This window comes from Streptomyces sp. NPDC048111, assembly GCF_043202815.1.
In the GTDB taxonomy this organism is placed as follows: Bacteria; Actinomycetota; Actinomycetes; order Streptomycetales; family Streptomycetaceae; genus Streptomyces.
Genome location: NZ_JBIDBD010000002.1, coordinates 272,930 through 329,120, shown reverse-complemented (window position 1 = coordinate 329,120; position 56,191 = coordinate 272,930). Strand labels below are relative to the sequence as shown.

The following is a 56,191-nucleotide window of genomic DNA, read 5'->3' as shown; positions in this document are numbered from 1 at the left end:
CCTTGAGGACCCGGAGCAGCTCGCGGCCGTTCATGCGCGGCATGTTGAGGTCCAGGACGATGAGGTCGGGACGCATGCTGTCGGGGTCGCGCAGGTGCTCCAGGGCGGCGACACCGTCGGTGACCTGGACGAGATCGCGGGCCCCGCGCTCGGAGAGTGCCTCCTCGATGAGCATGGCGTCGGCGGCGTCGTCCTCGACGAGCAGCACGGCGAAGGGGCGGGACTGGGCGGTCATCATCGAATGCTCCGTGGGTGCTTCATAGGAGTGGTGGAACAGCCCCGGCCAGCGCCGCCGGGCGCCCTGCCGGGTCATGCCGCATGCTTCGCCGATTTGGGGGTACCCGGCGCCCGTGCGGGCCGCGTCCACGGCCGCGGACCGCTGAAGCCGCTCGGCGGACCGTTGCAGTTGGACGAGTACGTGCAGCAGCGTCAGCGCGGGCGTCGCATCGCCCGCGTCCGCAGAACCTGGGTCTTCCAGCAACTGCTGGGCGATGCGCCGCGCAAGGTCGCCGACCGCCACGTCCGTGACGGCGGCGGTGTCCTGCGGCAGGTCCCGCAGTACGAAGTTCTTGCCAGGCATACCCGGCACCCTAGGCCCCGACCCGACCCCGCGACAACATCTGTTGTCGAACAGCCTCTACAGTATGCGCGGCGCTGATTCCACGCGGCACCGGCACAGGGCACAGGCATACGACACAGGCACAGGCACGGCGGAGGGGTTAACAGATGACCGGCGACGAGACGCTGCCGCGTGCGCGCGGCCTTGCCACCTGGACGACCCGGCGGTGGCTGCGTGTGGGCGTGGCCCTGTCCCTGGCCGTGCTCACGGTCCTGGGCGTGACCGGCGCCTGGATGCTGGGCCGGACCGCCGCGCTGAGCGACGACCTCGTGGACGTGAAGTCCCAGGCGCTGAACACCTCCTTCCGCCTGGAGTCCGCCCTGCTCAACCAGGAGACCGGCATCCGCGGCTACGGGATCACCGGGAACCCCGAATTCCTCACGCCGTACCAGCAGGGCCTCACCGAGCAGACCGCCGACGTGCGGCGTCTCGATGACCTGCTGCGGGACGACACGCGTGGCACGGTCGACCTGCGTGCCGTCGAGAGCGCCCTGGAGGCCTGGCAGAGCAGGATCGCCCGCCCGATCGCCGCGTCGCCGGCCGGAGCGCCGTCACCGCTGGCCACCGAGCGGGCCGGCGAGGGCAAGACCGCCTTCGACCGCGTGCGCACGGCCCTCGGCCGCCAGCAGGAGCAGCTGCGGGCCGAGCAGGCCGCCGCGCGTGATGACCTCACGGCCACCATGCGGCAGCGCAACTGGCTGTTCGCCGCCATCGCCCTGGTCATCCTCGCCCTCGCCGGCCTGGTCTTCGAGGGACTGCGCCGCGGGGTCACCCGGCCCCTCGAACGGCTCGGAGCGGACGCCCGGGCGGTGACCGGCGGCGACTTCGCCCGCCCCATCATCCCGACCGGCCCCGCCGACCTCAGGCGCCTCGGCGCGGAGATCGAGATCATGCGGAAGCGCCTCGTCCAGGAGCTGGAGAGCAGCGAGGAGTCGCGCCGGCTCCAGGACGAGCAGGCCGCCGACCTCCAGCGCTCCAACGCCGAGCTCGAACAGTTCGCGTACGTCGCCTCGCACGACCTCCAGGAGCCGCTGCGCAAGGTCTCCAGCTTCACGCAGCTGCTCCAGCGGCGCTACGCGGGCCAGCTCGACGACAAGGCCGATCAGTACATCGCCTTCGCGGTCGACGGCGCGAACCGCATGCAGACCCTGATCAACGACCTGCTCGACTTCTCCCGCGTGGGCCGGGTCCACCACGCCCACCAGAGCGTGGACCTCGACTCGGTGATGGAACGCACCCTGTCCGCGCTCAGCGTGAGCATCGAGGAGACGGGCGCGCAGATCACCTGCGACCCGCTGCCCAGCCTGGTCACCGACCCCACGCAGATGGGCATGCTGTGGCAGAACCTGATCGGCAACGCGATCAAGTTCCGCCGACCCGGACAGCAGCCGCACATCAAGGTGACGGCGGACCGGGAGGGCGACCTGTGGCGGTTCACGGTCACCGACGACGGCATCGGCATCGCGCCCGAGTACGCGGAGAAGGTCTTCGTGATCTTCCAGCGGCTGCACACCAAGGACGTGTACAGCGGCAGCGGCATCGGGCTCGCCATGTGCAAGAAGATCGTCGAGTTCCACGGCGGCACCATCGCGGTCGACCCGGAGTACACGGCCGGCGCCCGCATCACGTTCACCCTCGCCGACGCACCCGCCCCGGCCGAGGAGGCCGAGCCCGGACCGGAAGGCGCCCACCCGGCCGAGAACGCGGAGCCGGTCTCGTGAACACAGCGCCGCAGAGCGGCACCAGAGCGACGCAGCCGATCTACCGCGTGCTGCTGATCGAGGACGACGAGGGCGACGCCCTGCTGGTGGAGGAGCTCCTCCACGACACCGGGCTGCGCTTCGAGCTCACCACTCGCACCAGCCTGGCCCAGGCCCGCACCGAACTGGCCGCCGCGCCCGTCGACTGCATCCTGCTCGACCTGCACCTGCCGGACGTCTCGGGCACCAACGCGGTCACGGCGGTACGCGGCTTCGCCCCGCACACCGCGGTGATCGTCCTGACCGGCCTGTCCGAGGCCCAGGCCGGCCCCGAGGCGATGGCCGCCGGCGCCCAGGACTACCTGGTCAAGGGCAAGGTCGAGGCGGACCTGCTGCGCCGCACCCTGCGGTACGCGGTCTACCGCAGCCAGACCGAGCGGGCGAGCGCCGAGGCACAGGCGGCGCAGCTGCGCGCCGAGGAGAACGCCCGCCTCGAACGGGGCCTCCTGCCCCAGCCGATCCTCGACACCTCCACCGTGAAGGTCACCTCGCGCTATCTGCCCGGCGGTGAACTCGCCCTGCTCGGCGGCGACTTCCTCGACGTCGTCGAATGCGACGACGGGCTGCTGCGCGCGGTGGTCGGCGACGTCAGCGGCCACGGCCCCGACGCCGCCGCACTCGGCGTCTGTCTGCGGATCGCCTGGCGTTCCCTGGTGCTCGGCGGCCACCGCGGCCCCGACCTCCTGCACCTCATGGAACGCATCCTCATCGCCGAGCGCGGCAGCCACACCCTGTTCGCCACCTGCGCCCTGCTCACCCTCGACGAGAAGGCCCGCACCGCCACGCTGCACCTCGCCGGCCACCACGAACCCCTGCTCACCACGGCGGCGGGCACCCTCGAAGTCCCGGCCGAACTGGGCATCGCCCTCGGCATCGCGCCCGAGCAGCGCCACTGGCCCGCCACGGTCATCCCGCTCCCCGACGCCGGCGCCCTGACCCTCTACACCGACGGTCTCACCGAGGGCCACAACGGTTCCGAGGGCGGCCGACTGGGCGTCGAGGGCCTCCTGAACCTGATCGAGCACCTGCCCCCGACGGACCCGGCGGCCCATGTGGACCGCCTCATCAAGGAGACCCACGCCCTGAACGCGGGCCGCCACTCCGACGACCTCGCGGTCCTGAGGCTCGACTGGGGGACTCCGCACGCGTACAGGTGACCTCGTGCAGGGTCGGCGAGCGGCAAGGGACCCAACGCCTCACGGCTCACGCCTCACGGCGCCGCCCGCCCCCGACGAACGGCCGGACCTCACAACTCCAACAAAGGCTCCAGAGAACGCAGTTGCTGCCGGATCGAGTCCAGGGACTCGGTGCGGGCGCGGTCGAGGACGAGGTACACGAAGAGGCCGCCCTCCCGCAGGTGCATCAGCGGGCGGATCATGTGCAGTTCGGTGCCGAGCGTGATGAGGATGTCCTCGACGCTGTCGGGGGAGTAGCCGAGGAGTTCGAGGGTGTAGAGCTTGGCGCGCATGACATCGCTGTCGCCGTACGCGACCTTGTCCATGTCGAGCCCACTGCCCCGGTCGAGCGAGCCGAGGACGCGGCGCTGCTGGAAATCGACGACCGCGACGCCGGTGGCCCCCTCGATGGCCAGCGCCTTTTCCAGTACCTTCTCGAGACTGCCCATCCGTGCGCGCCCTCCTCAGAACAGGAAACCGCCGGGGTGCGGCGACCCGGGCTTCCCGGCCGTTGAGATCGCACAGTAGCGGAGAAGGAGCACGTCGCGCCCTGCGCGGCCGGGCGGACGTGCCGGATGCCGCCCGGCTCCGCCCGGCACCCGCCCACCCCGCGGTGACGGGTGCCCCGGCCGCTCCCCGTAGTCAGGCGGGCTCAGGACGGCCGGTGTCGCTGTGCGCGTCCTGTTTGCACTGCTCCTGCAGACGATGGATCTTGGCTTCGAGCCGCCGACGCAGCTCGGGGTCCAACGTACGGTCGGCGGCGTGGCCGAGCTCTTTGACTTGGGCGCGCATCTGCTCCAGGCGACGCACCCCGAATTCCCTTGTGGTGCTCACGAGTCCTCCATTGACGCGGAGAGTGAAGCGGGTCCAGGAAATCAACGGACGGGGCCCCGCGCATTTCGTACGCTCACGGTGGGTTAGCCCCTAGGGGCGGGGGCCCCGCCCGTTCCGCGGCGACCGGACACGCCAACGTGTCGCGGACGGACGGCAAATGGAGAAGGCGGGGGATTGGCCGCCTTTCCTGATGCCACGTCAGAAATACAGCAGGCGGCGGAAGGTGACCGGTAGTCGGCCGTTGCGTGGCCGAGGGAATGGCGCGGGGCGAGGGGGCCGGAGGGCTTGCCTCGGCGGGTGCTGAGGCCGCCCTTTCGAATTCCGGCGCGGCGCGGAGGGGGGTGCTCACGGCTGGGCCGTACGGAGGAAGGGCGACCCCGTGAGCGCGGGGCCCCTCGCCCCGCCGAGCCCCGCGCCCCGGCCGACTCGCGCAGTTCCCCGCGCCCCTGGCAGCACCGGTGTGCCCGGGGTATGCGCAGTTTCCCGCGCCCCCAAAGGCGTCGGCCGTGTGCGGACCGTGCCCGCTTCTCGCGCAGTTCCCCGCGCCCCTAGCGGCACCGGTGCTGGCCCGCACCTGCATCCTCAGCCTGTCCGGCGTTTGAGGACGAGCGCCGTTCAGGCGCGAAGGGGGGTCCGGGGGCGCAGCCCCAGGGGCCGGGCCCGCCCAGCCCCGCTGCATGGGCGGGTGGGTGGGCGAACCCCCCGGGGTCTGGGGCGAAGCCCCAGGGCTCAGCCGAACCAGCCCCCAGTTCGCCCCCCGGGCGGGGCCCCCCGGCGGGTGCCCGGGCGCCGGCGGGGCCCCCCCCCCCCCCCCCCCCCCCCCCCCCCCCCCCCCCCCCCCCCCGGGGGGGGGGGGGGGGGCGCCCCCCCCCCCCCCGGGGGCGCCGCCCCCCCCCCCCCGGCTCAGCCGAACCAGCCCCCAGTTCGCCCCCCGGGAGGGACCACCCTGCGGTACCCAGCCCCCACCCACCCCCACCCCTTCGATTCCGCCCCATAAACCCGCCCCCACCCACCCCCTCAAAGGGTACGCAACGTAACAATGCGTGAGATTCGGGCATATCGGTCGTGAGGCGGCCCACAGGACTTACGTCACATACGGGCCGTGTTAGTAGCCCGTAAGGACAGCAGCGGCACCCGCACACCCCCCTCACCTGCACATATCGACTCCACCCCACCAATGACGTGCGCCCGTCCCTGCGACACCCGCTAGTAGCAGGGGGGCATTGCCAGCCCGCCGGGGCATCGGTAGAACTGGATGAGTCGCCAAGCGGCACGGGTGCTCAGCCCGGTACTCCGGTGCTCGACCCCGCCGCAGACGAACCCCTCTCCTTCGCGTGAGTGGCTCACGCATGCTCCGGCATGCCGCGACATCCCCGTCCCCGTCGAAAGGCTTTCCGTGTCCAACGCAGTCATCCGCCGCATCGCCGCCTCCAAGAAGACCCTCGCGGGTACCGTCGTCGCCGTCGGTGTCGCCGGTTCCCTGTTCGCCACGGTTCCCGCCCAGGCGGCCGCCCCCACGAACGCCAAGGCGATCGCCCAGCAGATGATCAAGGACCCGGCTCAGTTCGAGGCCTTCAACAAGATCGTCTCCCGCGAGAGCGGCTGGAACCACACCGCCACGAACTCCTCGTCCGGTGCCTACGGTCTGGTCCAGGCCCTTCCGGCGTCGAAGATGGCGTCCGCCGGTGCGGACTGGAAGACCAACCCCGCCACGCAGATCAAGTGGGGTCTGGACTACATGAACTCCCGCTACGGCAGCCCGGTTGGCGCCTGGAACTTCTGGCAGGCCCACCACTGGTACTGAGCCACCAGCTGAGCCACCAGCGGACAGCACACAGACGAGAACGCCCGGCCGGGCTACCCGGCCGGGCGTTTCCGCATCCCCCCACAGCAACCCACCGCCCCACACCCGGCCCGCCGCCCAAAGCCGACCGCCCAAAGCCCGGCACCCAAAACCAAGCGCCCAAACCTGGCGCCCCAAAACCCGCCGCCCAATAAATTACCCCGCAGTAGACGCCAGAACCTCCCCATAAATCCCGCGAGTTGGCGCACGCAAGCCGTCGAACCCCCTTCGAACCCCCGACGAGCCCCCTTCGAACACCTACCTCCCCGGCTCCCGCAGCCCGAATTGCGGCACACGGGCGGCGCGGATCGCGCCCCGCATTGCTGAAGAGACGTGAACCCAGGAGCGGAACCCGGATCGCCTCCCGCATTGCGGCCCCTCCGCGGCCTCCCCCAATTCCCCACGGAAACAGTTAGCCGCGGTTCTGTTAATTTTTGCCGCCGACCGCGACCTTGTCATGACCGCGCCCAGCCGGGAAGGTTCTCCTGCGGTTACGGCTTCCCCACCCCCCACCCGTAACCGCACTTTCCTCCACACCCCCCACACGCCGCCATGGCGGCTGCTCGAAAACAGGAGACAAGGTGCTTCGTCTACGCGCGATTCTGGCATCGGGTGCGGCAACGGCGGCTCTGGTCATGGCCGCTGGAGCCGTGCCGGCGCACGGTGCCTCCGGAGAGGCCTCCCCGGCCCCCGGCGGGCAGTACCAGCAGGACATGGTGCACGCACTCGCCGGCTCGCTCGGCATCAGCGACGCCGCCGCCGTACAGCGGCTGGACTCCCAGGCCCGCCAACAGGCGGTGCTCGCCTCGCTGCGCGGCCCGGCCGCCGATTCCCGCGCGGCCTGGTTCGACCGCGCGGGCAGGCTCACCCTGAACGTCCCCGACGCCCCGTCGGCCCGCCGTATCGAGGCCGCCGGGCTCAAGGCCCGTATATCCGCGCACACTTCGGGTGAGCTGGACCGCGTCAAGGCCGAGCTGGACCGGCTCGCCGCAGCTGCCGTGCCGACCGGCGTGCGCGGCTGGGGCGTCGATCCCGCGGCCGACAAGGTCGTCGTGCAGGTGGGCGACGAGGTGACAGCGACCGACCGGGCCTTCCTCGCGAAGGCCGAGTCCTACGGGTCGGCTGTCGCCGTGCGCGGCGATGGCGGCAAGTCCGTCTCGATGGCAACGACCATCTACCCCGGCAGCCGCATGGACTACGGGAACCACTACTGCTCCGTCGGCTTCGGCGCCAAGGACTCCTCCGGGCGTCAGGTCCTGGTCACGGCGGGCCACTGCGTCGAGAGCTCGCCCGACCTGTACTTCAACGGGACGCACTTCGCCAAGGGCACCACCACCCGGTTCCACCACGGCCGCGACAGCATCGACATGGGCCTGGCCTCCGTCGACAACGGAACCACCATCGCCCCGCAGATCGGCACCTGGGGCAACGGGGCCAACGTCGCCGTCTCCGGCAGCCGGAGGGCCCCGGCCGGCTCCGACGTCTGCAAGTCCGGCGCCACCTCGCACTGGACCTGCGGCTCCATCAAGTCCTACAACTACTCGGTGACGTACACCGATCCGGGCCAGCCGGCCACGCTCGTGACCAACGTCGGCCTGAGTGATGTGTGCGACCTGGGCGGGGACAGCGGCGGTCCCTGGGTCTCCGGCAACCAGGGGCAGGGCATGACGTCCGGCGGACAGACCGACAACCAGTGCGACGGCGTCTACGGAGAGGGTGTCTCCTACTTCGAGCCCCTCGACGACGCCCTCCAGTACTACGGCCTGCGCCTCACCACCGCCTGACCGGCGCACCCACGCGGTCCGTCGCGGCGACGCCTGCTCGGCCGCCGCCCCGGTCCGGTGGCCCACCCGTACCATCCGACGGGTGAGCCATGAAGGCGGGGCCGCCGCCCACATCAGGGGCGGCGGCCCCGCCGCACACCCACTCCTCGCCGCCGGGAGCAGCCATGAACCCCTCGGACCAGCCTCCGGTGCCGGCCCACCCCGAACGGCCAACCGCCCGTGCGCCGCACCTGCCGGCCGACCCCGAGGGTGTCGCGTACGGCGATTTCACGCCCAGGACCACCTTCGGGGAGGCCCTCCACGAGGCGCTCCAAGCGGGCGGCCTGTCGCTCCAGCGCCTGCACCATCACCTGGGCGAGCGCGGCATATCGGTGAGTCCGGTCACGCTCAGCCACTGGCAGCGCGGCCGCAGCCAGCCCGAGCGCGAGCAGTCGCTCCAGGCGGTGGCCGCCATCGAGGTCATCCTCGGCATGCCACCGGGCGCGCTGCAGACCCTGCTGACCACGCGCCGCCCGCGCGGCAGGGCCCTGGCGCTGAGGAGCCCGGTGCCCGAGGCGCTGTCCCGCGTCCTGAGCCCCGGGCGCGCCCCTGGAGCTGGCCCTCGGCGCCGACGCGTACCGCTTCAACGAGGACCTGGTCACCCTGTCCGTGCAGGAGACGTTGACGCTCGACGACCAGGGGTGCATCGCGCGCTACGCGGTGAGCCATGTGGTACGCGCCCTGCGGGACGGGGTCCGCCATGTGACGGCCCATCACAACTTCGACGACCCGGACACACCTTCGGTTCAGGTCACCGTCGGCTGCGGTCGCCTGGAGGCGCTCCGGTTCCGTCAGGAGGTGCGTTCGGCGATCTTCGACATCGGGTTCGGCCGGACCCTGCGGCGCGGCGAGACCGCCATCATCGACTACACCCTCGACATCGGGCCGCGCTGGAGACCCTCCGACCACCATGAGCGCACCCTGCCCGTGCCCGTACGGCATTATCTGCTGCACATCTTCTTCCACCCGAGACACCTGCCGTCGTCCGTGTACGGCTACTACCGGCAGAGCTCGGAACGGGCGGCCGAGGACATCAGACCGCTCTCCCTGGACGCGTCCCACAGCGTGCACATCATGCCCGCGAAGTGTCAGGCAGGCATCTACGGCATCGCCTGGAAACGCCATGCCCTGCCTGGAGTGACCGGACCGTCGGACCCGCCCCGCCCCTGAGCCACCCACCCCGCATCGGGTCAACTCGCCTACTCGCGCGCACAGTTCCCTACAAACCACGCACGCCGCCGGTTCACCACGGGCCGCGCACGTTCAGTCGTCGAGCGCGGTGATGCGGGCGCACTCCCGCACGACGGCCCGCAGGCTCCGCTCCCGCCGGAAGATCTCGCGCTGCCGGTCGGCCCCGCCCCCCTGCCCCGCCAGCTGGTCCAGTGTGCTGTGCACCCGTTCCAGGTCGCCGCTCGCGGTCAGCGCGTCCCGGACGTGGGCCACCAGAGCCGCGACGACCGTCGGCGCCGCCTCCTCGCGCAGGGTGCGCGGGTCGACGAGCGAGCCGGTCAGGCCGGACCGCGCGGCCCGCCAGGACGCGAGGCGCAGCAGCCCCGCACTGACCTCGGCCGGCTCGTCGCCCGCCCGCCAGGACGCGGCGGCGGTCTCCACCAGGGCGCGGGCGAGTGCGGCGACCAGGACGGTGGTGCTCGGCTGGAGGCAGACGTCGGCGACGCGGATCTCCACCGTGGGATAGCGGGCCGACAGCCGGGCGTCGAAGTAGATCATTCCGTCGTCGCGCAGGGCGCCCGTCGCGAGCATCGACTCGACGTTGCGGTGGTAGCGGTCGGCCGAGCCGAAGACCTCGGTCGCTCCGGCGGACGGCCACCGGTTCCAGACCCTGTTGCGGTAGCTGCTGTAGCCGCTGTCCTCGCCCTGCCAGAACGGCGAGTTGGCGCTGATCGCGGTGAGTACGGGGAGCCAGGTGCGGATCCGGTCGAGGACGGCCACGCCCTCGTCGTCCGAGTCGACCGCCACATGCACATGGCAGCCGCAGGTCAGCTGCTCACGGGCGGTGAGCCCGAAGTTCTCCGCCATCCAGAGGTGGCGCTCGCCGAGATCGAGCGAGGGCTGGACCGGCACGGGCGAGGTGGCGAGCGCCGCGACCGTGGCACCTGCTTTCTGGGCCCGCTCGGCCGCGTCCCGGCGCCGCCGGACGATCGCCTTCTCGATGTCGCCCATCGACGTCAGGGGGACGGTCGCGAACTCCACCTGCTGCTTCTGGAGCTCCTTCTCGAAATCCGGATCGTCCGACGCGTCCTGTGTGGACGAGCCCTGGGGAGACACCACGACCGAAGCGAGCGCGAGCACCTCGCCGGTGCGCGCGCTCACCATGAGCAGCTCCTCTTCCACCCCGACCGTGCGCATGGGTCTCTCCGATCGACGCTCCGCTCCAACCGTCCACGAGTGCCCGGGCCGGGCGGAGCTACACGACGAAAAAGCGTCATGCGCCACGCTCCGGTCGGCGCTAGGGAGTGTCTTCAAAGTGGCGTCGTCCGCCCGAAGGGCGGGGTCGGCGGGGTCTGGTGCGTGCGATCGCAAGGCGGAGGAGGGAGTCGACGCGATGGGGGTCCCCCCTGTTCGAGCGGAGCCGAGACCTCGGGGGAGTCGGCGACCGACGACAACGCCGCGAGCGTGCGTGCCAGACCCCGCCGACCAGACGGGACTTTGAAGACACGACCTAGAGCCCGAGGTCGAGGGCCAGGCACGAGTAATGCTGCCACGCGCCCTCGGTGTCGGGCGAGCCGTCCCGGGCGCCGCGCCGGCCCGCGTCGACCTCCTCGGTCATGTCCTCGTAGCGGATGCGCCCGGGCAGGCTGCCGAAGCGGGCGTGGCGTGCGGCGTCGGCCGCGGCGTCGGTGAGAGGGGTGTTCATGGCCGAGCTCCACTCCACTGGGATCCATTGGGACGGACGACGTCGTATGCGTCGAGGCGGGACCGGTAGCCCGGTATCAGTGTGCTTCCGGTTTGGTCACCTGTCAAAGGGGTGACGCAATTTCCGAGGGGGCGCAGGCGGTGCCGCCAGGGTCAGAGACGGTCGGCGTCAACGACCGCCTGGGCGAAGGCCGTTGGCGCCTCCTGCGGAACGTTGTGTCCGATGTTCGCGAGGGTGCGGTGCTCGTACCGGCCGGTGAAGTGGTGCCGGTACGACGAGCCGTCGCCGGGGGCGGTGAAGGGGTCGAGTGCGGCGTCCAGGGTGATCGTCGGAACGCCGATGGACGGCTGCGCCGCCAGCCGCTCCTCGTAACGGTCGTAGCGCGGATCGCCCTGGACGAGCCCGATGCGCCAGCGATAGTTGAACAGGACGATGGCCGCGTAGTCCGGGTTCCGGAAGGCCCGCGCCGTCCGGGCGAAGGTGGCGTCGTCGAAGGTCCAGCCGGGTGAGACCAGGGTCCAGACCTGGCGGCACAGCGCGTCCCGCTCCTGCGGGATCTCCATCGCCTTCTTGCCGCGCTCGGTGGCGAAGTACCACTGGTACCACCAGTTGTGCTCTACCGCGGGCGCCGCCGGTTCCAGCTGCGCCTTGATGTTCGTGATGAGGTAACCGCTCGTCGAGACAAGGGCCTTGACGCGCTCGGGCCACAGCGCGGCGATGATGTCGGCGGTGCGCGAGCCCCAGTCGAACCCGGCGAGGGCCGCCTTGTCGATGCCGAGCGCGTCCATCAGGGCGACGATGTCGAGCGCGACGGCCGACTGCTCGGCGGTGCGCGGGGTGCGGGCGGAGAGGAAGCGCGTGTCCCCGTGCCCGCGCAGCTGGGGGACGATCACGCGATAGCCGAGGCCGGCGAGGAGGGGTGCCACGTCGGCGAAGCTGTGGATGTCGTACGGCCAGCCGTGCAGACACAGGACGACCGGCCCGTGCGCCGGCCCCGCCTCGGCGTAGCTGATGTCGAGGACGCCCGCTCTGACGTGCTTCATCCGGGCGAAACCGGTGTGGGTGCCGGGGGTGAGGGTGGGCACGCTCGGGGTCGCCGCGGCGGCGCCCGGCCGGTGCTCGCCGGACGCGGCGCGGGCCGCGCCGCCCAGACCGGACAGCGATGCGGCCGCCGCGCCGGTGCCGAGACCCACGGCCTTGCTGAAGGTACGCCTGTCGATCATCCCGAACCTTTCGCCGTGCAGCGGTGGTGAGCCCAACAACGGCACGCCGAAGGGCAGTTGACGGCGCGGAGCGTCCGCGGCGTCGGTCGGTCCGTCGAGGGCGACGAGCAGACCCTGGCACAGCGTGCGTCACCAGTCAAACAGGTGACGCGGCACGTGTGGCCGAAAGACCGGGCTGCGGATGCGTGGCGGCTCGGCGCCGAAGGCGGTGCGGTGCGCCGGGCGCGGCTCGCTCGGCGGGGTGCGCCAGGGTGCCTGCTAGGGTCTGAGCGACGTGGACCGTTTCGAGCGAGGAGTCGCAGACATGGCGGGTGAAGACGACATCTCCGGATGAGATCCGGATGTGAGCGGCCGTCGGGCCGGCGTCGCAGAACGCCGTAGCCGAGGCCACTTCGTCGTACCCCCATGCCCGAGTCGCCCAGGGCAGAGCCCTATCTGCCTGCCCTCGATCCTCATGAGGTCACCCCATGTCCGACGCCGCCATCGTCTGCTCGAACCTCTCCTTCGCCTGGCCCGATGACACCCCGGTCTTCCGCGACCTGTCCTTCACCGTGCCCGCCGGACGCACCGGCCTGGTCGCCCCGAACGGAGCCGGCAAGAGCACTCTGCTGAAGCTGATCGACGGTCAACTGCGCCCCAACAGCGGCTCGTTGACCGTCGCGGGAACGCTCGGGCACCTCCCGCAGAGCCTGCCCCTGACCGCCGGCCTCACGGTCGGCGAGGTGCTGGGAGTCGCGGAGGTGATCCGCGCCCTCGACGCCGTCGAGTCCGGCGACGTGGCCGAGGAGCACTTCGTCACGATCGGCGACGACTGGGACATCGAGGAACGCACCCGCGCCCAGCTCGACCGGCTCGGCCTCGGTGACCTGGCGCTCGACCGCGATCTCGGCACGCTCAGCGGCGGCCAGGCCGTCTCGCTCGGCCTCGCCGCCCGCCTGCTCAAGCGCCCGGACGTGCTCCTGCTCGACGAACCCACCAACAACCTCGACCTGGAGGCCCGGCACAAGCTCTACGACGCGCTGTCGGACTTCAACGGCTGTCTGCTGCTCGTCAGCCACGACCGCGCTCTGCTCGACCGCATGGAACGCATCGCCGAGCTGGGCAGTGACGAACTCCGGCTCTACGGGGGCGACTTCACCCAGTACGAGGAAGCCGTGCGGGCCGAGCAGGAGACGGCCGAGAAGAACATCCGCAATGCCGAGCAGGAGCTGAAGCGCGAGAAGCGCGAGGCGCAGCAGGCCCGCGAGCGGGCCGAACGCCGTCAGAGCAACGCGGCCCGCAACCTCAAGAGTGCCGGTCTGCCCCGCATCTTCGCCGGAAACATGAAGCGCGGCGCACAGGAGGCCGCGGGGCGGGCCGGACGGGTGCACGCCTCCCGGATCGGCGAGGCCAAGGCGCGGCTCGACGAGGCCGGGCGCGCCCTGCGCGACGACCAGCGCATCACCCTCGAACTGCCCGGAACCACCGTGCCCGCCGGACGCAACCTCTTCCTCGGGGAGCGCCTTCAGGTACGGCACGAGGGCAGGGCGGTGTTCGCCGACTCCGGCGTCGGCCTGGTCGTCCGCGGTCCGGAGCGCATCGCCCTGACCGGGCCCAACGGGTCGGGCAAGACGACCCTGTTGCGGCTGATCGCCGGTGACCTCACGCCCGACGAGGGAGAGATCAGGCGGGGAGGGGGCCGCGTCGCCTACCTCTCTCAGCGCCTGGACCTGCTCGACATGGACCTCAGCGTGGCGCAGAACTTCGCCGCGTTCGCACCCGAGCGGCCGGAGGCGGAGCGCATGAACCTGCTCGCCCGCTTCCTGTTCCGGGGCCCACGCGCGCACCTCCCGGTCGGGGTGCTCTCCGGTGGCGAGCGCCTGCGCGCCACCCTCGCGTGTGTGCTGTGCGCCGAGCCGGCACCCCACCTGCTGCTCCTCGACGAACCCACCAACAACCTCGACCTGGTGAGCGCGGCCCAGTTGGAGAGCGCGCTCGACTCGTATCAGGGCGCGTTTCTGGTGATCAGCCACGACGAGCGGTTCCTGGCCGAGATCGGGGTGGAGCGCCGGCTGCGGCTGGCCGACGGAGTCCTGACGGAGACGGGACACCCCGAGGTGTGAGCGGGGCAGGAGGGCGGCCGGGGCTCGACGGCCGCCCTTGCACCTCTCCGCAGTCACCTGTCAGGATGGTGATGTGAATCTCGACCATGTCTTCGTCTGCGGCCACCCCGCCCTGGACTTCGCGGCCACGCTCCGTGCCCGGCGTTCCACGCGGTTCGAGATGTTCGCGACGCCGGAGCGGCTGAACGCCTGGTACCTGGAGTCCGGCCTGGTCGATACGATCACGCCCGGCACGGCGCAGGACGTCGAGCGGGCGATCACCATCCGCGAGGCCCTGTACCGGCTCATCACCAACCGCCGCCTCGGCGAGGGATTCGACCGCGAGGCGCTCGCCGTGCTCAACGGCGCCGCGCGCGAGCCCGCCGTGACACCGCAGCTCACCTTGAGCGGACGGCACAACGAGGCCACTCCGGGCCGGGCCCTGGCGACCGTCGCCCGGCAGGCCGTCGAACTGCTCAGCGGCCCGGACGTCCCGCTCCTGAAGGAGTGCGGCAATCCGGAGTGCACACGGGTCTACATCGACCGTTCGCGCGGCATGCGGCGGCAGTGGTGCGGCATGGAGTCCTGCGGCAACAAGATCAAGGCCGCGGCCTATCGCGCCAGGCGCAAGGGCACGGCCTGAGTGCCGCCGGCTGCGGGACACGGCCCGCACGGGCCCGGGCCCTCGATCAGCTGCGTACGGTGGGGGTGTGGACGTCCAGCGCGCAGTCACTCTCAACATCTGGGGACGGGGCACGGCCTGGCGCCGGCGACGTCCCCTGATCAGGGCCGAACTCGCCCGGCTCGCCCCCGACGTCGTCGGCCTCCAGGAGGTGTGGCGCGGAAGGACGAGGTGCCAGGCGGAACAGATCGCCGACGGCCTCGGCCACCACGTCACCTACGCACCGGCCCGATCGGGGCCCACCGGCGCGACTCAGGGCAACGCGCTGCTCAGCCGACTTCCCGTCACCCGGTACGAGGTGCTCGCGCTGCCCACTCCCGGCGTGGAGCCGAGGTCGGTCCTGTGTGCCGAGGTGGGCTCGGCGACCGTGCTCGTCACCCATCTGACCTGGGAGTGGGAACACACCCACATCCGGCAGCAGCAGGTGCGCTTCCTGGCCGACCTCGTGGCCCGCCAGAGCGGTGACGTCGTCCTGCTCGGTGATCTGAACGCGGCTCCGGACACCCCCGAGATCCAGTGGCTCACCGGCCGGATGCGGGACGCCTGGGCGCTGGGTGGTGAGGGAGCGGGGCACACCTTCGCGCCGTCCAATGGGCACGCGCGCAAGGACCGCGAACCGGCTCGGCGCATCGATTACGTACTGGGAAATCAACTGGCGTCCGTGCGGGCCGAGTTGGCGTTCACCGAGCCGCACCGTACCTGGCGCGGCCGGTTGTGGCCGTCCGATCACTACGGCGTGGTCTGCGACGTCGCCCCGCCGACTCCGCCCGCTCAGGACTGAGCCGGAGCGGATCGCGGGTGCCCGGCGAGCCTGCGGCTACCGTCCGGTCCCGCCGTCGATCAGCTCGCGCAGGATGTCGGCGTGGCCGGCATGGCGCGCGGTCTCCTCGACCATGTGGGCCAGCGCCCAGCGGACACTCGGCCCCTGACCGCCGGGGCGGGGGACCGGAGCATCGAGTTCCGCACAGGCGTCGAGTACTTCGTTCACGCGCCCGACCGTCGCCCGGTACTCGGCGACGACGTCCTTGACGGAGGCGGACGGCGCCGCGTGGAACGTCGCGGGCCAGTCGCCGACGCGCTCGCCCAGGAACATCGCGCGCTCGACGTATGTGAGGTGGTGGAGCAGACCGAGCAGGTTCGTGCCGAAGGGGACGCCAGGGGTGCGTACGGCGGGCTCCGCGGTGTTGTCCACCTTCGCGGCGATGGACGTACGCAGATAGTCGAGGAAGCCGCGCAGGGTGTCGGCCTCACTGTTTCCGGTGCGGGGAGGCGGGGTGTCGCGGCGCCGGCGGGCGGCGGTGGGCATGGTGGTCTCCTGGAGAGGGCCGGGGGCAGGGGCGCGGGGTGCTTCGTGCGCCGCCCCGGGTCGATGAATGCCTGACAATCCGTCAAGTGACTTCTGGCGCTGACGGTTTGGATCAGGACGTCCGCCGGATCAGCAGAATGTGGTCCGTCACCTCCGCGGTCGTCCCGTCCGGTCCCGTGGCCACGCGCCCGGCCGCCTCGGCCCTCTCGACCGACCAGCCCGCCGGGTCGAGGCCGAGGGCGGCGGCGACGTCCTGGGGGCTCGGGAAGTGGAGGTCGGGGTCCTGGTTCCAGGACCACGGCGCGGTCGAGCCGTGGTCGACCACCAGCAGCCGGCCGCCCACCCGCAGGGCGTGTGCGGCCCCGCGCAGGGCGGCGGCCCGGTCGAGGTCGTACGGGGTGTGCAGGTAATGCGCGTTGATGAGGTCGAACTCGCCGGGCGGGAAGGACGCGTGCAGGTCGTGCGCGGCCGTGGCGACCCTGGGGCCGAGACCGCCCGAGCGGGCGAGCGCGGCGAGGCGTTCGACCGCCACGGCCGAGATGTCGACCGCGGTGACCCGCCAGCCCTGTCGTGCGAGCCACAGTGCGTCGCCGCCGTTGCCGCAGCCGAGATCGAGGGCGTCGCCGGGCCGCAGACCGGTCACGGTCTCGGTCAGGCGGACGTTCGGCCGCGGGTCGGTGGCGGCCGGGCGGGTCGCGTAGACGTCATCCCAGTAGGCGACGGCGTCGGGGGTGGTGCTCATGGTGACTCCTCGGTGTCCGTGGGGCGCGGGGGCCGGGTCCCGGAGGTGCTGGGCGGCCCGGATGGGTTCAGTGTGCTCACCGGCGGCCGATCCGGCACGAAAAATTGCGGTTCTGGCAAGATGGCCGCATGGACGATGCGACGGAGGACGTGCTCGGCGCGGTGGGGCCGAGGTTGCGGGCGCTGCGCCGCGAACGGGGCATCACGCTCGCCGAGCTCGCGGCGACGACCGGGGTCTCGGAGAGCACCCTGTCCCGGCTGGAGAGCGGGCGGCGCAGGGCGACCCTCGAACTGCTGCTGCCGCTGGCCCGGACGTACGGGGTCCCGTTGGACGACCTCGTCGGGGCGCCGCCGACGGGCGATCCGCGTATTCACCTGAAGCCGGTGCGGCGCTTCGGCATGACCTTCGTCCCGCTGTCGCGGCGGCCGGGCGGTGTACACGCGTTCAAGATGATCATCCCGGCCCGCGCCGAGCCGCTCGAACCGGTCCCGCAGACGCATGAGGGCTTCGAGTGGCTGTACGTCCTGAGCGGGCGCCTGCGGCTGGTCCTGGGCGAGCGTGACCTGGCCCTGCCGGCGGGCGAGGCCGCCGAGTTCGACACGTCCGTGCCGCACTGGCTGGGCAGTTCGGACGGGGGCGCGGTCGAACTCCTCGTCCTGTTCGGCCTGCACGGAGTGCGGGCGCACGTACGGGGCGGTGCGCACGCCTCGGGGCACTGAGTCCCGGCGTCCGGTCATCCCCATCCGTCCTGCGCGCCAACTCGTGCACCTGAGAACGGTGTTGAGCTATCCGTGACACGTGTCGGCGGGACGGGGAGACGCGAGCGCCCCCGTCCCGCCGATGGGTTCCGGTGCGTCAGTCGTGCTCGGACGCGGTGACGCCGATGGAGAAGACCTCGTTGCCGTTCTGCCGGCCGGTGAGGCGGGTGCTGATGACGCCGGGCGCTCTGCGCTGCGGCGGAGTCGCCTCCAGGAGGCAGGGGGAGTCGAGTTCGACGTAGCGGCTGAACTGCGCGTCGAAGTCGGTCGGTACGGTGCGGCGGGCGCCCGACAGCACGTGGGCGGCCTGGGCGGAGGCTTCGAGGAAGACGAGGCCCGGTATGTGGTCGTGGGCGTGGTCGAAGAAGGTGCGGTTGGCGACGTCGACGCGTAACTGCCACCTGCGGGGCTCGCCCAGCGGGGTCAGGACGGCGTTCTCCAGCGAGGTCTGTTCGCCGCGCACGGTCGCGTCGTAGGCGGGGCCGAGGGGGAGGGCGCGTGCGGTGGCGGCCCGGGCGTCGGCGTGCTCGCCGCGCAACCGGTCGTAGATGGACGGCGGGTGGGCGGTGTAGCGGACGCGGGCGATGCCGAGGGGTTCGCCGTCGCGCGTGGCCATGACCTGAGCCGCGAGCCGGGCCGAGCCGAACCGGCGCCGGGACACCTCGGTGTGAGTGATCATCAGGCGCACGGTCGACGGGGTCGCGCGGGTGCGGAGCGCGGCCGGGATCAGCGAGGTGTCGAAGGATTCCCAGCCCAGGCGGTGGTCGAGCGGTATGGCATACGCGGTGTGGGAGAGCAGGGCGAGGGCCTGGCGGATCGACTCGGCGAGGAGCAGGGGGTGGTAGAGCTCGTGGTGCGAGGTGTAAAACCCATGGTGTGTGGGCCAGTTGGCGATGACCGTGTGCGAGACGCCGTCACGGTGAGGCCGCCAGCCGGTGAGGAGGACTTGGCCGGCCATCGTCTTGCGGGTCAGTGCCATCGGGACGTGCTGAGTGCTTTCAATGGTCATGATCGAGCCAGTTGTGACAGTCATGCGGATTCCCCCAAGAACGGCGCGAGCAAGAGTGCAAACAGCTGCTGCAAACGTGGGTTCGAATCATCCCTGTGCAGTAACATAGAGATAACTATTTTTATTGTCGAGGCCTTGTGAGGACTGGAGAATGGTGCAACGTGAACCGAAACAGGAGCGCAGCGCGCGGACGCGCGCGGCCATCGTCCGGGCCGGGGCCGAAGTCTTCGCCGAAGTGGGCTTCGCCGGCGCCAGCGTGAACAAGATCGCGCGCCGGGCCGACCTGACGCTCGGCGCGCTGTACTTCCACTTCGAGTCCAAGGAGCAGCTCGCCCGCGAGATCGTCGAGGCCCAGCCGGCCCGCCTCACGCTGCCGACCGGGGTCCACGGGCTGCAGGGCGCGGTGGACACCACGATCGCCTGGGCGACCCAACTCCTCGACGATCCGATGCTGTTGGCGGGTGCCCGGCTGGTGATGGACCAGGAGTACTTCGTGGACCGCGAGAAGGGCAACTCCCACCAGCAGTGGGTGGAGGTACTGCTTCCGTATCTCCATGAGGCAGTGGCCGACGGCGAGTTGAAGCGGGACGTCGACATCGAGGCGCTGGCGCGGCTGGTGGTGAACGCGGCCACCGGTGCGCAGATGAACGCGCAGCTCGACAGCGGCCGCCAGGACCTGCCGGAGCGCATCCGGCAGATGTGGCGCTTCCTCGTGCCCCTGGTGGCGACCGAGGAGTGCGCGCTGCGCGGCATGGCGCACATCTGAGGCAGCCCGTGCGCGCGTAGGCCTGACGGGCCATCATGTGCGGTGCGCGACACAGGAGTTGCGCGGAGGCGGCCGTTCACTCCAGTGGCGGAAAATCGCCACCGCCGGCTCGGCCCATCCGGCTGCGGCGCCCCGTACGGATGACATTCAATCGGGCCATGCCAGATATCACAGGGATGTTGCAGGGCAGGACCGCGATGATCACCGGGGCCTCGGCCGGGATCGGCGCCGCGGCCGCCCGGGTGTTCGCCGCCGAGGGCGCCGCCGTGGTACTGATGGCGCGGCGCAAGGAACTCCTGGACGAGGTGGCCGCCGACATCCGCGCGGCCCACGGCCGGGCGGTGGCCGTTCCGGGCGATGTGCGCGACCCCGCGGAGGTGGCCCGCGCGGTCGAGACGGCGGTCGCGGAGTTCGGCGGCCTGGACGTGGCGTTCAACAACGCGGGCTGGGGTTCGATGGGCCCCCCGCTACACGAACTGGACGACGACGTATACGAGTTGACGATGGACGTGAACGTCCGCGGTGTGTGGAACTGCTTGCGCGCACAGGTTCCCGTGATGCTGCGTCAGGAGCGCGGTGGCGCGATCGTGAACACCTCCAGCGTGGCCGGCCACTGTGCGACCGGCGCCTCCGCCCCCTATGTCGCGGCCAAGCACGCCGTCCTCGGCCTCACCCGGGCGGCCGCGGCCGAGTACGGCGCCGCCGGCATCCGCGTCAACTCCCTGATGGTGGGCTCCACCCGTACCGACCTCGTGGCGCCGCTCCTCGCGTCGAACCCGGAGTTCGCGCCGGCGATGACGAGACGCGCGATCCAGCAGCGCTTCGCCGATCCGGTCGAGGTGGCCCGGGTGGCGGCCTGGCTCTGCAGCGACCAGGCATCCTTCGTCACGGGCGGTGCGATACCGGCGGACGGCGGCTGGAGCGCTTCCTGACGCGGGCGTGCGCGAGAGGACCCGCGCCGCACCCCCCGCCGCCCGTGGACGGTGGGTGCGGCCGGGTCACACCAGCAGGCCGGCGGTGCCGAGCGCGCCGGACCCCAGCCAGTTCGGCGGCACCGTGTCCGCGAAGTCCTCCGGATCGGGCTCGGCGAGGCCGCTGTAGGCGCAGGCCGCCGACACCAGCGTCACATGGCGGTGCCAGCCCGGATAGGACCTGCCCTCGAAGTCCTGGAGCCCGAAACTGCCCTCCAGGTGGCGCAGCGCCCGGCGCGTGCCGGACTGCACCTCGGTGAGCTCCATCAGCTCGTCCATCGGGCGGTGCACGAGGTTGGTGAGCCGGATGACCGGGGCTCCCCGGCCCTCGCGCGGGTACTCCGCGAACAGCCGGTAGAAGCGCGGCGCGTGCGCGCCTCCGGGCAGCCGCACCAGGCCGGTGACGACGCGGGTGGGCCGTGTGGTGCCACCGTGCGCGCTCATCACCACGGAGCGCGGCACCTCGCCGCTTGTGTGCAGGAAGCTCCGCGCGCTCACCACGGCGGGGGCGGCGTCGCGCGCGCTGCCGGGCTGTGGCGCGGCGGGCAGCACCGCGAGGGTGGGCGGCACCGTCACGACGAAGTCGTGCCCTCGCTGGCGCAGCCCCTGGAGCAGGCGGTCGGACTCCTTGTACTCGCCCAGGTCGGCCACCAGCGGCAGCGGTGTCGAGCCGTGCGCCGCCAACGCGTCGGCGAGGTCCAGGACATGGGCCCACACCGGCAGCGGGCGGATCGGCTCGGGGATACGGGCCCGGCGGCGCAGCCGCTCGTCCGCCCACTCGCCGGGCAGGTGCAGGCGCCAGTCGACCGGGACCTGGCGGTGACCGGCCGCGAGGAACAGACCGATGCCGACCTGGCAGTTGATGGTGCGGCCGAGGGCCGGGACGAAGCGGCGGTGCACCCCGCAGGACTGGTTGCCCCGCTTGGGCACCACCGCGGTGCCGATCGTCCACGCCTTGGGCCGCAGGCGCTCCTCGACCCAACGGGTGAGCTCACCGCGCGCCGGCTGCCAGGCCCAGGGGCTGGAGTTGACGAAGCGGTGCAGCGACTGGGAGGCGGTGGGGGAGTCGGTGACCGCGGCCGCGAGGCTGCGCACGGACTTGCGGCCCGAGACCGCCAGCAGCCCGAGCAGATAGGCGGCGGCCCAACGGCGCTGGTCCGCTCGCGGTAAGTGCGTGAAGAGCTGGTCGGCATAGGCCGTGACGCGTCGTCCCGTCTCCTGCACGGAGGAGTGCACGGACGAGTGGGCTTGGCCGAACGCGACGGTGGTCATGTTGGGGGCTCCCGGCTGCGGCTCGCGGACTGTCCTTCGAAGAATAATAGATGTCGCTATTTTTTTATCGCAGTGAATCGGCCAACCTCCCGCCGGACGCGTAGTTGGGTAGCGCGCGCGATCCCTCCGCACGAACCAGCCAATGCACAGAGCGGCGACTTGATGCCGTTGACCTGCACAGCCACACTGTCCGGCACGCCCACTGGACGGCCGGACCGGCCCCGCCGGCGCGGCCCGCCCACGAAGCGGCCCGCCGCGGGGCGCTGGGCCGGGGACGGTACCGGCAGTGCGCGCGGGACAGCAGCCACGGCCCGCGGGGCGCGTGCTCGCGGCATCGCGGCGGACACGACTCGGCGCCCGTCCTGTCCGTGGCGGCGGAAGCGGTGACCGCCTTGCCGATCACCAACGAGCGCAACGCGGAGACACGCATGGTGAGACAGGAACGCGCAGTGCGCACCCGGCAGGCCCTGGTGGACGCCGCCGCCGCGGAGTTCGACCGCAGCGGATACGACGGTACGTCCCTGAACCGGGTCTGCAGAGCGGCCGGCATCACCATGGGGGCGCTGACGTTCCACTTCGCGGCGAAGGACGAACTGGCCGACGCCGTGCAGTCGCAGGGTCAGCTCATCACGCGCCAGGCCCTGGACGGCCTGCCCGAGGGGGAGGCGCCGGCGCTGCACCGTGCCATCGATCTGACCCTGGAACTCGCGCGGCTGCTGGAGGCGGAGCCCGCCGTGCGGTCGGCCGCCCGGCTCAGCCGCGAGCGGCCCGACCGCGACCTCGCCTGGTCCGCCGCATGGCTCGACACGGTCCAGGAGTTGTTCGAACAGGCTTACCGCGAGGGTCAGTTGCACTCAGCCGTGCGTCCCACCTCACTCGCCGCGCTCTCCCACTACCTCATGATCGGTACGGAGTGTCGCGCTCGCGCCGAGCATGAAGAGGCGGGCTCTGACAAGGAGTTGACCGCTGTCGATCAGCTCCGACAGATCTGGGACATAGTGCAGTACGGCATCGGCGGCCCGCCCGGAGCGGGCGTCTGAGACGGGCGAACAAGCGTCATTCGTACCGCAGTGCGAAACCCACTGACGATTTTCGCGAGTCGACATTGCCGCCCCGGTGCCCCGGCACGGATCGTAGAACTCGTAACCGACACACCAACGAGGGGCGACCGTGGTGGAGACGGAATGGACGGCCAGGGTTCCAGCGCGTGTCACGACGCATCGCCGCCGTGTTCCCGGATCCGCCACACCCGGGCCCACCGCGGCCCGCGCGTGACGAATCCGGGAGACCACCCGCGACCCGTGGTCCTTCCCCGCTGAACACCGGCTTCACCGGCCCCGGCCGGGGCCGGGCGCGCCCTCACCGGGCGCCGTCACAACGCTTCCCGGCCGACGGTCGGCATGCCGTCCCGCCGCGCACCGGCGTGTTCCGGCCCCTGCCCGGCACATATGGGTGACCAGCCCGGATTTCCGGCTGCCTCTCTTCGGGGTGGCCTCCATCGGCACGCCTTGAAAAGACTCCTGTGGAGGGTTCCATGGCGATACCTGAGCGAATGGACGCGGTGGTGATCGGCGGTGGCATCGCCGGATCCGCCCTGGCGGCGGCGCTGGCGGGCGACGGCTACCAAGTGCTGCTCCTGGAACGGCAGACCGTCTACCGCGACAAGGTCCGCGGCGAGGTCATCAACTGCTGGGGCGTGGTCGAACTGATCGAACTCGGCCTGGAGGACGCCATCCTCAAGGCCGGCGCCAGCTACGTCGACCGCTTCATCGGCTACGACGAGACCGTCGACCCGGACACCGCCCAGGCCAAGGCCATCCCGCTCGACGAGATGATCCCCGGCATCCGCGGCGTCCTCGACGTGGGCCACCCCGACGCCTGCGAGGCCCTCGCCACCGCCGCCGCCGAAGCCGGCGCCACCGTCGTCCGCGGCATCGGCGACGTCACCGTCACCGGCGGCGCCAAGCCCAGCGTGCGCTACGAGTACAACGACATCGAGTACGACGTGCCCTGCCGGATTGTCATCGGCGCCGACGGGCGCACCTCGACCGTGCGGCGCCAGCTCGGCGTCCAGCTCACCCAGACCCCGCCCAACTCGCTCGGCGGCGGCATGCTGGTCGAGGACCTGCACGACTGGCCCGTGAACGTGACCTCCATCGGCACCGAGGGCGACCTGCTCTACTTCGTCTTCCCCCGGGCCGGCGCCAAGGCCCGGCTCTACCTCCTGCACGACGTGGCCCAGAAGGGCCGCTTCTCCGGGCCCACCCGCCAGGCCGACTTCCTCAAGGCCTTCCAGTTCCAGTGCATCCCGGGCAGCGAGATGTTCGCCGCGGCCAGCCCCTCGGAGTCCTGCGCCTTCTACCCGATGAACGACGCCTGGACCGACGGCCCCGTCGTGCCCGGCGGCGTCCTCATCGGCGACGCGGCCGGCTGGACCGACCCGGTCGTCGGCCAGGGCCTGTCGATCGCCCTGCGCGACGCCCGCCTGGTCCGCGACGCACTGCGCTCGCACACCGACTGGGCGCCCGAGGCCCTCAAGGAATACGTCGACGAGCGCGAGGAGCGCATGCGCCGGCTGCGCATCTCCGGCGCGGTGCGCACCACGATGAACATGACCTTCAGCCCGGAGGGCGCGGCCCGCCGCATGGCCTACGCCAAGGCGTGGCCCGAGGACCCGGTCCTGGCCGGCTCCCGCCTCGCCACCTTCCAGGGTGCCTTCGGCGTCCCCGCCGAGTCCTTCCACCCCGACACCATCCAGCGCCTGTACGCCCTGCGCTAGCCCGGCCCGCGCGCCGCCCCGGCGACCCGCGCCCCACACCCCCTCCGTACGCCGACCCCGGAAGACCCGGGACGGCCCCGGAAGACCGGAAGACCCAGGAAAGGGCCCCACCCATGCATGTGAAGACCGACGCCGACACCCAGATCCGCAAGAACGGCTGCGACATCCGCGAGCTCTACCCGTGGGACGGCGTCGTCGTACCGCCGTGGAACTCCACGCTCTGCTCGATCCGGCCCACCGAGTCCAGCACCCCCCACGGGCACGCCACCGACGAGACGTTCATCTTCATCAGCGGCGAGGGGCACGTCCGCGTCGGCGCCGAGGAGCGCACCATCATGCCGGGGGACGTCATCTACATCCCGAACGGCACCGACCACATCGTCACCAACACCAGCGACGCCGAACCGCTGAAGTTCGTCAGCATCTACTGGCTCCAGCCCACCGCGTAGGGAGGAGACCCACGATGAGCGAGCTCTCCGACACTCCCCGACGGCAGATCAACGTCACTTTCTCGCCACCTACCCCCAACGGCGACCTGCACCTCGGCCACCTGGCCGGCCCGGTGCTCAACAGCGACATCTGCGCCCGCTCCCAGAAGATCCTGGGCCACGACGTCGCCTTCGCCACCAGCACCGACGACAACCAGACCTATGTCGTCACCACCGCCGAGCGGCTGGGCACCACCCCCGAAGCCCTCATCCAGCACGCCCTGGACAGCGTCACCCGGTCCCTCGAACTGGCCGGGGTGGACGTCGACCTCTTCGAGCGCCCGGACGCCGACTACACCGAATTCGTCCGGGACTTCTTCACCCGCCTGTGGGAGCACGGCTCCTTCGACCTGCGCGAGGTGGAGCTGCCGTACGACGCGGAGACCGGGGAGTACAAGGCCGAGGCGTTCGTCACCGGACGCTGCCCCACCTGCCTCGCGCACGCCAGGGCCGGGGTGTGCGAGGCGTGCGGGCTCTACAACCTGCCGGGCGCGCTGCTGCCGGTCACCGACACGGCCTCCGCGCTGCCGCGCAAGTCCGTCTCGATCTGGGTCCTGGACCTGGAGCGGTACCGGTCCCTGATCACCAACTGGTACCGCACCTCCGACGTGCGACTGCGCCCCGACCTCGCCAAGGTCGTCTCCGACACCCTCGCCGGGCGCCTGCCCTACATCCCCATCACCTACCCCACCGCCTGGGGCATCGCGGTGGACTGGGACGGCCCGGAGATCCAGCCGCAGGCCATCAACGCCTGGCCGGAGATCTACGTCGGCCACGTCTACTGGCTCCAGCAGGCGCGCCTGGACTCCCGCGCGGAGTGCGACGAGCTGGTCCAGTTCATCGGCATCGACAACGGCTTCTACAACGCCTTCATCTACGTCACGCTGTCGCTGCTCGCGGCCCGCCACGGCATGCCGGTGGCGCTGCCAAGGACCCGCACGCTCACCAACCAGTACTACATGCTGGAGGGCCGCAAGTTCTCCACCAGCAAGGGTGACGTGCGCTGGGCCAAGGACTACCTGGAGGACGTCGGCCGCGACCGGGCCCGCTTCGTGCTCGCCCTGACCAGCCCCGAACTCCAGCAGGCCGAGTTCAGCGAGCCCATCGCCGCCCGCACCATCGAGGCCCGCTACGACGCCCCGCTGCGCACCATCGTCGACGGCCTCGCCCCGCTGGCCGGCCGAAGCGCCGAAGAGCCTCCCTCCGCCTGGTGGGCCGATGCCCTCACGGCGTCGAGGCAGCGGTTCGAGGACGCCTACCGGCTGGAGAACTTCAGTGTCCGCAAGGCCGCCGAAGCCCTCGCCCTGCACCTGGAGGTACTCGCCCTGCGCTGCGAGAACCTCGACACCGAGGACCCCGGTGAGGCCGGCGGCGCCCTGCGGTTCCTCTGGGCACTGCGCACCCTCGGCTGGCCCGTCGCGCCGGACCTCGCCGAACACATCTCGACGGCCTTCGGCGCCGCCTCCACCGTGGGCAAGGCCCCCCTGCTCGCCGACCTCGACACGGCTCCCGGCAGCCACTTCCGCGGACTCACCGTGCCCCCGGCCCCCGAGACCACGGGCCCCGCAGAGATCGCCAGCGGCCACCACAAGCGCTGAGCGGCCCGCCAACTCCCGTACCACACAACCCTGTTGACACCACAAGGAGTTCTTCCATGCTGCGCACGTTCATGAACTCGAAGATCCACCGCGCCACCATCACCGACAGCAACCTGAACTACGTCGGCTCCATCACCATCTCGCCCGAACTGCTCGACGCCGCCGGCATCGGCGTCCACGAGCTGGTGCACGTGGTGAACATCAACAACGGCGCCCGCTTCGAGACGTACACCATCCTCGGCGAGCCCGGCCGCAGCCAGGTCGTCGTCAATGGCGCGGCGGCCCGCCTGGTGGCCCCCGGCGACAAGGTCATCGTCATCAGCTACGCCCAGCTGAACACCGACGAGGTCGCCGACCACAAGTCCCGCGTCGTGCACGTGGACGACACGAACGCGATCACCGAGACGGTGCTGCTGAGCGTCTGACGCCCAGGCACACACCCCCCAACGACGTTCCTGCATGCACGACAAGTCGAGGATGCGTGAACCGTGACAACCCAGAAGATCTACCCGGTGCTGGGAGTGGGCTTCGGACCCGCGAACCTCTCCCTCGCGGTCGCGCTCGAAGAACGCGGCCGCACCGGTCTCGCCCACTACATCGAGCGCTCCGAGGGCTTCCAGTGGCAGGAGGAACAACTCCTGCCGGGTGCCGACATCCAGAACAACCCGTTCCGCGACCTGGCCATGCCGCGCAACCCGGCGAGCCCTCACACCTTCGTCAAGTACCTGGCCGCACGCGGGTCGTTGACCGACTACCTGCACCTCAACGCCAAGTTCCCGCTGCGCCGCGAGTACTCCGGCTATCTGGCGTGGGTGGCCGAGGCCTTCCGCGACCAGGTCGACTACGGGCGCTCGGCGACCGGGCTCACCCTGGTCGAGGCCGAGGACGGCGGTGAACTGTTCCGCGTCGAGACCGACGACGGCGGCCACTACCTCGCGCGCAACGTGAGCGTGGGCACCGGGCGCTCGCCGCGGATCCCGTACGCCTTCCAGAAGAGCGTGGGCCGCAGCGTCTTCCACTCCACCAAGTACCTCTCGTCCATCGAGCGGTTCAAGGACCGTGCCATCAAGGTCGCCGTGGTCGGAGCGAGCCAGAGCGCCATCGAGATCATCCTCGACCTGCTCGGCCGCCCCAACGTCCAGCAGGTGACCTCGGTGCACCGCAGCATCGGCTTCCGTCTGAAGGACACCAGCCCCTACAGCCGGCAGGTGTTCCTGCCCGAGTTCGTCGACTACTTCCACCCGCTGCCCAACGCCATGAAGCGCCGGCTGCGCGGCGAACTGCGGTCGATCAACTACGCGGCCTGCGACCAGGACGTGATCGACCGCCTGGTGGGCGTGCAGCGCGAGTACGAGCTGACCGGCTCCGACCGGCTGGTCATGAAGCCGTTCTCCGAGGCCGTCATCAGCAAGCCGCTCGGACAGGGCCACCGGATGGTGCTGCGCGACATCAACAACCTCACCGAGGACACCCTGGACGCCGACGTGATCATCATGGCGACCGGCTTCAAGGACTTCGGCAGCGACCCGGGCGACGAGCCCTACCACCCCCTCCTGGAGGGCATCGCGCACCGGCTGCCGCTCGACGACGACGGCGTGCCCGTCGTCGCACGGGACTACTCCATCGAGCTCAAGTCCCAGGCGGACAGCCCGCAGCCGCTGCGGGTCTATCTCAACGGGCTCTGCGAGGCGAGTCACGGCATGGGCGACGCCGGCGCCCTGGCCATGCTGTCGGTGCGGGCGACGGACATCGCCGACTCGCTCCTGCGGTACGACACCTTCGACCGCGAGGAGCTGCTGACCGTCGGGACCGCCCCGTGAGTCACACCGCCATCGCCGCGGACGTCGCCGTCGTCGGCGGCGGGATCATCGGGCTGGCCACGGCCGAACGGCTCACCGCCCGCGGTCTCACCGTCGTCGTCATCGACGAGACCGGGATCGCCGGAGGCGCCACGGGCGCCTCCGGCGGGCTCGTCCGCGCCTACGACCCCGGCGGCCACCACGAAGCCTGGGCCGCGGCCGGGCTGGAGACCTATCTGCGCCAGGGCCACCGCGGCACCTGGCCCCGCGTCCGCGCCCAGGGCAGCGTCACCCTCCTTCCGGAGAGCGACGCGGCCCGCGCCGCCGCGGCCGTCGCCGGGCTCAGGGCGGCCGGGCACAAGGCGGACGTCCTCGCCGGGCAGGAGATCACCACCCGCTTCCCCGGCCTCGCCGTACCCGACGGCCTGTGCGGCGTATACGAACCCGAAGCCGGCTGGCTCCCGGTGCGGGCCGTCTCGACGGCCGTGCTCGCGGACGCCGGGTCCGGGCTCCGCTTGCTGCGGGCCCGCGCCACCCGGCTGCTCGTCTCCGGCTCCCGCATCGCGGGCGTCGCCACCGCCGCGGGGCCGGTCCACGCCCCGGCCGTCCTGCTGGCCGCAGGGGTGGGCAGCACACGCCTCGCGGCCTCCGTGGACGTCCAACTGCCCCTGCGCACACGGTCGGTGGGCTTCTGCCTGTTCGAGGCGGACGAGGGTACCGACCTGGCCGCACTGCCCACCCTCGTCGACCGGACCACCGGCGCCTGGCTGCGCCCCTGGGGCACGGGCTCCCTCGTGCTGGCCGGTGTCACCTCGAAGGAGACCGATGTGCCGGTCACCGTACGGTCCGGCGTCTCGGCCCGCGAACAACAGCGGGTACGGGACGTGATCCGCCACCGCCACCCCCAGCTGGCCCACGCGCCCGGCCGTGGCGGCACGACCGCGTACGACGCGATGTCCCCCTCGGGCCGGGGCGCGGTCACCGTGCACGGCGAGGTCGCCGGCCTGGTCAGCGCCACCGGCTGGAACGGCGGCGGCTTCAAACTGGCGCCGGCCGTAGGGGAGTTCGCGGCCGAGCGGATCGCCGAGGTGGTGTCCTGATGACCGCCGAGCGCCTCAACTCCACCGACGAGATGCTCCACCGGGCGGCCGGCGCCCTCGGCTCCACCCGGATCGTCCAGGTCCTGTGGCGGTTTCGCGAACCCGTGCCGGCGACCGCGCTCCAGGCGGAGTGGGACCGGCTGAACCGGGGCCGGCTCAGCCGCCGCGCCACGTCCGCGGTGCTCCCCGGCGCCCGGCGCACCTGGATCCGGGCCCACAACGACGAACCCCTGGCCCTCGCCGGGGCCGCCCTCACCGACGACACCCTGGCGGACTGGATCGACACCCAGGTCGCGGCTCCGCTGCCGGCCGGGTCCAACGCCCTGTGGCGGCTGGCCGCGGCGCCGTACGGCGCGGGCACCCTCGTCTCGCTGACCGTGCCGCACTTCCGCTGCGACGGGCTCGGCATCTTCGACGCCATCGGCTCGGGCCGGGACCCGGACGACCGCACGGCGCCGGGCCCGGCCGAGGACGCCGTCGACCTCGCACGCCAGATCGCCGAGGCCGCGCTCGCCACCGCGCGCAGGCTTCCGGGCCTGCTCACCGCACCGGCCGAGCGGGCCAGGATCGGCGCGGCCCTGCGCGGCCCCGCGGCCGACACCGCCCCGCCCGCCGAGCCCCGCTTCTTCAGCTCCGCCATCGCGGAGGTCGACGCCGGCCTGTGGCAGGAACGGGCAGAGGCGCACGGGGGCACCGTCAACAGCCTCTTCGTCGAGATCGCCGCCAACCTCGTACGCACCTCGGTACGCGGCGGAACCGACCTGCCCGTCGACGTCGGCATCCCCATGACGCTGCGGCGCTCCGAGCACGACACCCGCGCCAATGCCCTCGTCGTCCTGCCCCTGAGCCTGCCGGGCGGCGGCGCCGAGCACACCGACCTGCGGCCGACCCGCGCGGCCACCAAGAACCTCCTGGCGAGCGCCGGCGAGCACAGCGGCACCCTGGTGCCCGAGGCGCTGTGGCACCTGCTCCCGTCCGGCCTCGCCCACCGGCTGAAGAACCCCGGCGCACAGCAGACCGACGTCGTCGCCTCCAACTTCGGTCATGTGCCGGGCGCGGTGGCCGAGTTCGCGGGACGCCGGGCCGACTCGGTCGCCCTGCGCACGATGAACGTGCCCGGCGTGCTGCCGCACAAGGCCCGGCTGCGTGCCTCGCTGTGCCTCGTACGGAACGGGGACCGGCTGACCGTGACCGCCACCGGCATGCCCGACCACTTCGGCGACTCCGTGTCCCTGCGCCGCCTCCTGGACGAGGAGCTGACCGCCTGGGGGCTGACCGCGCACCACTGGTGGGGTACCGCCGCACACCGAATGAAGGAGGCCTGACCCATGCCCACCGCACCCACCACGACCCTGCCCGACCGCTGGTTCCGCACCACCCCCGACTCCTCGCACCTCACCCGGCCGCGACTGCTCGCCCGCTCCCTGGTCGATGTGGCCCGCCTGGACGACAACATCCGCCACTACGAGCAACTGACCGGCATTGCGGGCGACTTGAGGATGCCCATCCCCGACTTCGGCGGCCTGGAACTGGCCGCCGTCGACACGATGCTGCTGATCGCCAGCGCCCGCCCGTTCACCCCCATCCAGCGGCAGACCGCCTACTCGGTCATCGTGCCCTCACTCGACGCGGAGCTGGAACGGCTCCTGCCGACCGGCACCGAACTGCTCGAACCGCCCGAGACGATCCTGCCGGGCAGCAGGGCCAGGGTGCGCTTCCCGGACGGTTCGATCGCCGAACTCGTCGAGCACCGGCCCCAGCCGGGCGAGGTGGCCGCGGCGCCTCCAGCGGCCCCGGACCGCACGGTGCGGCTGCTGCTGCGCAAGGCCGTGAGCCGCGCCGCCTTCGCCGACACCGTGGCGCTCTACGAGACGCTGCTCGACGCGACGGTCGCCGAGCGGGCCCGGCCGGAGGGCCCCTACGAGACCGAACTCGCCCGGATCGGCGACCTGTTGATCGTCGGCACCGACGGTCCCGAATACACCAGGACCGGAGCCGTCCGGCTCGCCGTCCTCACCTCGGCACCCCGCGAACTCCCGGGCGCGCAGCCGCTGGCCTATGACGCGGCCCAGGCCACCTCGCGCCACCACGTGATGCGGTTGCAGGACGGCTGGCGTGCGGAGCTGTGGGACCCGGCGCTGTTCACCCCCGACCCGGCGGTGGGCACATGAGCGCCCCGGCGCGGCCCGGGGCGACGGGCGACAGGTCCGAGGCCGTCGTCGGTGAGCAGCGCAGGCCCGCAGGGGGCAAGGAAGTCCGGCGTCTTGACCGGGTCATCATCCGTTTCGCGGGTGACTCGGGTGATGGGATGCAGCTCACCGGTGACCGGTTCACGTCGGAGACGGCGTCGTTCGGGAACGATTTGTCGACGCTGCCGAATTTCCCGGCCGAGATCAGGGCGCCTGCCGGAACACTGCCGGGTGTGTCGAGTTTCCAGCTGCATTTCGCCGATCACGACATTCTGACGCCGGGTGACGCGCCGAACGTGCTGGTCGCGATGAACCCGGCGGCGCTGAAGGCGAACCTGGGCGATGTGCCGCGGGGCGCGGACATCATCGTGAACACTGACGAGTTCGCGAAGCGGGCGATGGCCAAGGTGGGTTACGACACCTCCCCGCTGGAGGACGGTTCGCTGGCCGCGTACCACGTGCATCCGGTGCCGTTGACGACGCTGACGATCGAGGCGCTGAAGGAGTTCGGCCTGTCGCGCAAGGAGGCCGAGCGGTCGAAGAACATGTTCGCGCTGGGTCTGCTGTCGTGGATGTATCACCGTCCGACGGAGGGGACGGAGAAGTTCCTGCGGGCGAAGTTCGCGAAGAAGCCGGCGATCGCGGAGGCGAACGTGGCGGCGTTCCGGGCGGGCTGGAACTTCGGTGAGACCACCGAGGACTTCGCCGTCTCGTATGAGGTGGCTCCCGCCACCCGGGCCTTCCCCGCGGGTACCTACCGCAATATCTCCGGCAACCTGGCGCTGTCGTACGGGCTGATCGCGGCCGGGCAGCAGGCGGACCTGCCGCTCTACCTGGGCTCGTACCCGATCACTCCGGCCTCCGACATCCTGCATGAGCTGTCGCGGCACAAGAACTTCGGGGTGCGGACCTTCCAGGCGGAGGACGAGATCGCGGGGATCGGTGCGGCGCTGGGTGCCGCGTTCGGCGGCTCGCTCGCGGTGACGACCACCTCGGGTCCGGGCGTGGCCTTGAAGTCGGAGGCGATCGGGCTCGCGGTCTCCCTCGAACTGCCCCTGCTGATCGTGGACATCCAGCGTGGTGGCCCCTCGACGGGGCTGCCGACCAAGACGGAGCAGGCCGACCTGTTGCAGGCGATGTACGGGCGCAACGGTGAGGCGCCGGTGCCGGTGGTGGCGCCCAGGACGCCGGCGGACTGTTTCGACGCGGCGATGGACGCGGCGCGGATCGCGCTGGCCTACCGCACCCCGGTGTTCCTGCTCTCCGACGGCTATCTCGCCAATGGGTCGGAGCCGTGGCGGGTGCCGGAGATCGATGAACTGCCTGATCTGCGGGTGCAGTTCGCGTCGGGTCCCAATCACACGCTGGCCGACGGCACCAAGGTGTTCTGGCCCTACAAGCGGGATCCGCGGACGCTGGCGCGTCCGTGGGCGGTGCCGGGCACGCCGGGTCTTGAGCACCGGATCGGCGGGATCGAGAAGCAGGACGGCACGGGCAACATCTCCTACGACCCGGCCAACCACGACTTCATGGTCCGGACCCGCCAGGCCAAGATCGACGGTATCGAGGTCCCCGACCTGACGGTCGACGACCCCGACGGCGCCCGCACCCTGGTGCTTGGCTGGGGCTCCACCTACGGCCCGATCACCGCGGCCGTACGCCGCCTGCGCGCGGCGGGTGAGCCGATCGCCCAGGCCCACCTGCGCCACCTCAACCCCTTCCCCCACAACCTCGGCACCGTGCTCTCCTCGTACGAGCGTGTGGTGGTCCCGGAGATGAACCTGGGGCAGCTCGCCACGCTGATCAGGGCCCGCTTCCTCGTCGCGGCGCGGTCCTTCACGCAGGTCAACGGGATGCCGTTCAAGGCGGAACAGCTCGCCACGGTCCTCAAGGAGACGATCCATGCCCACTGAGGCGCTGAGGCTGATCCCTCGCAGTGAACTCCCGCTCTCCGCACGGGACTTCAAGTCGGACCAGGAGGTGCGGTGGTGCCCGGGCTGTGGTGACTACGCGATCCTGGCGGCCGTGCAGGGCTTCATGCCCGAACTCGGCCTGGCCAAGGAGAACATCGTCTTCGTCTCCGGCATCGGCTGCTCCTCCCGCTTCCCGTACTACATGAACACCTACGGGATGCACTCCATCCACGGCCGCGCCCCCGCCATCGCGACCGGCCTGGCCTCCTCACGCCGCGACCTGAGCGTGTGGGTCGTCACCGGTGACGGCGACGCCCTGTCCATCGGCGGCAACCACCTCATCCACGCCCTGCGCCGCAACGTCAACCTCAAGATCCTGCTGTTCAACAACCGGATCTACGGCCTCACCAAGGGCCAGTACAGCCCCACCTCCGAAGTCGGCAAGATCACCAAGTCGACACCGATGGGCTCCCTGGACGCCCCCTTCAACCCGGTCTCCCTCGCGATCGGCGCCGAGGCCTCCTTCGTCGCCCGCACCGTCGACTCCGACCGCAAGCACCTCACCGACGTGCTGCGCCAGGCCGCCGAACACCCCGGCACCGCGCTCGTGGAGATCTACCAGAACTGCAACATCTTCAACGACGGCGCCTTCGAGGCCCTCAAGGACAAGGACCAGGCCGAAGAGGCCGTCATCCGCCTCGAACACGGCCGGCCCATCCGCTTCGGCGCCGACAACGCCAAGGGCGTTGTGCGCGACCACACCACCGGCGACCTCACCGTCGTGCCCGTAACGGCGGACAACGAGGCCGACATCCTGATCCACGACGCCCACCAGACCTCACCCACCACCGCGTTCGCCCTGTCCCGCCTCGCCGACCCCGACACCCTGCACCACACCCCCATCGGAGTGTTCCGCTCGGTGCAACGGCCCGTCTACGACACCCTCATGTCCGACCAGCTCGACACCGCCATCGAACAGAACGGCAAGGGCGACCTCGCCACCCTCCTCGCCGGCAAGGACACCTGGACCGTCGTCGGCTGACGCGCCACCACCCCCGCCCGCAGACATCGGAGAAGCCCATGACGTACGTCATCGCCCAGCCCTGCGTGGACATCAAGGACAAGGCCTGCATCGAGGAGTGCCCGGTCGACTGCATCTACGAGGGCCCGCGAAAGCTGTACATCCACCCCGACGAATGCGTCGACTGCGGAGCCTGCGAGCCCGTGTGCCCGGTGGAAGCGGTCTTCTACGAGGGTGACCTGCCGGACTCCCTGCGCGACTACCGCACCGCCGACCGCGAGGTGTTCGTCGAGCTCGGCTCGCCGGGAAGCGCCCGCAACCACCCCGTGCTCGCCGCCGACCACGCGGTGGTCGAGGCAGCGCCGCTCAGCAGCACCACCTGACCGATCGCGGCCCGAACCGCCGCTCCGCCGCTCCTCCTGCCGTGTCGCCCGCACCGCTCGACGCCCCCTGAGCGCGCGCTCGCGCGCCGAAGCCCCAGGCCGCCCTCCCACGGATCGAGCCCGCCATGAATCGCCCTGTCGTCACCCTGCCCGTCGTCCTCATCGCCGAGGAACTCTCGCCCGCCACGGTCGTCGCCCTCGGGCCGGACTTCGACGTCCGGCGCTGTGACGGCACGGACCGCGCCGCACTGCTGGCCGCCGTGGCCGACGCCGACGCACTCCTGGTGCGCAGCGCCACCCGGGTCGACGCCGAGGTGTTCGCCGCCGCACCCCGACTGCGGGTGGTGGCCCGGGCCGGTGTGGGCCTGGACAACGTCGACATCCCGGCGGCCACCGACGCCGGCGTCCTGGTCGTCAACGCCCCGACGTCCAACGTGGTGACGGCCGCCGAACTCGCCTGCGGCCTGCTCATCTCCACGGCCCGCAACATCCCGCAGGCCACTGCCTCGCTCAAGCGCGGCGAGTGGGACCGGAGCAGGTACTCGGGTGTCGAGCTCGCCGACAAGACCCTCGGCATCCTCGGCCTCGGCCGCATCGGACTGCTGGTGGCCGAGCGGATGGCCGCGTTCGGCATGCGGGTCGTCGCACACGATCCGTACGCGCAGGAGGAGCGGGCGGCCCGCGCCGGAGTGCGGCTGCTGCCGCTCGGCGAACTCCTGGAGACGGCCGACTTCATCAGCGTCCACCTGCCGAGGACCCCCGAGACGACCGGCCTGATCGGCGAGGCCGAACTCGCCCTCGTGAAGCCCTCCGTGCGGATCGTCAACGCGGCACGGGGCGGCATCGTCGACGAGGAGGCACTGGCCGCCGCGCTCAAGGACGGCCGGGTCGCCGCGGCCGGGCTCGATGTCTTCGCCGTCGAGCCGTGCACCGACTCCCCGCTGTTCGTCCTGGACAACGTCGTCGTCACCCCGCACCTCGGCGCCTCGACGGCCGAGGCACAGGAGAAGGCCGGCCTCGCGGTCGCCGCCTCCGTCCGCCGGGTGCTGGCGGGGGAGCTGGTGCCGGAGGCCGTGAACACCCAGGCCGGTCCCGTCACACCGGAGGTCTACCCGTACCTGGCCCTCGCCGAGAAGCTGGGCCGCGTCTTCGCGGGGCTCGCCGGACACCCGGTGGGCTCCCTCGCCATCGAGGTGGCGGGGGACATCGCGCGGCACGATGTGAGCGCCCTGGAGCTGTTCGCGCTCAAGGGGATGCTCGCGGACGTGTCCGGGACGCCGGTGTCGGTGGTCAACGCGCCCCTGCTCGCCGCCCGGCACGACATCGCGGTCGACTTCACGACCGGCCCTGCCTGCCCAGACCGCCGCGACAGCCTCACCCTGCGCGGCACGCGGTCGGACGGCACCCCGGTCTCGGTCGCGGGCGCCGTCTCGGGCCGCCGCCATGTGCACCGGATCGTCGGCGTCGACGACTTCGAGGTGGACGTGGAACTCACCGACCGCATGCTCTTCCTCTGGTACGCCGACGCCCCGGGCGCCATCGGCGGCGCGGGCCGGATCCTGGGTGAGGGCGGCATCAACATCGCGGCCATGGAGATAGCGCGCTCCGACGCCGGCGAGGCCATGGCCGCGATGACCGTCGACAGCGAGGTGCCGGGGCCGGTCCTGCGCTCACTGGTCGACGAGCTCGGCGAACTCGGCGCGCGCGCCGTTCACATCGGGTCCTCGATCTCGAAGGGCTGAAGCAGCAGCCGGGGCGCCCGCAGCGCCCGGCCGACCGGGTCCCCGGGCGCCGAGACGGCTCCGGGGCCCGGCCGTGTCTCCACCTCGCACGGGGGCACCGCCGTCGCGCAGTGCGGGCATTCCCCGTACGACCCCAACTCCGTTCCGCACCGCGCGTGATGGAAGGTGCGCAGCGGCTGCGTACCGGGCGGGCACGCGCGTCCCCAGAGCCCGAGTGATCGCAGAACGGGCCAGAGGTCACGGCCGCGCTCGGTCGGCAGATATTCGTGGCGCGGGGGAGTCCGCTGGTAGCGGTGCTTTTCCAGGAGCCCGGCCTCGGTCAGCGAGCGGAGGCGGGCGGCGAGCACGGCACGCGGAATTCTCAGGTGCTCGGCGAAATGGTTGAACCGCCGTACGCCGTAGAGGGCGTCGCGCATGACCAGAAGGGTCCAGCGCTCTCCGATGATCTCCAGGGCACGGGCGATCGAGCATTCCTGCGCCGCGTAATCGTAATCCTTGCCGAGGGCCATGCCCCAAGCTTTACCCAAGGTATTCCATGGCGGAACCAATTCCTGTGCGGAATACGCTACTTCGCCAAGTCGGGGAACGCGCCGGGAGGCGGGGCGGGCCGATCAACGGGCAGCGGATTCCGCGGTCGCCGTGGCGTGGCAGAACGCCGCGAACGCGGCCGCCCGCCGGGTGAGTTGGACCCCGGCCGGCCGGGCGAGCACCACGGGCAGCGGTCGCACCTCGTCCCGGATGGGGCGCACCGCGAGGGTGCGGCCCTCGTAGCTGAGGTCGGGCGAGGGGCGCTGTATGAGCAGGGAGTAGCCCACGCCGCGCGCCACCAGGCTGCGCACCATCTCGAAGCTCTCGGTGCGGTGCCGGATCCTCGGCGCGACCCCGGCCGAACTCAGTACGTCGCTGAAGTACCGCAGGCTGGGCGGCACATCGAGCATGATCATGTCGTGTTCGGCCAGGTCGGTGAGGCCCACCTCGTCCTGCGCCGTGAGGGGATGGGCGGGCGGCAGCAGGACGTGCGGCTCCGTCGCGTACAGGGTGTCGAAGTCGATGCCGGGGCGGATGTCGACGCCGTAGAGCACGGCCAGCTCGCAGCTGCCTTCGAGCAGCAGCTGCTGGAGATCGGTGAGGGAGCCCTCCACGAAGTCGAGCGTCACCCTGGGGTGCGCTGCCTGGAACTCTTCGAGCAGTCGGGGGAGCAGGAACGGCGCGAGGGTCGTGAAGCAGCCGATCACCAGCCGCCCGGCCGGGGCCTGCCCGATGTCCCGCATTCCGGTGCGCAGTTCCTCGGCGTGGGCCAGCAGGGCGCGGGCCTGGGGAAGCAGCAGACGGCCCGCTTCGGTGAGCGTGAGGCCCTTCGCCTTGGAGCGGAGCAGAAGTTGAACTCCCAATTGTCGTTCGAGCTGGGAGATCGCCACGGAAACCGCGCCCTGGGAAATGAACAGGCGGCGGGCGGCGCCGGTCATGGTGCCGGCCTCGGCACAGGCCACGAAATGGTGCAGCTGACGCAAACTCATCCCGTCGGTCATTAATCGATTCTATAACACGCTTCAAGATTATGTCGTTTTCAAGTCGCCCCGAATATCCGAGACTTGAGGGACCAAGCCCAGGAGGTTGTGCGATGACACCGACCGATACGGCGGCGGCGAAGTGCCCGGTACATCACGGTTTCGATCCGCTCGGCGATTCCTATGTGGCAGATCCGTATCCGATCCACACCGCGGTACGTGAAGAGGCTCCGGCGTTCTACGCCGAGGCGATCGACATGTGGGTGATCACCCGGTACGACGACATCGAGGCGGTCCTGAAGGATCCGGGAACCTTCTCCGCGGCGGTCGGCCAGCGACCGGTCTTCCCCATGTCGCCCGAGGCACAGCGCATCCTGAAGGACGGATTCCGCGCGTACCCCGTGATGTCGGACTGCGACCCGCCCCGGCACACCCGCATCCGCAAGCACAACATGACCGGCTTCTCACCGCGCCGCATAGCCACCCTGGAACCCAAGGTGTGGGCGAAGGCCACCGAGCTGGTGGACGCCATCGAGCCGGGGCGGGTCGACCTGGTGTCGGCGCTGACCTATCCGCTGCCCGCCTACATGATCTTCACCTTCATCGGGTTCCCCGACGAGGACATGGACATGTTGAAGAGCTGGTGCGGCAACCGCATCGCCTTCAGCTGGGGCCGGCCGAGCGCGGACGAGCAGCGCGAGATCGCCACCAACATGACGCACTACTGGGAGTACTGCGAGAAGTTCGTCGCCCGGCGGGCGGCCGAGCCGGTCGACGACTTCACCAGCGACCTGATCCGCATCCACCAGGCCGACCCCGACGCGCTGTCGCTCGCCGACATCACCAACGTGGCCTACGGGCTGAGCTTCGCCGGCCACGAGACCACCACCAGCTTCACCGGCAACGCGATCCGCCAGCTCCTGGACAACCCCGAGCAGTGGGCGGCGATCTGCGAGGACCGCTCGCTCATCGGCAAGGCGATCGAGGAGCTGCTGCGTTTCGACAGCAGCATCCCCGCCTGGCGGCGCATCACCACCCGGGCGGTCGACGTCGGCGGGGTGGAGATCCCGGCCGAGGCCAAGGTGCTGATCCTGCTCGGCGCGGCCAACCGGGACCCGAAGCACTTCGAGGACCCGGAGACCTTCGACATCCAGCGCGGCGACGCCCGGCGCCACCTCGCCTTCGGCAAGGGCATCCACTACTGCATCGGCGCACCGCTGGCCCGGATGGAGGCCAGGATCGCGCTCGACCTGCTGGCCCAGCGGGCCCCCGGCATGCGCATGGTCGACGGCCAGGACTTCGACTTCCCGGCCAACGTCTCCTTCCGCGGCCCCCGCAGCCTGCTGGTCGACTGGCCGGGCTGAACCGCCCGCGAGGCCCGCGTCAGCGCGGTGTGCGCTCGGTCACCAGCAAGGTCTGCACCACCCGCCCGCAGTCACCGCTCCCGTCGTACATCAGCCCCGTCGCCAGCCCCGAGCCGGCGGGGCTCGCGGCCGTTTCCGAGCGCAGACAGAGCCACTCGCCGACCGGATCGCGGTGCAGGGCGAGCGTGACGTCCGTGTTGATGACCAGGCCCGTGTGGTGGTCGAGCTCGAAGCCGACCGCCCAGCTGCTGTCGGCCAGGGTGAGCGCCCGGGTCAGCGCGGTGTCCTGCTCCCCGGCCACCAGCGGGATGCGCTGGCGGGCCCATACGGTGCCGGGCCCGGGGGAGTCGAAGCTCCGGCCGGCTTCGAACCGCCACTCCATCGCGGACACGTAGCCGTGCAGATACGCCCCCGTCATGACCGCCGGCGGCTGGGGCGCCGGCAGGGGCGGCGCGGTGGGCGCGTGCCGCAGGGCCGGGGTCCCGTCCGGGCTGGCCACCATGCGCCAGGCGCGGGCGAGCAGCACCGGCTCGCCGTCGGCCGTCAACTCGCCCTCCAGGAGCTCGACCCGGCCACCGGCGCGCACGGTCCGCACCGAGACCCCGAGATCGGCGACCGGCACCGGACGCAGCAGCTCGACGGTGACCCGGGCGATCCGTGAACCCGCCCGGACGGCATGGCGCTCAAGGGCCCGCCCCACGAGCGCGGAGGGCGGCCCCGCGTGCTGGGTCTTGGGGCTCCACGGCCCGGCGGTCGCCGCTGTGCTCTCGAAGAGGCCGTCGGCGAGCTCGCGGTAGAAGGACTCGGGCGGCGCGGGGGTGGCGGCATCGGGTTCAGGGCTCATGGCGAAAGCTGTAACCCATGGGGCACCGGGCGGGCAAGGGGCCACCCGAGCGCTCACCCCGCGAGCTGCACGGGAGGCCCGGGGACGGGTGCGACTTGCTCAAGTCCCGTACTGTGTGCGCGGGTTGGCGGCGGGCGGCCCCGCCTGCGCCCTACCCGAACGGCGCGAGCGCCCCCGATGCCTGCCGGGACCGCTCCACGGCGATGCCCGCCCGGAACAGCACCGGCTCGGCGAGCGGCCCGGCGATGAGCTGCAGGCCGATCGGCAGCCCGTCGGCGTCCTGGCCGACGGGGAGGGACAGGGCGGGAAAGCCCGTGATGTTGGCGGGCGCCGAGAGCCGCACGTACGCGTCGGTGACCGTCTCCGCCGTCCCGTCGGGCCAGTGCACCAGCGTCTGGCCCCGCCGTGCGGCGGTCAGCGGCGCGGAGGGTGCGGCGAGCACGTCGATGCCGTCGAACAGCCGCAGCCAGGCATCCCGGATCAGCACCCGGGAGCGCTGGGCGCGCAGGTAGTCGAGCGCCGTCAGCCGGCCGCCCGCCTCCAGGAGGAGCCGCACGTCGGGGCCGTAGAGCGCGGAGCTGTGGCCGAGCGCGCCCTCGTGGACCGCGGACGCCTCCGGCGCCATCAGGCCCCACTGGGTCGCCTCCACGTAGTCCATCAGCGGCAGCCGCACCTCCACGGGCTCGGCGCCGAGCTTCTCCAGACGCTCGACGGCGTCGCGGACGGCCGCCTCCACCTGGGGGTCGACGTGGTCGAAGTAGTAGTTCACGGGCACGCCCACCCGCAGTCCGCGCAGGCCGTCGTCCGCCCACCGTGCCGGGGAGTCCGCGCGGGACGCCGTGATGGACGACCCGTCGCGCGGGTCGTGACGGGCGAGCGCGTCGAGCACCACGGCCGCGTCCTCGACGGTCCGGGTCAGCGGACCCACGTGGTCGAGCGACCACGACAGGGGGGCCACGCCGTGCCGCGAGACCAGCCCGTACGTGGGCTTGAGCCCCACCACCCCGTTGAGCGCGGCCGGCACCCGGATCGAGCCGCCGGTGTCCGTGCCGAGCGCGAACAGGGCCGACCCGGCGGCCACCGCGACCGCCGAACCGCCGCTCGACCCGCCGGCGATGTGCTGCGCCGCCCACGGGTTGACGGTCTGCGGGGTCAGCAGCCCGTAGGCGAACTCATGGGTGTGGGTCTTGCCGACCAGGACCGCGCCGGCCTCCGAGAGCAGCGCGGCGACCGTGCTGTCCGCGGTCGGCACCCGGTCCTGCCACAGCCGTGAGCTCGCGGTCGTGCTGATCCCTGCGGTGTCGATCAGGTCCTTGAGTCCGTACGGAATGCCGTGCAGGGGGCCGCGGTTGAGCCCGGCCCGCAGCTCACGCTCGGCCCGCGCCGCCGCGGCCCTGGCCCGGTCGGCCACCACGGTGACGTAGGCGTTGAGACGGCCCTCGACGGCGGCGCACCGGTCGAGCACCGAGTCGACGAGCTCGACGGGCGACAGCTCGCCCGAGCCGATCGCCTCGGCGGCGGCGCACAGGGTCAGTTCAAACGGCCGCATCGCCGGACTCCTGACGGGGTGCCGGGGAGTGGCCCGCCGCCCGGAAGACGGACGCCGGGGCGATGCCCTCCAGGTCGAGGGTGCGCAGCAGCCCGAGGATGCCGCCGAGACGGGTGGCCAACTCGGCCACCTGGAAAGGGAATTGATCCACGTCCTGGCCGGGGGCGGCGGACGGGCGGCGCACGCCATCCGCCGCCGGGTGGCTCACCCCCTGCGCCGAGCCGGAGCGTTCCGATGACACCATCGACGGTTCCTTTCCGAGCCGGACGGGCCGGAGCCGGGGCCGGAGGAGGCCGGAGCCGGACGGGCCGAAGGGGAGCGACGTGCCGGCAGAGAGAGAGGGGGGATGGAGGAAAGAACCCGGCGGCCCCCTACGGGGGATGCGAGGGCCGCCGGGAGCAAGGGATGTTCCGCGGCGGGACCGCGGAACATCGGGGGACCCGAGGGGTCGGCTCAGAGGTCGACGCTCACGTCGTACGACTCCAGCCAGGCGTTCAGCCAGAGCGGCACTTCCAGGTCGATGCGGGTGATCTGGGTGCTGGCGGTGCTGATGCTGCCGTCGAGACGGCCGCGCACCTTGTCCAGGTCGAGGAGCGGCAGGATCGGTGCGTTGCCGCCGCCGACGACCTCGGCCAGCCGGTCCCTGAGCTTCTTCTCGTAGCCCGAGTCCTGGGTGCTGGGGTACGGGGCCTTGACGCGCTTGACGATGGACTCCGGCAGCACGTCGCGGGTCGCGGCGCGCAGCAGGCTCTTCTCGCGGCCGTCGAAGGTCTTCATGGCCCAGGGCGCGTTGAACACGTACTCCACGAGCCGGTGGTCGCAGAACGGGACGCGGACCTCCAGGCCGACCGCCATGCTCATGCGGTCCTTGCGGTCGAGCAGGGTGTTCAGGAAGCGGGTCAGGTTGAGGTAGCTGATCTCGCGCATGCGCTTTTCGAGACCCGTCTCGCCGGCCAGGACCGGCACCTCGGCGATGGCGTCGCCGTAGCTGGAGCGCCGGTAGCCGGGGATGTCGAGGGTGCCGAGGAGGCTTCCGTCGAAGAGCGGGGTGCCGTCGTAGAAGGGGCCCGGGGTGCTGGTGAGCCAGGGGAACGTCTCGGCGGTGAGGACCTCCGGGTCGTGGAACCAGCTGTATCCGCCGAAGAGTTCATCGGCCGACTCGCCGGACAGGGCCACCGTGGAGCGCTCGCGGACGGCCTTGAAGAGCAGGTACAGCGAGGGCCACAGGTCGCCGTACCACATGGGCGGCAGGTCGGTGGCGGCGAGCACGGCGGTGCGGACCGCGGGATCGCTCAGGTCGTCGCTGTTGAGCAGGATCTCCTTGTGCTCGGCCGCGACGTGTTCGGCGAGGTCGCGCACGAAGGGGGCGTCCGGCGTGCTGCGCAGCGGGTCGGGGACGAAGTTCTCGACCGCGCCCACGAAGTCCACGGAGAAGGAGCGGACGGGGCCGGCCCCTTCGGCCGCCAGCGCCTTGGCGGCGAGCGCGGTCACCGCGGACGAGTCGAGCCCGCCCGACAGGAGGCTGCACAGCGGCACGTCGGATATGAGCTGGCGCTGCACGGTGTCTTCGAGCAGACCGCGCACGGTGTCGATGGTCTTGTCGAGGGAGTCCGTGTGCTCCTTGGCCTCAAGTGCCCAGTAGCGGCGCTTGGTCAGGCCTTCGCGGCGTACCCGTACGGTGTGGCCGGGGCGCACCTCGTGCATGCCGGTGAAGATGGCGTGCTCGGGCGTCTTGACCATGTCGAGCAGCTCGCGCAGGCCGTTGGCGTTGACCCGGCGGGGGATCTCCCGGTTGGCCAGGATGACCTTGGGCTCGGAGCCGAACAGGACGCCGTCGGCCGTCTCGTAGTAGTAGAGGGGCTTGACGCCCATCCGGTCGCGCACCAGGAGCAGTTCCTCGCGGCGCACGTCCCAGATGCCGAAGGCGAACATGCCGTTGAGCTTGTCGACGACGCCCTCGCCCCACTCCAGGTAGCCCCGGAGGACCACCTCGGTGTCGCTCTGGGTGCGGAAGCGGTGGCCGCGTGAGACCAGATCCGCCCGCAGCTCACGGTAGTTGTAGACCTCGCCGCTGAAGGTGAGGACCGCGAGGAGGCGGCCGTCCTCCTCGGCGGTCATCGGCTGACGGCCGCCTTCGAGGTCGATGACCGACAGGCGCCGGTGGCCGATGGCGGCGTGCGGTGCGATCCACACGCCCTCGTCGTCCGGGCCGCGGCACGCCATCGTCTGCGTCATGGCGTCGACGGTGGCGCGCTCCTGCGTGAGGTCGCGACCGAAATCTATCCAACCCGCAATGCCGCACATGTGTGACGTTCTCCTTAGGTCGACAGGTCGACGATGAGCACCCGGTTGCGGGCACTCCGAAGACGGATGTGTGTATGCACCGTTCGCAGGGGTCGGCCCGCCGCGGCCGAAGGGGGGGGATGACCGCGGCGGGCCATGCAGGGGAGGAGCGGGTCCGGGGACCGCGGGTCCTACTCGGGCTCGGGGAAGGAGATCTTCCTGGCCCGGTGGAACACGGCCACCAGCACGGTGAGGGCGGCGGCGCAGCCGCCCAGCGTCATCACCGTCGAGGGGGAGGTGTGGTCGATGACGAGGCCGCCGCTCAGCGCGCCGATGGAGAAGGTGGCCTGGAAGGAGGCCGTGAACACGACGGACGAGGCCTCGGGGGAGTTGGGGTTGGCCTTGGCGAACCAGGTCTGCGAGCAGACCGGCACGGCGCCGTAGGCGATGCCCCAGAAGACCAGCAGGGCCACCGCGCCCAGGTCCCATTTGCCGAGCACCGGCAGCAGCAGGGTGACGGCGGCGATCATCGCGGCGGCGGTCGCGAAGGTGGCCCGGGGGTACTTGCCGACGGCCGCCCCGCCGAGGAAGTTGCCCACGATGCCGGCGACTCCGTAGATGAGCAGGTAGACGGTGATGAGCCCCGAGCTGACCTGGGTCACCTGCTCCAGGAAGGGAGTGACGTAGGTGTAGGTGCCGAAGTGGGCCAGGACGACGAGGAACGTGAGGACCAGGGCGAACCGGGTGTTGATGTTGCGGAACATCCCGCCGAGCACGTTCAGCCGGGTCGCCTGCACGGCCGGGAGCGCGGGCACCACCAGGAGCAGCATGACGAACACCGCGAGGGTGAAGACGCCCATGACGAGGAACGTGGTGCGCCAGCTGGAGACGTCCCCGATGAACGTGCCGAGCGGTACGCCGAGCACGGAGCCCAGCGGCACGGCCGAGAAGATCACGGACGTGGCCCGGCCCACCTGCTCCGCCGGCACGAGCCGTCCCGCCAGACCTGCGCCGATGGACCAGAAGCCACCGATCGTGATGCCGACCATCACCCGCGAGATCAGGATCATCCAGTAGCTCGTCGCCGCCGCGGCCAGGAAGTTGGCCACGGCGAGCAGCAGGATGAACGAGCCCAGCATGACCCGGCGGTCGATGCGCGCCGTGGCCACGGTCACCACCGGCGCGGAGATCGCGGCGAGGAAGCCGGGCATGGTCATCATCAGCCCGGCCATGCCGTCCGAGATGGTGAAGCTGGATCCGATGGACGTCAGCAGACCGATGGGGAGGATCTCGGTGGTGACGATCGCGAAGATCCCCATCATCACCGAGATCACGGCCAGCCAGGAGACCAGGGGTGAACGGTGGGCCGACGCCGCTGAGGCTTCGACGGAGGTGGTGGTTGCTGTGGACATGAATCCCGTCCTGTGTTGGGCATCACATGGGGTGTGATCACTAGTCCAGCAGGGACGGCAGACAGCTTCTGGCAGATTCCCGACACCAACAACAGCCGCCCGGGGTGATGTCGGGATTTCGCGAGTCGCCCGCGCGGCGGCGTGATTGGACGTCGGTGCAGGTCAGGGTGGCGTATGGGCGGCGGGGAGCCGATGACGGGCCGACGTGGGGGGCGCTCCCGTCCGCTGGGATTGCCCGCTACTTCGCCGAGTCGGCGAAGCGCGCGGGCGGCCCGGGGTCAGGCGAGGAGCCGGCTGGAGTGGGACGAGCGGCGGGCCGCGGAGAGCAGGGCGTGGATCTGCGGTCCCGCCTGCTCGATGTCGTTCACGGGACGGGGGAAGGGCAGCCGCACGTCCTGGTGGGTGGCCGGGTATTCCAGGCGCAGGGTCAGTCCGTAGCGGTCCAGGGCGAGGGGGAGCGCCCGGCCGAGGCCGGTCTTCGCCCCGGGCGGTACGAGCCGCAGGAGCAGCGGGACGAGATCGCGGTGGCTGTCCACGAGGTGGTTCAGCATGCCCGCCTCGCGGGTCGCCAGCGGGTCGGGGCCGGTGTTCTGGAGGGCGTCCAGGGTGACGTCGGCGCGCCCGCGGTGGTCCTCGATGGAGGCCCGGACGAACTCCACGCAGGTGCTCGCCGTGCGCTCCGGGTCGTACGGGGCGCAGAGGAGCCCGGCGAGGGTCACCCGGGCGCGCAGCCGCTCGCGCACCGGCGTGGGGGCGATGTCGGTGAGCTCCAGGCGGACGGGAAGGGGGCCCGACCGTCCGTGGTCGAGGTCGTGGGGCTCGTGCAGATGGATGCGGCCCGCGGCGCCGTCCTCGCCGGCGCAGTACACCTCGTGGCGGCGGCCGTCGGCGACGACGGTCATCGAGTGGGCCGCCGCGAGGATCGACCGCACGCGCTCGGCGGGGGACGGCGTGCTGGAGCGGACGCGGAATGGACGCATGCGGGTTCCCCCTGGGAGGCGGCATCGAGCACCCAAGCCCTGTTGCTTAGGTATGCCTAACCTAACCTATTCCTGCGGTTGCTTCCCCGGGGACCCGCCCTGCGGAGCGGACGCGATGCTCGACAGGCCCGGATGGCAAGTGAAACCCCTTGCAGACAACGGGAATTGCCCACTTTCGAGGGACGGTACGGTCCGGCGCGGGCTCGCTACGATCGACGGCGCTCCTGGGCTCCATGAAATTTCACGGCGCGGACCCGTGGTCCGCGGCCCGGTCCCCGGGGGTGCGACGGCGCGCGGAGCCGGCTCGGCCCCGCGCACTTCACAGCGAGAGAGGCGGTAGCTGGTGGCAGGCTATGGCAACGGCGTACGGGCCGACGAGATCGCGAACGCGGTGTGGGTGAAGGCGACGGCGAGCGACGCCTACAACGACTGCGTTGAAATTGCACGGCTTCCCGAGGGGGAGGTGGCACTGCGCAACTCCCGCTTCCCGCAGGGGCCGGCGCTGATTTTCACCTCCTCCGAACTGGCGGCCTTCCTCGACGGCGCACGCGGTGGTGAGTTCGACGACATGGTTGGCTGAAAACCCGTAGCGACGGGTTGTGAGGGCCGCCCCGGTTCCTCAGGATGGGCGCGTGCCGGCGACGGTCGCCGTGCGCCGGAGGAGTCGGGGTGGCCGCACGCGTTCTCGATCTGGTCCCGGGCGAAGACCCGGAGCAACGCCGCGAGGAGCGTGCGGAGCAGGCGCGTCCGCATGCCGCTCCACCGGCGCGCGTCCTCGGCATCCGGCTGCGCGAGATGCGGCTCGAAGCGGGTCTGCGCGGACAGGACGTGGTGGCCGCCGGCGCCATCGGCTCCACCTCCAAGCTCAGCCGGTACGAGACGGCCAACGGCGCCGCCCGGCCCGACGCCGCGACGGTGGCCCGGCTCGCCGCGCTCTACGGCTACGCCGATCCGGAGTCGCTGCGGGCGCTCACCAGCCTCGTGGACGACGCCAACCAGCACCGCTGGTGGACGGACTACCGCGATGTGGTGGACACGTCCCTGAACAACCTGATGGCGGTGGAGAGCGCGGCCAAGGAGATCCGCACGTTCTCCGACTCGCTCGTGCCCGGCCTGCTCCAGACCTCCGACTACGCCCGCGCCATCATGCAGGCGCCCTATCTGGGCAAGCCGGACCACGCGACGATCGACCGCAGATGGGAGGTGCGCCGCCGGCGCCAGCAGCTCCTCGAATCGCCCGAGGCGCCCGACTACTCGGCGGTGGTGTCCGAGGGCGCGCTGCGCAAGTGGGTGGGCGGGCGCAAGGTGATGCGCGGTCAGCTGCGACAGCTGTTCAACCTCGCCGAGAACCGCGACAGCGTGCACATCCGGATCTTCACCGACCGCGCCTGTGAGCAGGTGTGTCCCCTGACGTCGGCGATGACGGTCTTCAAGTTCCCGGCGACCGGCGAGCCGGACATGATCTATCGCGAGGGCCTGAACAGCGGCGGCACCTGGCTGAGCGAGCCGGCCGACGTCGACCTGCACGCGGCCTCCATGACCGAGCTGTTCCAGCACAGCCTCGGCAAGCGCGAGACGCTCGCCCTGCTCGAGCACCTCATCGCGGGATTCGCCGACGACGCCGAACCGGACCGGAATTGACCGGGCCGGCCGAGCGTGGCCGGCGCCGGGCCCGAGGCGGGGTCGCCCCCGCGCCGGGCTAGCTCCGCACGATCTTCGCGACGCCGCCGTACTCGATCCACTCCTGGGTCGCCTGGCGCGGTGCGATGTCGGTGTCCGGGCACCAGGTGGAGACCTCCACGGGTTCGTCCGCCCGCTGGAGGGCGAGGCCGTCGAAGTAGCGCCGCACCTCGGCGGTGGAGCGCACCCGCCCCCAGGTCCCGCCGGTGATCCGGCGCATGAACTCCGTTACGTCAGCGCGCAGTTGGGCGTCGTCGGAGGCGAGCTGCGAGATGACGAGGTAGCTGCCGTCGGGCAGCCGGTCGGCCACGTCCCGCACCAGTTGCCAGGGGTCGTCGGCGTCCGGGACGCAGTGCAGCACGGACACGAACAGCGCGGCGACCGGCTCCCCGTCCTCCAAGAGGGCGCGGACCTCGGGCCGTCCGAAGTTGCCCTCCACGTCCCGCATGTCGGCCTGGACGACGGCGGTGGTCCTGAGGTCCTCGGCGAGCATCAGCCGCCCGTGGGCGTGCACGAGCGGGTCGTTGTCGATGTACACGACCCGGGCGCCGGGCTGGGACTCCTGGGCGACCTGGTGGACGTTGGGTCGCGTGGGGAGCCCGGAGCCGTGGTCGATGAAGCGGCGGATCCCGCGGTCCCGGGCGAGATGGCGCACCGCCCGGACCAGGAACGCCCGGTTGATCAGGGCGAGTTCACGGGTACTGGGCGCCATCTTGAGCAGCGCCCGACAGGCCTCCCGGTCCGACTCGTAGTTGTCGGTTCCGTCGATGAGGAAGTCGTACATGCGCGCCACGCTCGGCGTGCTCACGTCGATGGCCATGGCTCTCTCCCCTGTTCGGATGCTGCCCTGTGAGGCCCAACCAGCCCTGGAACAACGCCGGTTGACCGGAGAGCCATGCTAGGAGCGGCGGCCGGAGCGGGCCAGGGCGCACGGGCCTACAGCCGGGTGACGCGCAGATAGGCGACCACGGTCCGGTCGGCCCACGCCATGGGCGCCGTCATCAGCAGGGTCTCGGGAGGCAGCCCCCGCCACACCACCCCTGCCACGGTGGCGGTCACCAGGACCGAGGCCCAGCGGGCCGTGACCACGACGACGGAGACCACCGCGCTCTGGGCGATCACCCGCACGGGGATGCCGGTGTCGAGCCGAGCGGGGAGCAGCACGGCGAGTTTTCGGTAGACGCGTTCGAGCACGGCGTTCTCCTCAGGTGTTGGACGTCGCTCTGGTCGGTGCACCGCACACAACCACCGCCCGGAACGCCGCGGCCGCGCGGGGAAAAGCGTGAAAACGGGACGGGAACCGCTGGTGCCGGGCCCCGTATCACCCGCGCATCACCGGGGACGCGGCCCCGACGCCGCCCGGAACGCAACCCGAACGTATGAACATGGGAACGCCGTGCCCATCACGGCCGCAATTTCACCGGGATCCCGGCGGCCCCGCGGGCCACGAGGGCCACGGGGGCCACGGGGGGACGGGCCGGGGCGGGGCATACCGAGAAGCGGCGCCCCGGTGGGGGCGCCGCTCCGGTGAACGGTGGGCCGAGAGGCGGTCAGACGCGGTCGGCCGCGATGAGGACGTACTGGAAGGAGCCGTCGCGGTAGGAGTTGATGAACGCCTCCTCGATCCCCGTCACCAGCGAGGAGGTCGCCCGCAGCTCCCAGTACGGCAGGGTGTCGGGCGTCAGGTCGATGACGGCCTGCGGTACCAGGCGGTTGTCGGCCATCGCGCGCAGGTACTCGCGGCGCGAGTGGATGTTGCACTCGAAGTGCGCGTTGATCTGCGAGACCCACTTCGAGGGCTGGCCGTACCGCGGGTTCCAGCAGCCGGTGATGGTCACATAGCGACCGCCGACCTTCAGGATCCGGGAGTGCTCGGCGAACAGGTCCTCCAGATCGACGTACATGCTGGACTCGTTGTTCCACGAGGCCGCGGCCATGCCGGTCTCGAACGGCGTGGACAGCATGTTGCAGACCCGGGCACGGACGCGGTCCTGGATGCCCAGCTCGCGCGCCCGCCCGTTGGCGAACTCGGCCTGCTTGGCCGACAGGGTCACCCCCTCCACGCCGCATCCGAAGCGCTGGTGCGCCATCACCATCGAGCCGCCCCGGCCGCAGCCGGCGTCCACCAGGGTGTCGTCGCGGCCGATGTCGCCGAGGTGCCCCAGGAGGACCTCGGCCTGCGCCGACTCCAGCCGGTGCAGTTCCGTGATGAGCTTCTTCTCGGCCTCGCTGTCGTCGGGGCCGCCGAGCGCGGCACGGTCGATTTCACCGATGCCGTAGTGGTGGTGGTAGAGACCGTCGACATCGCCAAGACGCAGGTTGACGGGCCTGGCCTCGCCGTCCCAGTAGCGCGCGATGTCGCCCTGGTAGGGCGTCGCCGGGCCGGGGATGAAGAGGCCGGCGTCGGTGGCGGTGAGTTCGGTGCTGGTCACAGATGAGTCCATTCTTCCTACCAGAAGTCCGGCAGGCTGTAGCGATAGGTGTTCGTTTGGTGCCAGTGGTGGTTTCCGTCGACCCAGGCGGCCACGCCCCGAAGGAAGCGCTGCACACTCGGGACGGGGCAGTCGGCGGCCAGGGCCGCGGCTTCCCTTTCGAAGTCGTGCATGAGGTCGTTGTGGACCTCGACCGACTTCAGATAGGCCTCCTGGTCGGAGAGGCCCTCCTGCTCGGCGATCACGACGGGCAGGTTCAAGTGCCGCCCGGGAGCGTCGAGTTCCTTGGTGTAGGAGTACAGGTCGTTCACGATGGTCGTCGCGTTGCCCGCGAGCGCGATGACCCGCTGCATGGCGTCCTGCGCGTGCAGGTCCGCCGGCAGTTCGTAGCCACCGACGGTGTCGGTGATGGTGGGGCAGGGGCGGAAGTTGTTGAACTGGCGCATCGCCAGGTACTCCCACACCTCGGGCACGTGGTCCCGCTGCGCCCACGAGGCCTCCGCGAGGTAGCCGAGGTGCAGCCGGGCCATGTCGTGCCGGTACCGGTCGGCCTGCGAGGCACTGGCCGCCGCGACGAAGTACTCCATCGCGGAGCGGTAGGCCCGCCGCGGCGCGTCCGCGTGCAGCGACTCGGCCCACCCCTGCTGGTACTCCCGCGTCGTGTGCAGCGGGTCGAGGGCGGTGTGCGCGAGGAGCAGCCGGTCGCCGAGCCCGATGGGCGAGCCGCCGTGGTCCTCGCAGTAGCAGTCGTCCACCGCGTTCTCGGCCACCATCAGACGGGTGGCGAGCATGAGGTGGTCGACCGACGGCGCGTCCGGATGGCAGCCCACCATGTAGCGGCCGACGAGGAAGCCGTCGAACTCCTCCTCCCAGTCGTCCGGATAGAGCGAAACCTCTTCCAGCGCCCAGGACTTGATCCTGCGGCTGACCTCCGCGACCCGCACCGGATCGGGCTCGGGGACGGGGTGGTGGTAGAGGCCCGGGATCGGGGTGCCCTGTTCCGCCGAGGGGGCGGGACACGCGGGCGGCTCCTCGCGCAGCGTCAGCCGCAGCCCCGAGGTCCCCAGACCGCTGGGGCCGCGCAGGAGCCGGCTCAGATCGGCGCTCGGCCGCGGCACCTCGGGTGCGGGTGCGGCGGAGAGTTGGGGCAGGGGGAGTCCGGGGGCGGTCGGCACGCTCGGCAGCGCGGGGGCGGGCGGCGCCGCGACGGCGGACTCGGCGGGTGAGGGCGCGGGGACGGCGTCGGACGCGGGGACCGGGGCCGCCTCGGGCACATGGGTCGGGGCCGCCGCGGGTACGCCCGGCGGAGCGGCCGTGGCCGCTCTGATGTCGCGGGCGCGGGCCGCCGCCTCGGCGAGCACGTACGTCCCGAAGTGGGCGAGGGTGTGCGGCAGGCTCGACTGCGGCGGGACCGGCTCGGGCGCGGGCAAATCAGGGCTCCTTCCATGGAAGTGGGACAGGTGGGGCAGACGCTTCGGGCACGCCCGGCCGGCCCCGCGCGGGGGCGCGTCGGGCCAGCGGGTCCGGGCCGCCGCCTACCGGGGCCAACGGGCGATCTGCACGTTCTCCAGGACGCCGACCGCGTCCGGCACGAGGATCGCGGCGGAGTAGTAGGTGCTGACGAGGTACGAGGTCATCGCGCGCTCGTCCACGCCCATGAAGCGGACCGACAGGCCCGGTTCGTACTCGTCCGGCAGACCCGTCTGGTGCAGGCCGATGACGCCCTGGTCGTCCTCGCCGGTCCGCATGATGAGGATCGAGCTGGTCTTCTCCTCGGTAATGGGGATCTTGTCGCACGGCAGGATCGGCACCCCGCGCCACGCCTGGACCCGCTCGCCGCCGATCTCGACGTTGCCCGGCCGCAGTCCGCGGGCGTTGAACTCGCGTCCGATCGCCGCGATGGTCCTGGGGTGCGCCAGATAGAACTTGGATCCGCGGCGACGGCAGAGCAGCTCGTCCATGTCGTCCGGTGTGGGCGGGCCCGAGCGCGGCTGGATGCGCTGCTTGAAGTCGGCGTTGTGGAGCAGCCCGAACTCCCGGTTGTTGACCAGCTCGTACTCCTGGCGCTCGCGCAACGCCTCGATGGTGAGCCTCAGTTGCTCCTTCGTCTGGTTCATCGGCCCGTTGTAGAGGTCGCCCACCCTCGTGTGGACGCGCAGGACGGTCTGCGCCGCCGAGAGTTCGTACTCCCTGGGCTCGGCCTCGTAGTCGGCGAAGGCGCCGGGCAGCGGGTGCTCGCCGTGATGGCCGGCGGACATCGCGATCTCCGCCTCGCCGCGGTGGTTCTGCCGCTGGCGGGGCAGTTGCCTGAACCGCTCGACGTGCTCGCGCAGCGCGGGCGCCGACGACAGCACGGACGCGAAGTCGGCGCGGGACAGCGTGAGCAGGGTGCCCGAGGTCTCGGCGATGGCGGTGTGTTCCCAGCGGGCGTCCTCGTCGAGCAGCGCGTGGTCGCCGAACCGGTCTCCGTCGCCCAGCACGTCCAGGGCCAGCTCGTCCCCGTACCCGCCGACCGAGGTCTGGCTGATGCGGCCGTGCGCGATCAGGTACAGCCGGTCGGCGGGCTCGCCGCGCACGGCCAGCGTCTCGCCGGCCCGGACGTCGCGCTGCTCGCACCGGCCGGCGAGGGCGGCGAGCACCCCGTCGTCGTCGAACCCGCGCAGCAGGGCCAGTTCACCGAGTTCGCGGGGGATCACGCGGACGCGGGCGCCGTCCTGGATGAAGTCCACCCGCCCGTCGCCGACGGTGTAGGTGAGCCGGCGGTTGACGCGGTAGACCCCGCCCCGGGTCTCCACCCACGGCAGCATCCGCAGCAGCCAGCGGGCGCTGATCTCCTGCATCTGCGGGGCGGACTTGGTCGTGGTGGCAAGGTTGCGAGCGGCCGCCGTACCCAGTGCGGACTGGGGCCGGGGCGGCTCCGGTCGAGCCTCCGGGCGGGAGTCAATGGTCATGGGGCGAGCTCTCCTTGATCAGGGCGGTGCGCGGCGTGACGGCGGGGACGAATGGGGAGATATGAACGGGAATCCGTCCAGAGCCAGAAGGACAGTAACCACCGCGTCACCCTCCGGACCAAGGAAAGCCGGGGACATTAACTCGATACGTTGATCGCGGCCCCACGATGTTTGCCCCGCCATCGAGGCGATCCGGCCACCCCGGCGCGAAACCTTCCGAACCGCCTTCCGGGCGCTGAGGAAGCCGAGTTGGGGCCGTGGGGGCCGAAGTCGGGCCAGGTGGAGCGCCCTTGGCCATATGCGGCGCGCAGGGTACCTTCAGGGGAATAACGACGACGTCAGAACGGAAGCCGGTGAGAATCCGGCACGGTCGCGCCACTGTGAACGAGCCGCCCCCGAGGCGGCGGCTCGGAGTCAGACCCGTAGCCGTCGTCCTGTGCACCACCGAGATGGGACGCGAACTCCCAGAGGAGGCTCCTGCCATGGCGCCGCACGTCGCCCAGCCGTCTGTCACCACCCCCGCCCTTCCCGCGAAACTGCCGTTGAGCGCCATCGCCCCCTGGGCGGCCTTCTTCGGCATCCTGATGCTGGTCCTGCTGTACTTCGTCGGCGCCGAACAGGGCGCCACCTCCGTGGTCAACGGCGCGGACGTCCACGAGTGGGTCCACGACGCCCGCCACCTGCTCGGCTTCCCCTGCCACTGACCCGAGGGACGCCGAACCACCATGAATTCCGCAACCGTCAGAAACCTCCTCGTGCGGGGCATGCTGGCCGGCCTCGGTGCCGGCCTGCTCGCCCTGGTCGTGGCCTACTTCCTCGGCGAGCCGGGCGTCGACAGCGCCATCGGCTTCGAGGAGGCGCACGCCCCGGCCCACGAGCACGAGGTCGAACTCGTCTCGCGCTCCCTGCAGTCCACCGCCGGTCTCGCCACCGGCGTCCTGGTCTACGGGGTCGCCTTCGGCGGCATCGCCGCGCTCGCGTTCTGCTGCGCGCTCGGCCGGGTCGGCCGCTTCTCGCCGCGTGCCACCGCCCTGCTCCTGTCGGGCGCGGCCCTGCTCGCGGTGTACGTCGTGCCGTTCCTGAAGTATCCGGCGAACCCGCCGTCGGTCGGCGACCCCGACACCATCGGCAAGCGGACCACCCTGTACTTCCTGATGATGGCGCTGAGCGTGCTCCTCGCCATCGCCGCGACCATCCTGGGCAAGCGGCTCGCGCCGGGCCTCGGCACCTGGTACGCCACCGTCGTCGCGGTGGCCGCCTTCGCCGCGCTGATCGGTGTCGCGTACGCGCTCCTGCCGGTCGTCAACGAGGTGCCGGCCGACTTCCCGGCGGCGCTGCTGTGGCGCTTCCGGCTCTCGGCGCTGGCCATCCAGACCACGCTGTGGGGCGGACTCGGCCTGATCTTCGGTGAGTTGGCGCAGCGCCTGCTCGACCCGAAGCCGGCCGCGGTCCCGGCCGCCCGGGCGGTGCCAGCCGGAAACTGAGAGCGCGGGCACGCGCCGCGCAGGACGAGAGGGCTCCCGAAACGTTCCGGGAGCCCTCTCGCGCTCCCTCCGCCCCTCGGCGGCGACCGGTACATGTCGACTCGACCGGTATGTGCGGACGGGTTCCGGGGCGGGACACGGCGGCGGCCGTGGTGCCGCTTGCATCGCGAGGGCCACGGAGCATACTGGTCGGGCCCCGATCACTCACAGAACGACTCCATGGCCAAGAACAGCACCTCATCGACCACCGTCCCCGACACCGCGTGGCTGGGGCGCGGGCGCCATCTCGGGCCCGAACCCGAGCGGGACGTCCGGCGCAACCTGATCGCCCTCAAGGCGGCCGGGGTGCTGGACGACTTCCTGGACCTCGACCCCGTCGAGGCGGCCCGCTCCACCGTCCTGCACCCACGGGACGAGGCGGCCGACCCCGGCCCCACGGCCCGCCGCCTGTTCGAAGCCCGCTGGCGGGTGGCCGACGACATCACGGTGCGCGCCCAGCTCACCACGTACGAGCCCGAGAGCCGTCGCAAGGGGGACGAGGGCGTCGGCTGGATCCTGGCCGCGGAGGCGGAACACGCCTGGGACGTGCACTGGCCCTCGCCCGCCACCATGTTCTGGCCCGACAGCGACCAGATTCCCTGGGACCGCGACGCGGTGGCGAACCTGCGGCTGCGCACCCCCAACCACCTGCCCAAGGACGACGACGAGCTGCGTCATCTGCTGCGCGAATGCTCGCGGCAGAGCTGGTTCGTCCACGTCGTGGTGCACGAGGCGATGACGCCGGACGTGCGCGGACAGCGGCCGGTCTCGGAGTGGCTGCCCCCGAGCCTTCGCCACCGGGTCGTCGAGCACCGGGGCACACCGGAGCAGGCCCAGATCGCCGACTTCGCGATGAAGCGCGAGCTGAACGTGCGGATGCCGCGCGGAGGCGCCGTCGTGCTGCCCACGACACC

At 71.4% G+C, this 56,191-nt stretch carries 53 protein-coding genes and 1 riboswitch (2 of these 54 cut by a window edge); of the genes, 30 read left to right on the top strand and 23 right to left on the bottom strand.

Going from position 1 to position 56,191, the window contains the following annotated elements:
- Positions 1-580, bottom strand: partial view of a response regulator gene (locus ACGF3I_RS06200; protein WP_393129411.1) — the 5' portion only. The gene continues 194 nt to the left of window position 1, outside the view; 580 of the gene's 774 nt are visible here — the first part of the coding sequence; it begins with the start codon at positions 578-580; its stop codon lies beyond the left edge, outside the window.
- Between the two features lie 146 nt (positions 581-726).
- On the opposite strand from ACGF3I_RS06200, the gene ACGF3I_RS06195 reads away from it, so the two are divergent.
- Together ACGF3I_RS06195 and ACGF3I_RS06190 are read left to right on the top strand one after the other, a co-directional pair.
- Positions 727-2,340, top strand: coding sequence for an ATP-binding protein (locus ACGF3I_RS06195; protein ID WP_393129410.1), 1,614 nt, complete (start codon positions 727-729; stop codon positions 2,338-2,340).
- Positions 2,337-3,536 (top strand): PP2C family protein-serine/threonine phosphatase, encoded by a 1,200-nt coding sequence (locus ACGF3I_RS06190; RefSeq protein WP_393129409.1) that lies wholly within the window; start codon positions 2,337-2,339, stop codon positions 3,534-3,536. The genes ACGF3I_RS06195 and ACGF3I_RS06190 overlap by 4 nt, the downstream gene beginning before the upstream one ends.
- 89 nt (positions 3,537-3,625) lie before the next feature.
- Here the strand turns inward: ACGF3I_RS06190 and ACGF3I_RS06185 are convergent, their stop codons facing one another.
- Both ACGF3I_RS06185 and ACGF3I_RS06180 read right to left on the bottom strand, forming a co-directional pair.
- Positions 3,626-4,003 (bottom strand): hypothetical protein, encoded by a 378-nt coding sequence (locus ACGF3I_RS06185; RefSeq protein WP_393129408.1) that lies wholly within the window; start codon positions 4,001-4,003, stop codon positions 3,626-3,628.
- 193 nt (positions 4,004-4,196) lie between these two features.
- Positions 4,197-4,388: a DUF6381 family protein gene (locus tag ACGF3I_RS06180; protein ID WP_393129407.1), complete on the bottom strand. Its 192-nt coding sequence runs from the start codon at positions 4,386-4,388 to the stop codon at positions 4,197-4,199.
- A gap of 1,396 nt (positions 4,389-5,784) precedes the next feature.
- Between ACGF3I_RS06180 and ACGF3I_RS06175 the strand changes: the two genes are divergently transcribed.
- From ACGF3I_RS06175 to ACGF3I_RS06165, 3 genes are all read left to right on the top strand, one after another.
- Entirely contained in the window at positions 5,785-6,192 is a 408-nt protein-coding gene (locus tag ACGF3I_RS06175; RefSeq protein ID WP_393129406.1) for a transglycosylase SLT domain-containing protein, read from the top strand.
- 674 nt (positions 6,193-6,866) lie between these two features.
- Entirely contained in the window at positions 6,867-8,015 is a 1,149-nt protein-coding gene (locus ACGF3I_RS06170) for a S1 family peptidase (RefSeq protein ID WP_393129405.1), read from the top strand.
- A 648-nt stretch (positions 8,016-8,663) separates the two neighbouring features.
- Positions 8,664-9,224 carry a hypothetical protein gene (locus ACGF3I_RS06165; RefSeq protein ID WP_393129404.1) on the top strand — a complete coding sequence of 187 codons (561 nt, stop codon included), beginning with the start codon at positions 8,664-8,666 and terminating at the stop codon, positions 9,222-9,224.
- A gap of 93 nt (positions 9,225-9,317) precedes the next feature.
- On the opposite strand, the gene ACGF3I_RS06160 is transcribed toward ACGF3I_RS06165, so the two are convergent.
- The 3 genes from ACGF3I_RS06160 to ACGF3I_RS06150 form a co-directional block, all read right to left on the bottom strand.
- The gene (locus tag ACGF3I_RS06160; protein ID WP_393129403.1) at positions 9,318-10,421 is read right to left on the bottom strand and encodes a glutamate--cysteine ligase; all 1,104 of its coding nucleotides are present in this window, start codon (positions 10,419-10,421) and stop codon (positions 9,318-9,320) included.
- A 313-nt stretch (positions 10,422-10,734) separates the two neighbouring features.
- Complete coding sequence (locus ACGF3I_RS06155; RefSeq protein WP_393129402.1) at positions 10,735-10,929, bottom strand: hypothetical protein; 195 nt, start codon at positions 10,927-10,929, stop codon at positions 10,735-10,737.
- A 152-nt stretch (positions 10,930-11,081) separates the two neighbouring features.
- Positions 11,082-12,152, bottom strand: a complete 1,071-nt coding sequence (locus tag ACGF3I_RS06150; RefSeq protein WP_393129401.1) for an alpha/beta fold hydrolase — start codon at positions 12,150-12,152, stop codon at positions 11,082-11,084.
- 467 nt (positions 12,153-12,619) lie between these two features.
- Here ACGF3I_RS06150 and ACGF3I_RS06145 point away from each other — a divergent pair, with 467 nt between their 5' ends.
- The 3 genes from ACGF3I_RS06145 (at position 12,620) to ACGF3I_RS06135 (ending at position 15,696) form a co-directional block, all read left to right on the top strand.
- Entirely contained in the window at positions 12,620-14,254 is a 1,635-nt protein-coding gene (locus tag ACGF3I_RS06145) for an ABC-F family ATP-binding cassette domain-containing protein (protein ID WP_393129400.1), read from the top strand.
- 73 nt (positions 14,255-14,327) lie between these two features.
- Complete coding sequence (locus tag ACGF3I_RS06140; RefSeq protein WP_393129399.1) at positions 14,328-14,876, top strand: CGNR zinc finger domain-containing protein; 549 nt, start codon at positions 14,328-14,330, stop codon at positions 14,874-14,876.
- A gap of 67 nt (positions 14,877-14,943) precedes the next feature.
- Positions 14,944-15,696, top strand: coding sequence for an endonuclease/exonuclease/phosphatase family protein (locus tag ACGF3I_RS06135; RefSeq protein WP_393129398.1), 753 nt, complete (start codon positions 14,944-14,946; stop codon positions 15,694-15,696).
- Between the two features lie 36 nt (positions 15,697-15,732).
- Here ACGF3I_RS06135 and ACGF3I_RS06130 read toward each other — a convergent pair whose 3' ends face one another.
- Positions 15,733-16,221 (bottom strand): DinB family protein, encoded by a 489-nt coding sequence (locus ACGF3I_RS06130; protein ID WP_393129397.1) that lies wholly within the window; start codon positions 16,219-16,221, stop codon positions 15,733-15,735.
- Positions 16,222-16,333: 112 nt separating this feature from the next.
- Positions 16,334-16,963 carry an SAM-dependent methyltransferase gene (locus ACGF3I_RS06125; RefSeq protein ID WP_393129396.1) on the bottom strand — a complete coding sequence of 210 codons (630 nt, stop codon included), beginning with the start codon at positions 16,961-16,963 and terminating at the stop codon, positions 16,334-16,336.
- A gap of 128 nt (positions 16,964-17,091) precedes the next feature.
- On the opposite strand from ACGF3I_RS06125, the gene ACGF3I_RS06120 reads away from it, so the two are divergent.
- On the top strand, positions 17,092-17,682 hold the full coding sequence (locus ACGF3I_RS06120; protein WP_393129395.1) for a helix-turn-helix domain-containing protein: 591 nt from the start codon (positions 17,092-17,094) through the stop codon (positions 17,680-17,682).
- A 136-nt stretch (positions 17,683-17,818) separates the two neighbouring features.
- On the opposite strand, the gene ACGF3I_RS06115 is transcribed toward ACGF3I_RS06120, so the two are convergent.
- Complete coding sequence (locus ACGF3I_RS06115; RefSeq protein WP_393129394.1) at positions 17,819-18,754, bottom strand: ScbA/BarX family gamma-butyrolactone biosynthesis protein; 936 nt, start codon at positions 18,752-18,754, stop codon at positions 17,819-17,821.
- A gap of 127 nt (positions 18,755-18,881) precedes the next feature.
- On the opposite strand from ACGF3I_RS06115, the gene ACGF3I_RS06110 reads away from it, so the two are divergent.
- Together ACGF3I_RS06110 and ACGF3I_RS06105 are read left to right on the top strand one after the other, a co-directional pair.
- Positions 18,882-19,496: a ScbR family autoregulator-binding transcription factor gene (locus tag ACGF3I_RS06110; protein WP_393129393.1), complete on the top strand. Its 615-nt coding sequence runs from the start codon at positions 18,882-18,884 to the stop codon at positions 19,494-19,496.
- Positions 19,497-19,693: 197 nt separating this feature from the next.
- Positions 19,694-20,428 carry an SDR family NAD(P)-dependent oxidoreductase gene (locus tag ACGF3I_RS06105; protein ID WP_393129715.1) on the top strand — a complete coding sequence of 245 codons (735 nt, stop codon included), beginning with the start codon at positions 19,694-19,696 and terminating at the stop codon, positions 20,426-20,428.
- 66 nt (positions 20,429-20,494) lie between these two features.
- Here the strand turns inward: ACGF3I_RS06105 and ACGF3I_RS06100 are convergent, their stop codons facing one another.
- The gene (locus tag ACGF3I_RS06100) at positions 20,495-21,739 is read right to left on the bottom strand and encodes an IS701 family transposase (RefSeq protein WP_393129392.1); all 1,245 of its coding nucleotides are present in this window, start codon (positions 21,737-21,739) and stop codon (positions 20,495-20,497) included.
- 449 nt (positions 21,740-22,188) lie between these two features.
- Between ACGF3I_RS06100 and ACGF3I_RS06095 the strand changes: the two genes are divergently transcribed.
- From ACGF3I_RS06095 to serA, 13 genes are all read left to right on the top strand, one after another.
- The gene (locus ACGF3I_RS06095) at positions 22,189-22,779 is read left to right on the top strand and encodes a TetR family transcriptional regulator (protein WP_393129391.1); all 591 of its coding nucleotides are present in this window, start codon (positions 22,189-22,191) and stop codon (positions 22,777-22,779) included.
- A 494-nt stretch (positions 22,780-23,273) separates the two neighbouring features.
- Positions 23,274-24,518, top strand: a complete 1,245-nt coding sequence (locus tag ACGF3I_RS06090; RefSeq protein WP_393129390.1) for an NAD(P)/FAD-dependent oxidoreductase — start codon at positions 23,274-23,276, stop codon at positions 24,516-24,518.
- A gap of 113 nt (positions 24,519-24,631) precedes the next feature.
- A complete protein-coding gene (locus ACGF3I_RS06085; RefSeq protein WP_393129389.1) occupies positions 24,632-24,967 on the top strand; it encodes a cupin domain-containing protein in 336 nt (111 codons plus the stop codon).
- 14 nt (positions 24,968-24,981) lie between these two features.
- On the top strand, positions 24,982-26,604 hold the full coding sequence (locus ACGF3I_RS06080; RefSeq protein ID WP_393129388.1) for a class I tRNA ligase family protein: 1,623 nt from the start codon (positions 24,982-24,984) through the stop codon (positions 26,602-26,604).
- A 56-nt stretch (positions 26,605-26,660) separates the two neighbouring features.
- The gene (panD, locus tag ACGF3I_RS06075; RefSeq protein WP_393129387.1) at positions 26,661-27,029 is read left to right on the top strand and encodes an aspartate 1-decarboxylase; all 369 of its coding nucleotides are present in this window, start codon (positions 26,661-26,663) and stop codon (positions 27,027-27,029) included.
- 63 nt (positions 27,030-27,092) lie between these two features.
- A complete protein-coding gene (locus ACGF3I_RS06070) occupies positions 27,093-28,424 on the top strand; it encodes a SidA/IucD/PvdA family monooxygenase (RefSeq protein ID WP_393129386.1) in 1,332 nt (443 codons plus the stop codon).
- A complete protein-coding gene (locus ACGF3I_RS06065) occupies positions 28,421-29,503 on the top strand; it encodes an NAD(P)/FAD-dependent oxidoreductase (RefSeq protein WP_393129385.1) in 1,083 nt (360 codons plus the stop codon). The genes ACGF3I_RS06070 and ACGF3I_RS06065 overlap by 4 nt, the downstream gene beginning before the upstream one ends.
- Positions 29,503-30,828 carry a hypothetical protein gene (locus ACGF3I_RS06060; protein ID WP_393129384.1) on the top strand — a complete coding sequence of 442 codons (1,326 nt, stop codon included), beginning with the start codon at positions 29,503-29,505 and terminating at the stop codon, positions 30,826-30,828. The genes ACGF3I_RS06065 and ACGF3I_RS06060 overlap by 1 nt, the downstream gene beginning before the upstream one ends.
- A gap of 3 nt (positions 30,829-30,831) precedes the next feature.
- Positions 30,832-31,674 (top strand): VOC family protein, encoded by an 843-nt coding sequence (locus ACGF3I_RS06055; protein WP_393129383.1) that lies wholly within the window; start codon positions 30,832-30,834, stop codon positions 31,672-31,674.
- A complete protein-coding gene (locus tag ACGF3I_RS06050; protein ID WP_393129382.1) occupies positions 31,671-33,605 on the top strand; it encodes a 2-oxoacid:acceptor oxidoreductase subunit alpha in 1,935 nt (644 codons plus the stop codon). Before ACGF3I_RS06055 ends, ACGF3I_RS06050 begins: the two co-directional genes overlap by 4 nt.
- A complete protein-coding gene (locus ACGF3I_RS06045) occupies positions 33,595-34,647 on the top strand; it encodes a 2-oxoacid:ferredoxin oxidoreductase subunit beta (RefSeq protein ID WP_393129381.1) in 1,053 nt (350 codons plus the stop codon). The genes ACGF3I_RS06050 and ACGF3I_RS06045 overlap by 11 nt, the downstream gene beginning before the upstream one ends.
- A 38-nt stretch (positions 34,648-34,685) precedes the next feature.
- Positions 34,686-35,009 (top strand): ferredoxin, encoded by a 324-nt coding sequence (fdxA, locus tag ACGF3I_RS06040; RefSeq protein WP_393129380.1) that lies wholly within the window; start codon positions 34,686-34,688, stop codon positions 35,007-35,009.
- A 125-nt stretch (positions 35,010-35,134) separates the two neighbouring features.
- The gene (gene serA / locus ACGF3I_RS06035) at positions 35,135-36,751 is read left to right on the top strand and encodes a phosphoglycerate dehydrogenase (protein ID WP_393129379.1); all 1,617 of its coding nucleotides are present in this window, start codon (positions 35,135-35,137) and stop codon (positions 36,749-36,751) included.
- On the opposite strand, the gene ACGF3I_RS06030 is transcribed toward serA, so the two are convergent.
- Both ACGF3I_RS06030 and ACGF3I_RS06025 read right to left on the bottom strand, forming a co-directional pair.
- A complete protein-coding gene (locus ACGF3I_RS06030; protein WP_393129378.1) occupies positions 36,721-37,260 on the bottom strand; it encodes a winged helix-turn-helix transcriptional regulator in 540 nt (179 codons plus the stop codon). The two genes, serA and ACGF3I_RS06030, sit on opposite strands and share 31 nt — an antisense overlap.
- A 102-nt stretch (positions 37,261-37,362) precedes the next feature.
- Complete coding sequence (locus tag ACGF3I_RS06025) at positions 37,363-38,280, bottom strand: LysR family transcriptional regulator (RefSeq protein WP_393129377.1); 918 nt, start codon at positions 38,278-38,280, stop codon at positions 37,363-37,365.
- Positions 38,281-38,372: 92 nt separating this feature from the next.
- Here ACGF3I_RS06025 and ACGF3I_RS06020 point away from each other — a divergent pair, with 92 nt between their 5' ends.
- The gene (locus ACGF3I_RS06020) at positions 38,373-39,623 is read left to right on the top strand and encodes a cytochrome P450 (RefSeq protein ID WP_393129376.1); all 1,251 of its coding nucleotides are present in this window, start codon (positions 38,373-38,375) and stop codon (positions 39,621-39,623) included.
- A gap of 19 nt (positions 39,624-39,642) precedes the next feature.
- Here the strand turns inward: ACGF3I_RS06020 and ACGF3I_RS06015 are convergent, their stop codons facing one another.
- The 6 genes from ACGF3I_RS06015 to ACGF3I_RS05990 form a co-directional block, all read right to left on the bottom strand.
- The gene (locus tag ACGF3I_RS06015) at positions 39,643-40,467 is read right to left on the bottom strand and encodes a thioesterase family protein (protein WP_393129375.1); all 825 of its coding nucleotides are present in this window, start codon (positions 40,465-40,467) and stop codon (positions 39,643-39,645) included.
- A gap of 151 nt (positions 40,468-40,618) precedes the next feature.
- On the bottom strand, positions 40,619-42,016 hold the full coding sequence (locus ACGF3I_RS06010; protein ID WP_393129374.1) for an amidase: 1,398 nt from the start codon (positions 42,014-42,016) through the stop codon (positions 40,619-40,621).
- The gene (locus ACGF3I_RS06005) at positions 42,003-42,260 is read right to left on the bottom strand and encodes a hypothetical protein (RefSeq protein WP_393129373.1); all 258 of its coding nucleotides are present in this window, start codon (positions 42,258-42,260) and stop codon (positions 42,003-42,005) included. The genes ACGF3I_RS06010 and ACGF3I_RS06005 overlap by 14 nt, the downstream gene beginning before the upstream one ends.
- 209 nt (positions 42,261-42,469) lie before the next feature.
- Positions 42,470-44,320 carry an asparagine synthase (glutamine-hydrolyzing) gene (gene asnB / locus ACGF3I_RS06000; RefSeq protein WP_393129372.1) on the bottom strand — a complete coding sequence of 617 codons (1,851 nt, stop codon included), beginning with the start codon at positions 44,318-44,320 and terminating at the stop codon, positions 42,470-42,472.
- A 170-nt stretch (positions 44,321-44,490) separates the two neighbouring features.
- The gene (locus ACGF3I_RS05995; RefSeq protein WP_393129371.1) at positions 44,491-45,711 is read right to left on the bottom strand and encodes an MFS transporter; all 1,221 of its coding nucleotides are present in this window, start codon (positions 45,709-45,711) and stop codon (positions 44,491-44,493) included.
- Between the two features lie 278 nt (positions 45,712-45,989).
- Entirely contained in the window at positions 45,990-46,691 is a 702-nt protein-coding gene (locus ACGF3I_RS05990; protein WP_393129370.1) for a DUF2470 domain-containing protein, read from the bottom strand.
- Positions 46,692-47,031: 340 nt separating this feature from the next.
- Here ACGF3I_RS05990 and ACGF3I_RS05985 point away from each other — a divergent pair, with 340 nt between their 5' ends.
- Both ACGF3I_RS05985 and ACGF3I_RS05980 read left to right on the top strand, forming a co-directional pair.
- Positions 47,032-47,271, top strand: coding sequence for a DUF397 domain-containing protein (locus tag ACGF3I_RS05985; RefSeq protein WP_393129714.1), 240 nt, complete (start codon positions 47,032-47,034; stop codon positions 47,269-47,271).
- Positions 47,272-47,360: 89 nt separating this feature from the next.
- The gene (locus ACGF3I_RS05980; RefSeq protein ID WP_393129369.1) at positions 47,361-48,332 is read left to right on the top strand and encodes a helix-turn-helix domain-containing protein; all 972 of its coding nucleotides are present in this window, start codon (positions 47,361-47,363) and stop codon (positions 48,330-48,332) included.
- Positions 48,333-48,390: 58 nt separating this feature from the next.
- Here the strand turns inward: ACGF3I_RS05980 and ACGF3I_RS05975 are convergent, their stop codons facing one another.
- The 5 genes from ACGF3I_RS05975 to ACGF3I_RS05955 all read right to left on the bottom strand — a co-directional run bounded on the left by ACGF3I_RS05975 (position 48,391) and on the right by ACGF3I_RS05955 (position 53,754).
- Positions 48,391-49,191: an SAM-dependent methyltransferase gene (locus tag ACGF3I_RS05975; RefSeq protein WP_393129368.1), complete on the bottom strand. Its 801-nt coding sequence runs from the start codon at positions 49,189-49,191 to the stop codon at positions 48,391-48,393.
- A gap of 116 nt (positions 49,192-49,307) precedes the next feature.
- Entirely contained in the window at positions 49,308-49,565 is a 258-nt protein-coding gene (locus tag ACGF3I_RS05970) for a hypothetical protein (protein WP_393129367.1), read from the bottom strand.
- A gap of 356 nt (positions 49,566-49,921) precedes the next feature.
- On the bottom strand, positions 49,922-50,803 hold the full coding sequence (locus tag ACGF3I_RS05965; protein WP_393129713.1) for a geranyl diphosphate 2-C-methyltransferase: 882 nt from the start codon (positions 50,801-50,803) through the stop codon (positions 49,922-49,924).
- A gap of 17 nt (positions 50,804-50,820) precedes the next feature.
- Complete coding sequence (locus tag ACGF3I_RS05960) at positions 50,821-52,272, bottom strand: family 2 encapsulin nanocompartment cargo protein terpene cyclase (RefSeq protein WP_393129712.1); 1,452 nt, start codon at positions 52,270-52,272, stop codon at positions 50,821-50,823.
- 66 nt (positions 52,273-52,338) lie between these two features.
- Positions 52,339-53,754 (bottom strand): family 2B encapsulin nanocompartment shell protein, encoded by a 1,416-nt coding sequence (locus tag ACGF3I_RS05955; RefSeq protein WP_393129366.1) that lies wholly within the window; start codon positions 53,752-53,754, stop codon positions 52,339-52,341.
- A gap of 345 nt (positions 53,755-54,099) precedes the next feature.
- Positions 54,100-54,174, top strand: a riboswitch (cobalamin riboswitch).
- 62 nt (positions 54,175-54,236) lie between these two features.
- Between ACGF3I_RS05955 and ACGF3I_RS05950 the strand changes: the two genes are divergently transcribed.
- From ACGF3I_RS05950 to ACGF3I_RS05940, 3 genes are all read left to right on the top strand, one after another.
- On the top strand, positions 54,237-54,458 hold the full coding sequence (locus ACGF3I_RS05950) for a CbtB-domain containing protein (protein ID WP_393129365.1): 222 nt from the start codon (positions 54,237-54,239) through the stop codon (positions 54,456-54,458).
- Between the two features lie 21 nt (positions 54,459-54,479).
- Positions 54,480-55,238, top strand: coding sequence for a CbtA family protein (locus tag ACGF3I_RS05945; protein ID WP_393129364.1), 759 nt, complete (start codon positions 54,480-54,482; stop codon positions 55,236-55,238).
- A 219-nt stretch (positions 55,239-55,457) separates the two neighbouring features.
- Positions 55,458-56,191, top strand: partial view of a hypothetical protein gene (locus ACGF3I_RS05940; protein WP_393129363.1) — the 5' portion only. The gene runs 418 nt beyond the window's last position; only the first 734 of its 1,152 coding nucleotides appear in the window; its start codon is at positions 55,458-55,460; its stop codon lies off the right edge, out of view.

Coding starts and splice junctions, on each gene's coding strand:
- ACGF3I_RS06195 (WP_393129410.1), top strand. CDS start 727: ATGACCGGCGACGAGACGCTGCCGCGTGCGCGCGGCCTTGCCACCTGG.
- ACGF3I_RS06185 (WP_393129408.1), bottom strand. CDS start 4,003: ATGGGCAGTCTCGAGAAGGTACTGGAAAAGGCGCTGGCCATCGAGGGG.
- ACGF3I_RS06170 (WP_393129405.1), top strand. CDS start 6,867: ATGGCCGCTGGAGCCGTGCCGGCGCACGGTGCCTCCGGAGAGGCCTCC.
- ACGF3I_RS06160 (WP_393129403.1), bottom strand. CDS start 10,421: ATGCGCACGGTCGGGGTGGAAGAGGAGCTGCTCATGGTGAGCGCGCGC.
- ACGF3I_RS06155 (WP_393129402.1), bottom strand. CDS start 10,929: ATGAACACCCCTCTCACCGACGCCGCGGCCGACGCCGCACGCCACGCC.
- ACGF3I_RS06150 (WP_393129401.1), bottom strand. CDS start 12,152: ATGATCGACAGGCGTACCTTCAGCAAGGCCGTGGGTCTCGGCACCGGC.
- ACGF3I_RS06145 (WP_393129400.1), top strand. CDS start 12,620: ATGTCCGACGCCGCCATCGTCTGCTCGAACCTCTCCTTCGCCTGGCCC.
- ACGF3I_RS06130 (WP_393129397.1), bottom strand. CDS start 16,221: ATGCCCACCGCCGCCCGCCGGCGCCGCGACACCCCGCCTCCCCGCACC.
- ACGF3I_RS06125 (WP_393129396.1), bottom strand. CDS start 16,963: ATGAGCACCACCCCCGACGCCGTCGCCTACTGGGATGACGTCTACGCG.
- ACGF3I_RS06120 (WP_393129395.1), top strand. CDS start 17,092: ATGGACGATGCGACGGAGGACGTGCTCGGCGCGGTGGGGCCGAGGTTG.
- ACGF3I_RS06115 (WP_393129394.1), bottom strand. CDS start 18,754: ATGACTGTCACAACTGGCTCGATCATGACCATTGAAAGCACTCAGCAC.
- ACGF3I_RS06110 (WP_393129393.1), top strand. CDS start 18,882: ATGGTGCAACGTGAACCGAAACAGGAGCGCAGCGCGCGGACGCGCGCG.
- ACGF3I_RS06105 (WP_393129715.1), top strand. CDS start 19,694: ATGATCACCGGGGCCTCGGCCGGGATCGGCGCCGCGGCCGCCCGGGTG.
- ACGF3I_RS06100 (WP_393129392.1), bottom strand. CDS start 21,739: ATGACCACCGTCGCGTTCGGCCAAGCCCACTCGTCCGTGCACTCCTCC.
- ACGF3I_RS06090 (WP_393129390.1), top strand. CDS start 23,274: ATGGCGATACCTGAGCGAATGGACGCGGTGGTGATCGGCGGTGGCATC.
- ACGF3I_RS06085 (WP_393129389.1), top strand. CDS start 24,632: ATGCATGTGAAGACCGACGCCGACACCCAGATCCGCAAGAACGGCTGC.
- ACGF3I_RS06080 (WP_393129388.1), top strand. CDS start 24,982: ATGAGCGAGCTCTCCGACACTCCCCGACGGCAGATCAACGTCACTTTC.
- panD (WP_393129387.1), top strand. CDS start 26,661: ATGCTGCGCACGTTCATGAACTCGAAGATCCACCGCGCCACCATCACC.
- ACGF3I_RS06060 (WP_393129384.1), top strand. CDS start 29,503: ATGACCGCCGAGCGCCTCAACTCCACCGACGAGATGCTCCACCGGGCG.
- ACGF3I_RS06055 (WP_393129383.1), top strand. CDS start 30,832: ATGCCCACCGCACCCACCACGACCCTGCCCGACCGCTGGTTCCGCACC.
- ACGF3I_RS06050 (WP_393129382.1), top strand. CDS start 31,671: ATGAGCGCCCCGGCGCGGCCCGGGGCGACGGGCGACAGGTCCGAGGCC.
- ACGF3I_RS06045 (WP_393129381.1), top strand. CDS start 33,595: ATGCCCACTGAGGCGCTGAGGCTGATCCCTCGCAGTGAACTCCCGCTC.
- fdxA (WP_393129380.1), top strand. CDS start 34,686: ATGACGTACGTCATCGCCCAGCCCTGCGTGGACATCAAGGACAAGGCC.
- serA (WP_393129379.1), top strand. CDS start 35,135: ATGAATCGCCCTGTCGTCACCCTGCCCGTCGTCCTCATCGCCGAGGAA.
- ACGF3I_RS06030 (WP_393129378.1), bottom strand. CDS start 37,260: ATGGCCCTCGGCAAGGATTACGATTACGCGGCGCAGGAATGCTCGATC.
- ACGF3I_RS06025 (WP_393129377.1), bottom strand. CDS start 38,280: ATGACCGACGGGATGAGTTTGCGTCAGCTGCACCATTTCGTGGCCTGT.
- ACGF3I_RS06020 (WP_393129376.1), top strand. CDS start 38,373: ATGACACCGACCGATACGGCGGCGGCGAAGTGCCCGGTACATCACGGT.
- ACGF3I_RS06015 (WP_393129375.1), bottom strand. CDS start 40,467: ATGAGCCCTGAACCCGATGCCGCCACCCCCGCGCCGCCCGAGTCCTTC.
- ACGF3I_RS06010 (WP_393129374.1), bottom strand. CDS start 42,016: ATGCGGCCGTTTGAACTGACCCTGTGCGCCGCCGCCGAGGCGATCGGC.
- ACGF3I_RS06005 (WP_393129373.1), bottom strand. CDS start 42,260: ATGGTGTCATCGGAACGCTCCGGCTCGGCGCAGGGGGTGAGCCACCCG.
- asnB (WP_393129372.1), bottom strand. CDS start 44,320: ATGTGCGGCATTGCGGGTTGGATAGATTTCGGTCGCGACCTCACGCAG.
- ACGF3I_RS05995 (WP_393129371.1), bottom strand. CDS start 45,711: ATGTCCACAGCAACCACCACCTCCGTCGAAGCCTCAGCGGCGTCGGCC.
- ACGF3I_RS05990 (WP_393129370.1), bottom strand. CDS start 46,691: ATGCGTCCATTCCGCGTCCGCTCCAGCACGCCGTCCCCCGCCGAGCGC.
- ACGF3I_RS05975 (WP_393129368.1), bottom strand. CDS start 49,191: ATGGCCATCGACGTGAGCACGCCGAGCGTGGCGCGCATGTACGACTTC.
- ACGF3I_RS05955 (WP_393129366.1), bottom strand. CDS start 53,754: ATGACCATTGACTCCCGCCCGGAGGCTCGACCGGAGCCGCCCCGGCCC.
- ACGF3I_RS05950 (WP_393129365.1), top strand. CDS start 54,237: ATGGCGCCGCACGTCGCCCAGCCGTCTGTCACCACCCCCGCCCTTCCC.
- ACGF3I_RS05945 (WP_393129364.1), top strand. CDS start 54,480: ATGAATTCCGCAACCGTCAGAAACCTCCTCGTGCGGGGCATGCTGGCC.